The sequence below is a fragment of the Streptomyces antnestii genome, assembly GCF_004005495.1.
Taxonomy (GTDB): domain Bacteria; phylum Actinomycetota; class Actinomycetes; order Streptomycetales; family Streptomycetaceae; genus Streptomyces; species Streptomyces antnestii.
The window spans coordinates 1-57,671 of sequence record NZ_RZYA01000034.1; the positions used below are offsets into that span (position 1 = coordinate 1).

General features: G+C 68.5%; 46 protein-coding genes, 1 tRNA gene and 10 pseudogenes (1 of these 57 running past the window's edge). 25 read left to right on the forward strand and 32 right to left on the reverse strand.

Annotated elements, in window-relative coordinates; all coding sequences use genetic code 11:
- Positions 1–781: 781 nt before the first annotated feature.
- Positions 782–1,189: a hypothetical protein gene (locus EOT10_RS39380; protein WP_127833193.1), complete on the reverse strand. Its 408-nt coding sequence runs from the start codon at positions 1,187–1,189 to the stop codon at positions 782–784.
- Between the two features lie 839 nt (positions 1,190–2,028).
- Between EOT10_RS39380 and EOT10_RS39385 the strand changes: the two are divergent.
- Positions 2,029–2,512: pseudogene (locus tag EOT10_RS39385) on the forward strand (hypothetical protein).
- Between the two features lie 698 nt (positions 2,513–3,210).
- On the opposite strand, the gene EOT10_RS39390 reads toward EOT10_RS39385, so the two are convergent.
- From EOT10_RS39390 to EOT10_RS39415, 6 genes are all read right to left on the reverse strand, one after another.
- On the reverse strand, positions 3,211–4,719 hold the full coding sequence (locus tag EOT10_RS39390) for a glycoside hydrolase family 32 protein (RefSeq protein ID WP_127833194.1): 1,509 nt from the start codon (positions 4,717–4,719) through the stop codon (positions 3,211–3,213).
- A gap of 121 nt (positions 4,720–4,840) precedes the next feature.
- Complete coding sequence (locus tag EOT10_RS39395) at positions 4,841–5,872, reverse strand: LacI family DNA-binding transcriptional regulator (protein ID WP_127833195.1); 1,032 nt, start codon at positions 5,870–5,872, stop codon at positions 4,841–4,843.
- A gap of 7 nt (positions 5,873–5,879) precedes the next feature.
- Positions 5,880–6,782 (reverse strand): carbohydrate ABC transporter permease, encoded by a 903-nt coding sequence (locus tag EOT10_RS39400; RefSeq protein ID WP_127833196.1) that lies wholly within the window; start codon positions 6,780–6,782, stop codon positions 5,880–5,882.
- 11 nt (positions 6,783–6,793) lie between these two features.
- Positions 6,794–7,669, reverse strand: coding sequence for a carbohydrate ABC transporter permease (locus EOT10_RS39405; RefSeq protein WP_127833197.1), 876 nt, complete (start codon positions 7,667–7,669; stop codon positions 6,794–6,796).
- A gap of 50 nt (positions 7,670–7,719) precedes the next feature.
- Positions 7,720–9,063, reverse strand: a complete 1,344-nt coding sequence (locus tag EOT10_RS39410) for an ABC transporter substrate-binding protein (protein ID WP_127833198.1) — start codon at positions 9,061–9,063, stop codon at positions 7,720–7,722.
- Positions 9,064–9,136: 73 nt separating this feature from the next.
- Positions 9,137–10,555, reverse strand: a complete 1,419-nt coding sequence (locus EOT10_RS39415; protein WP_223281483.1) for a glycoside hydrolase family protein — start codon at positions 10,553–10,555, stop codon at positions 9,137–9,139.
- 521 nt (positions 10,556–11,076) lie between these two features.
- On the opposite strand from EOT10_RS39415, the gene EOT10_RS39420 reads away from it, so the two are divergent.
- Entirely contained in the window at positions 11,077–11,436 is a 360-nt protein-coding gene (locus tag EOT10_RS39420; RefSeq protein WP_223281494.1) for an IS3 family transposase, read from the forward strand.
- Between the two features lie 193 nt (positions 11,437–11,629).
- On the opposite strand, the gene EOT10_RS39425 is transcribed toward EOT10_RS39420, so the two are convergent.
- Both EOT10_RS39425 and EOT10_RS39430 read right to left on the reverse strand, forming a co-directional pair.
- Positions 11,630–12,865, reverse strand: coding sequence for a PP2C family protein-serine/threonine phosphatase (locus tag EOT10_RS39425; protein WP_127833200.1), 1,236 nt, complete (start codon positions 12,863–12,865; stop codon positions 11,630–11,632).
- A gap of 158 nt (positions 12,866–13,023) precedes the next feature.
- On the reverse strand, positions 13,024–13,719 hold the full coding sequence (locus EOT10_RS39430; protein WP_127833201.1) for a nitroreductase family protein: 696 nt from the start codon (positions 13,717–13,719) through the stop codon (positions 13,024–13,026).
- A 434-nt stretch (positions 13,720–14,153) separates the two neighbouring features.
- Here EOT10_RS39430 and EOT10_RS39435 point away from each other — a divergent pair, with 434 nt between their 5' ends.
- The 6 genes and pseudogenes from EOT10_RS39435 to EOT10_RS39460 all read left to right on the forward strand — a co-directional run bounded on the left by EOT10_RS39435 (position 14,154) and on the right by EOT10_RS39460 (position 20,024).
- Entirely contained in the window at positions 14,154–14,366 is a 213-nt protein-coding gene (locus tag EOT10_RS39435) for a hypothetical protein (protein ID WP_127833202.1), read from the forward strand.
- Entirely contained in the window at positions 14,363–14,599 is a 237-nt protein-coding gene (locus EOT10_RS39440) for a hypothetical protein (protein WP_127833203.1), read from the forward strand. Before EOT10_RS39435 ends, EOT10_RS39440 begins: the two co-directional genes overlap by 4 nt.
- Before the next feature lie 306 nt (positions 14,600–14,905).
- Positions 14,906–15,661: a hypothetical protein gene (locus tag EOT10_RS39445; protein ID WP_127833204.1), complete on the forward strand. Its 756-nt coding sequence runs from the start codon at positions 14,906–14,908 to the stop codon at positions 15,659–15,661.
- A gap of 70 nt (positions 15,662–15,731) precedes the next feature.
- Positions 15,732–17,339 (forward strand): SDR family oxidoreductase, encoded by a 1,608-nt coding sequence (locus EOT10_RS39450; protein ID WP_127833205.1) that lies wholly within the window; start codon positions 15,732–15,734, stop codon positions 17,337–17,339.
- Positions 17,340–17,396: 57 nt separating this feature from the next.
- Positions 17,397–18,776 carry a cryptochrome/photolyase family protein gene (locus EOT10_RS39455; protein WP_127833206.1) on the forward strand — a complete coding sequence of 460 codons (1,380 nt, stop codon included), beginning with the start codon at positions 17,397–17,399 and terminating at the stop codon, positions 18,774–18,776.
- 151 nt (positions 18,777–18,927) lie between these two features.
- Positions 18,928–20,024, forward strand: a pseudogene (locus EOT10_RS39460) (integrase core domain-containing protein).
- A 263-nt stretch (positions 20,025–20,287) separates the two neighbouring features.
- Here the strand turns inward: EOT10_RS39460 and EOT10_RS39465 are convergent.
- Complete coding sequence (locus tag EOT10_RS39465; protein ID WP_127833207.1) at positions 20,288–20,764, reverse strand: hypothetical protein; 477 nt, start codon at positions 20,762–20,764, stop codon at positions 20,288–20,290.
- A 671-nt stretch (positions 20,765–21,435) separates the two neighbouring features.
- On the opposite strand from EOT10_RS39465, the gene EOT10_RS43345 reads away from it, so the two are divergent.
- Entirely contained in the window at positions 21,436–22,260 is an 825-nt protein-coding gene (locus tag EOT10_RS43345; RefSeq protein ID WP_431313371.1) for a site-specific integrase, read from the forward strand.
- Here EOT10_RS43345 and EOT10_RS41035 read toward each other — a convergent pair.
- From EOT10_RS41035 to EOT10_RS39480, 3 genes are all read right to left on the reverse strand, one after another.
- Positions 22,224–22,288 (reverse strand) — tRNA-Leu (locus tag EOT10_RS41035). The two genes, EOT10_RS43345 and EOT10_RS41035, sit on opposite strands and share 37 nt — an antisense overlap.
- A gap of 417 nt (positions 22,289–22,705) precedes the next feature.
- Entirely contained in the window at positions 22,706–26,095 is a 3,390-nt protein-coding gene (locus tag EOT10_RS39475) for a S8 family serine peptidase (RefSeq protein ID WP_127833209.1), read from the reverse strand.
- 419 nt (positions 26,096–26,514) lie between these two features.
- A complete protein-coding gene (locus EOT10_RS39480) occupies positions 26,515–27,543 on the reverse strand; it encodes a helix-turn-helix domain-containing protein (protein ID WP_127833210.1) in 1,029 nt (342 codons plus the stop codon).
- A 232-nt stretch (positions 27,544–27,775) separates the two neighbouring features.
- Between EOT10_RS39480 and EOT10_RS39485 the strand changes: the two genes are divergently transcribed.
- Positions 27,776–28,315 carry a GNAT family N-acetyltransferase gene (locus EOT10_RS39485; protein WP_127833211.1) on the forward strand — a complete coding sequence of 180 codons (540 nt, stop codon included), beginning with the start codon at positions 27,776–27,778 and terminating at the stop codon, positions 28,313–28,315.
- A gap of 166 nt (positions 28,316–28,481) precedes the next feature.
- Here the strand turns inward: EOT10_RS39485 and EOT10_RS39490 are convergent, their stop codons facing one another.
- Complete coding sequence (locus tag EOT10_RS39490) at positions 28,482–28,709, reverse strand: hypothetical protein (protein ID WP_127833212.1); 228 nt, start codon at positions 28,707–28,709, stop codon at positions 28,482–28,484.
- A 52-nt stretch (positions 28,710–28,761) separates the two neighbouring features.
- Here EOT10_RS39490 and EOT10_RS39495 point away from each other — a divergent pair, with 52 nt between their 5' ends.
- Entirely contained in the window at positions 28,762–30,108 is a 1,347-nt protein-coding gene (locus tag EOT10_RS39495) for a hypothetical protein (protein ID WP_127833213.1), read from the forward strand.
- A 133-nt stretch (positions 30,109–30,241) separates the two neighbouring features.
- On the opposite strand, the pseudogene EOT10_RS39500 reads toward EOT10_RS39495, so the two are convergent.
- Positions 30,242–30,529 (reverse strand): annotated as a pseudogene (locus EOT10_RS39500) (hypothetical protein); the annotation flags it as partial.
- A 335-nt stretch (positions 30,530–30,864) separates the two neighbouring features.
- Here EOT10_RS39500 and EOT10_RS42430 point away from each other — a divergent pair.
- Entirely contained in the window at positions 30,865–31,194 is a 330-nt protein-coding gene (locus EOT10_RS42430; RefSeq protein WP_348539252.1) for a transposase, read from the forward strand.
- A 137-nt stretch (positions 31,195–31,331) separates the two neighbouring features.
- Here EOT10_RS42430 and EOT10_RS39510 read toward each other — a convergent pair whose 3' ends face one another.
- The 4 genes from EOT10_RS39510 to EOT10_RS39520 all read right to left on the reverse strand — a co-directional run bounded on the left by EOT10_RS39510 (position 31,332) and on the right by EOT10_RS39520 (position 34,401).
- Positions 31,332–32,300 carry a TIGR01777 family oxidoreductase gene (locus EOT10_RS39510; protein WP_127833215.1) on the reverse strand — a complete coding sequence of 323 codons (969 nt, stop codon included), beginning with the start codon at positions 32,298–32,300 and terminating at the stop codon, positions 31,332–31,334.
- Between the two features lie 207 nt (positions 32,301–32,507).
- Positions 32,508–32,960, reverse strand: a complete 453-nt coding sequence (locus EOT10_RS43015) for a hypothetical protein (RefSeq protein WP_348539250.1) — start codon at positions 32,958–32,960, stop codon at positions 32,508–32,510.
- Positions 32,876–33,604 (reverse strand): ISAs1 family transposase, encoded by a 729-nt coding sequence (locus EOT10_RS43020; RefSeq protein WP_348539251.1) that lies wholly within the window; start codon positions 33,602–33,604, stop codon positions 32,876–32,878. Before EOT10_RS43020 ends, EOT10_RS43015 begins: the two co-directional genes overlap by 85 nt.
- Before the next feature lie 278 nt (positions 33,605–33,882).
- On the reverse strand, positions 33,883–34,401 hold the full coding sequence (locus EOT10_RS39520; RefSeq protein ID WP_223281486.1) for a DUF6234 family protein: 519 nt from the start codon (positions 34,399–34,401) through the stop codon (positions 33,883–33,885).
- Positions 34,402–34,576: 175 nt separating this feature from the next.
- On the opposite strand from EOT10_RS39520, the pseudogene EOT10_RS42440 reads away from it, so the two are divergent.
- From EOT10_RS42440 to EOT10_RS39535, 3 genes and pseudogenes are all read left to right on the forward strand, one after another.
- Positions 34,577–34,766: pseudogene (locus tag EOT10_RS42440) on the forward strand (NF041680 family putative transposase); the annotation flags it as partial.
- A gap of 149 nt (positions 34,767–34,915) precedes the next feature.
- Positions 34,916–35,218, forward strand: a complete 303-nt coding sequence (locus tag EOT10_RS39530; protein WP_127833217.1) for a hypothetical protein — start codon at positions 34,916–34,918, stop codon at positions 35,216–35,218.
- Positions 35,219–35,525: 307 nt separating this feature from the next.
- A pseudogene (locus EOT10_RS39535) lies at positions 35,526–36,622 on the forward strand (integrase core domain-containing protein).
- A 501-nt stretch (positions 36,623–37,123) separates the two neighbouring features.
- Here EOT10_RS39535 and EOT10_RS39540 read toward each other — a convergent pair.
- Positions 37,124–38,029, reverse strand: a complete 906-nt coding sequence (locus EOT10_RS39540; protein WP_223281487.1) for a LysR family transcriptional regulator — start codon at positions 38,027–38,029, stop codon at positions 37,124–37,126.
- A 242-nt stretch (positions 38,030–38,271) separates the two neighbouring features.
- Between EOT10_RS39540 and tcuA the strand changes: the two genes are divergently transcribed.
- The gene (tcuA, locus tag EOT10_RS39545) at positions 38,272–39,744 is read left to right on the forward strand and encodes an FAD-dependent tricarballylate dehydrogenase TcuA (protein ID WP_127833219.1); all 1,473 of its coding nucleotides are present in this window, start codon (positions 38,272–38,274) and stop codon (positions 39,742–39,744) included.
- A gap of 472 nt (positions 39,745–40,216) precedes the next feature.
- On the opposite strand, the gene EOT10_RS39550 is transcribed toward tcuA, so the two are convergent.
- The 3 genes and pseudogenes from EOT10_RS39550 to EOT10_RS39560 all read right to left on the reverse strand — a co-directional run.
- A complete protein-coding gene (locus tag EOT10_RS39550) occupies positions 40,217–41,578 on the reverse strand; it encodes a nucleobase:cation symporter-2 family protein (RefSeq protein WP_223281488.1) in 1,362 nt (453 codons plus the stop codon).
- Positions 41,579–41,598: 20 nt separating this feature from the next.
- Positions 41,599–42,621: an isopenicillin N synthase family dioxygenase gene (locus EOT10_RS39555; RefSeq protein WP_127833220.1), complete on the reverse strand. Its 1,023-nt coding sequence runs from the start codon at positions 42,619–42,621 to the stop codon at positions 41,599–41,601.
- Between the two features lie 226 nt (positions 42,622–42,847).
- Positions 42,848–43,306: pseudogene (locus EOT10_RS39560) on the reverse strand (amidohydrolase family protein); the annotation flags it as partial.
- A 273-nt stretch (positions 43,307–43,579) separates the two neighbouring features.
- On the opposite strand from EOT10_RS39560, the gene EOT10_RS42770 reads away from it, so the two are divergent.
- A complete protein-coding gene (locus EOT10_RS42770) occupies positions 43,580–43,711 on the forward strand; it encodes a hypothetical protein (RefSeq protein ID WP_262985477.1) in 132 nt (43 codons plus the stop codon).
- 15 nt (positions 43,712–43,726) lie between these two features.
- Positions 43,727–44,039: pseudogene (locus EOT10_RS41595) on the forward strand (helix-turn-helix domain-containing protein); the annotation flags it as partial.
- 35 nt (positions 44,040–44,074) lie between these two features.
- Here the strand turns inward: EOT10_RS41595 and EOT10_RS39570 are convergent.
- Together EOT10_RS39570 and EOT10_RS39575 are read right to left on the reverse strand one after the other, a co-directional pair.
- The gene (locus EOT10_RS39570; RefSeq protein ID WP_223281489.1) at positions 44,075–44,980 is read right to left on the reverse strand and encodes an IS3 family transposase; all 906 of its coding nucleotides are present in this window, start codon (positions 44,978–44,980) and stop codon (positions 44,075–44,077) included.
- 2 nt (positions 44,981–44,982) lie between these two features.
- Positions 44,983–45,270 (reverse strand): transposase, encoded by a 288-nt coding sequence (locus EOT10_RS39575; RefSeq protein WP_127833222.1) that lies wholly within the window; start codon positions 45,268–45,270, stop codon positions 44,983–44,985.
- A 1,260-nt stretch (positions 45,271–46,530) separates the two neighbouring features.
- On the opposite strand from EOT10_RS39575, the gene EOT10_RS39580 reads away from it, so the two are divergent.
- Positions 46,531–46,926: a DUF6896 domain-containing protein gene (locus EOT10_RS39580; protein WP_127833223.1), complete on the forward strand. Its 396-nt coding sequence runs from the start codon at positions 46,531–46,533 to the stop codon at positions 46,924–46,926.
- Positions 46,927–47,156: 230 nt separating this feature from the next.
- Here the strand turns inward: EOT10_RS39580 and EOT10_RS39590 are convergent, their stop codons facing one another.
- Positions 47,157–47,798 (reverse strand): DUF6461 domain-containing protein, encoded by a 642-nt coding sequence (locus EOT10_RS39590; protein ID WP_127833224.1) that lies wholly within the window; start codon positions 47,796–47,798, stop codon positions 47,157–47,159.
- Positions 47,799–47,885: 87 nt separating this feature from the next.
- Positions 47,886–49,802: a hypothetical protein gene (locus EOT10_RS39595; protein ID WP_127833225.1), complete on the reverse strand. Its 1,917-nt coding sequence runs from the start codon at positions 49,800–49,802 to the stop codon at positions 47,886–47,888.
- A gap of 654 nt (positions 49,803–50,456) precedes the next feature.
- On the opposite strand from EOT10_RS39595, the gene EOT10_RS42445 reads away from it, so the two are divergent.
- From EOT10_RS42445 to EOT10_RS42450, 3 genes and pseudogenes are all read left to right on the forward strand, one after another.
- Complete coding sequence (locus EOT10_RS42445) at positions 50,457–50,612, forward strand: hypothetical protein (RefSeq protein ID WP_223281490.1); 156 nt, start codon at positions 50,457–50,459, stop codon at positions 50,610–50,612.
- A gap of 33 nt (positions 50,613–50,645) precedes the next feature.
- Positions 50,646–51,136: pseudogene (locus tag EOT10_RS39600) on the forward strand (integrase core domain-containing protein); the annotation flags it as partial.
- Between the two features lie 926 nt (positions 51,137–52,062).
- Positions 52,063–52,293: a transposase gene (locus tag EOT10_RS42450; protein WP_262985479.1), complete on the forward strand. Its 231-nt coding sequence runs from the start codon at positions 52,063–52,065 to the stop codon at positions 52,291–52,293.
- Between the two features lie 48 nt (positions 52,294–52,341).
- Here the strand turns inward: EOT10_RS42450 and EOT10_RS39610 are convergent, their stop codons facing one another.
- The 5 genes and pseudogenes from EOT10_RS39610 to EOT10_RS42455 form a co-directional block, all read right to left on the reverse strand.
- Entirely contained in the window at positions 52,342–53,127 is a 786-nt protein-coding gene (locus tag EOT10_RS39610; protein WP_189492704.1) for a pentapeptide repeat-containing protein, read from the reverse strand.
- An 823-nt stretch (positions 53,128–53,950) separates the two neighbouring features.
- Complete coding sequence (locus tag EOT10_RS39615) at positions 53,951–54,367, reverse strand: hypothetical protein (protein WP_127833226.1); 417 nt, start codon at positions 54,365–54,367, stop codon at positions 53,951–53,953.
- Positions 54,368–55,103: 736 nt separating this feature from the next.
- Positions 55,104–55,703, reverse strand: coding sequence for a hypothetical protein (locus EOT10_RS39620; protein ID WP_127833227.1), 600 nt, complete (start codon positions 55,701–55,703; stop codon positions 55,104–55,106).
- Between the two features lie 85 nt (positions 55,704–55,788).
- Entirely contained in the window at positions 55,789–56,430 is a 642-nt protein-coding gene (locus EOT10_RS39625; RefSeq protein WP_223281491.1) for an SMI1/KNR4 family protein, read from the reverse strand.
- A gap of 135 nt (positions 56,431–56,565) precedes the next feature.
- Positions 56,566–56,718: pseudogene (locus EOT10_RS42455) on the reverse strand (site-specific integrase); the annotation flags it as partial.
- Between EOT10_RS42455 and EOT10_RS39635 the strand changes: the two are divergent.
- From EOT10_RS39635 to EOT10_RS42465, 3 genes and pseudogenes are all read left to right on the forward strand, one after another.
- Positions 56,718–56,840, forward strand: a pseudogene (locus tag EOT10_RS39635) (IS5/IS1182 family transposase); the annotation flags it as partial. The pseudogenes EOT10_RS42455 and EOT10_RS39635 sit on opposite strands and share 1 nt — an antisense overlap.
- A 75-nt stretch (positions 56,841–56,915) precedes the next feature.
- Positions 56,916–57,590: a hypothetical protein gene (locus tag EOT10_RS42460; RefSeq protein ID WP_223281492.1), complete on the forward strand. Its 675-nt coding sequence runs from the start codon at positions 56,916–56,918 to the stop codon at positions 57,588–57,590.
- Positions 57,591–57,656: 66 nt separating this feature from the next.
- A protein-coding gene (locus EOT10_RS42465; RefSeq protein WP_223281493.1) for a hypothetical protein crosses the window boundary here: on the forward strand, positions 57,657–57,671 show its start. The gene runs 759 nt beyond the window's last position; the window shows 15 of its 774 coding nt (coding positions 1–15); its start codon is at positions 57,657–57,659; the stop codon falls past the right edge of the window.

A 57,671-nucleotide genomic window follows, 5' to 3' on the forward strand; every position in this document is an offset into this window, starting at 1 on the left:
TTTCTTCGGATTGCTCTGGTACCCACTCTGGTCCGCATACATCGCGATGCGCAGGACGCTCGCCCCCCAGTCCCCGGCGAGCGCATCCAACGCACCGGCGACCAGACATCTCCCGAACCGATCGGTGGGAGATCGGACGCAGCAGCGGTGGCCGTACCGTCGGCGGCTTCGGAGCCCCTGTGCCGAGCGGGCCGGGGTCGCTGACTCCACCTCTGTTTCCTTCGCACCTACCCCATTTCGGCCATCGCTCCAGAGCGCTTCTCTCCTTGAATCCGGACCTCGATGGGGCGAGAACCTTGGCCGACCGGAGCTGGATCTCATGCTCCGGGTCCACTTCGCGCACCTGCCTGTGCCGAGCGGCGCCCCCGGCTTCCGTGCAGCGCGACAGCATAGCCCCAGAGCTTTGCCGAGCACTTGTAGGTCTCCCACAGAAAATCCGGGCCACGGATCTCCACGGATCAAGCGTCCAGGGTGCTCAGAAGAGCGGGTGCAGTACGGAAGGTACCGGCGAGCCTGGCGGCTCAGTCTCGGCCACCCTGCGCAAAGGGTCCAATTCGGGGCTGGGAATGGCTGCGTAGGCGACAGACGGGCCATCGGGGACCCATCGCATCATGCACTCAGGGCGGCGCATATCCATTGGCCACCAAGGCGCTCTGCGGCCAAGAAGGTCGTAGAGGTGGGCCGTATCAGTCTCGTACGTCTTTTGCAGAAACTCGGCGTCAACCGCGATAACAGGAACGGCCCGGCTCCTGCAGGCTGGGCCTGGCCGGAAGCCCGGCGCTCACATCGGCCAGAACTGCGCCAGGTACCGTTCCACGCCCTTGGGCGTCTCCCCCTGCTGCGCCAACTCATGGACCCGCTGCTGACCGGTGACATAGATCCGCACATGCCAGTTCCGGCCGGGCGAGCCCACGTCGATCTCTCCTTCGCTCGATCCGCCGTAGGTCCACAGGACCACCTCGCCCGACGGCACACGAAGCTCTGCCTCACCCTGGTCCTCCCAGGGTCCCGGATCTGGCTGCGGCATCTGGTCCCAGACCTCGACCGCGAAGTCGGCCGTATGCGTGTGGCCACCGCTTCGGATGTAGACGCGCCCGTCGCAGGAGGAGACGAAAGGAACCTCGCCATCAGGCTCGGAGCCGTTACTCGTCTCCGAGGCGTCCTCGAGCCACAGAACGTAGAAGTCCACGTCGGCATCCAAGTGCTGCCTGCTGACAAGGCCCACCGAACAACCTCTCTCTTCTGGCGCCCCCGGACCGTACAACGCGCGCCCTCACACAGACGTGGCTGCCACCCGCCTGGACTTCGGTCAGAGGCGTGTTCCCGCAACCGTGAACAGCGCCGGCTGCGCGGCTTCCCGGAACTGCGCAGTCTGTCGGTCGACCGGGGCAGGGCCCAACTTCCGCACGTCGCACCTGTCCCAGGGACAGCCACCGCTGGGCCGGTGCCGGCGCCGACGGGCTCCGGTTGCACACGCAGGGGCGGCTTCAGGGCCCGCCCCTGACGTTCCTCGTACCGGCCGCTGCCCGGTCACTCGTTGTAGCTGGGCGGCTCGGGACGATAGCCGGCGGCAGCTCCCGTGCGCCGGACTGCCCGACGGCCGGTGGGGAGGATGTTCTGACGTCGCTGCCGGTGATTTCAGCGGGCACGCCACCAGGCCGTGCTGCTGCACGGCGGGTTTCCGGTGCTGCTTCTGGTCGACCTCGCGGTCCTCGGGGGTGCGCCACCGCTGCACGATGTTGCCGGGCCGGTCCCCATGGACACTGCCGGCGGATGCTCGGCCGTGCGGGCGTGCCTGCGGACGGCGGCCGCGGTCGTCTCGCCGCCTTCCTGCGGCACGGGTTCGCCGCACGTGTCGCATTTCCAGGCTTCCACGTGTTCCCCTTCACGTCCTGGCGCTCATCCCCCCACCTCGCCGCTGCGCATTCCCGGGCCGCGGTCTGAGCGGGGCGCCACGGAGGGGTGCCCTATGGGTTTCGTCAAGGAAATCGGGCTACGTTGAGGATCGGTGCCGGGCAGCATGGCGGGATGTCTGATCTGTTGTGGGATGACGTCGAGTACTTCTTCGACCTCGATGAGATGGGGTCGCTGCCGGACGTGCGTGTCCCTGACGCCTCGGTGGAGGACTGGCAGGCGGTCCTCGACCTGATCAGCGCGAGCGGCTGGAAGTGCCAGTACTCCGAGGGCGAGGTCGTGATGCCGATGCCCCGGGCAGAAGCAGTGTTGTCCCGCCCGGCTGATGCCGAGTGCCCGGACCTGCGAGTTTGGCCGACAGCCGATGTCCTGGCGATCTTCCGCTTCTGTGCAGCGGAGGAGATCGAATTCGACGTTGATCTGCGGGAGCTGCAGGGCCAGGAGCGACTCGATGTGTTCTGTGGCTTCCTGCGGACGATCGGGCGACGGCTGGCCAAGCCGGTGCTGATGGATCCGGAGGGCGACTGCGGCCATCCGGTTCGGGTTCGATGTGGAAGCCGATCGGGTCGTTCTCTTGGCTGAACCGCCGGTCAACTGACCCCGGACACCGGCTGCGGTTCGCATCCAACAGCCCACCCGCGACAAATCCCACCTGGGGCTACATCCGCATCCAAGGCGAGCTGTACCGACTGGGCCACCTCATCGGCGCGAACACGATCCCCCGGATACTGCGCCGGCGCGGTCACCCTCCAACGGCTATACGTGCTCGCCCGGAACCTCATGACGACCCTCCAGGACCGGTCCGGCGGCAGCTTCCGCTTCCTCATCCGAGACCGCGACAGCAAGTTCACCGCCGCCTTCGACGGCGTGTCCGCCGCCGAGGACGTGGAGGTCGTCAAGATCCCTCCACGCTGCCCACGGGCAAATGCGTTGGCGGAACGCTGGGTGCGCACCGTCCGTGCCGAATGCACCGACCGCATGCTCATCGCCGGCGAACGCCAGCTACGCACTGGCCTGGACTCGCCGCCGGGCGGGGTCGCGGGCGGTCGAGACCGGCGCCTGATGCTCGCGAGGCCTCTTGCGACTGCCAGTGCCGCCGGCCCGAGCCTCCTCACCTTCGTTCAGCACGCGAGCACCCGACGGAGGAAGAACCCCCCGGCCGCAGCGGCAAGCTCTCAGCGGAGCTCGGAGGAGCTTGCGACGTTGCACAATCGGCTGAGTCGCGCCCCGGGTGGATGCCGCCGACGCGGCCCAACTCGGCGCTGTCGCCACGGAGAAGGGCCGCGCACACCGAGCTCAGCCGATCTCACGCACCACGATCCCCGAGAACGTCGCGCTGCCCCCGTCCGCGTAGACGGAGATCCCGGTGTCGCCGGACTCGAAGTAGACCTGGTGGGACAGGACCGTGTGGCCCGCGTTGACGAAGACTTCGACGCTCTGCTTGTCGACGAGGACGCGCAGATGTACCGAGCGTGCGGCGGGGTCGATGGGGGCGTTGCTCTGGCTGTGGCTGCCGAAAGTGTAGTCGGGGCGGTCGGAGGGGCCGCGGTCCACGTAGACGGAGCCTTGGTAGACGCCGATGTTCGTGTGCCGCGCTCCGTCCTGTGATCTGCCGACCGACACGCCGACGTTGTTCAACTGGCTCCAGGTGACGTCGAGTTCCAGCTCGTAGGACGTGCCCTGGTAGGGGAGGTTGACGCTGGATGAAGTGGTGACGTCGGACAGGGGGACCGTGCGTGTGACGTGGTTCTGCAGGGCCGGGACCGGCTGGGAGAGGAGTGTGTACCAGCCCTCCGGCTGCCTGGCCAGGCGCAGTTCACGGACGACGGACATCTGGCCGTTGTAGCCGTCACTGAGGTCCGTGGGTACCGTGCGGGCCGCGTACTGCCAGTTGTTCATCCAGGCGATGGCGTACCGGCTGGTGTCGGGGGCGGCGGCGTTGGGCCAGGTGACGGCCGCGTACCAGTCCCAGCCCCGGTCGAGCCACTGCGGGTCGCGGTTGTCGGAGGTCCAGGCCGAGCCGTCCCAGGTGCCGGTCCAGTAGGCGTACGTGTCGGGCAGGCCGCTGTAGTCGCCCTGCGTGCTGGCGCCGAGAACCCAGTGGCGTGTGCCGTCATCGGCCGTCATCTCGAAGAGGTCGGGGCACTCGAACCCGCCGATGTTGGGGCTCGAGTAGCTGAACACCGTGGTGTGGGTCCAGTGGATGAGGTCGGGCGAGGTGTAGAACCACATCGCCTGCTGCCGGCCGATCACGGCGACCCACTTGCCGCGCGCCGAGTCCCAGTGGATCTTGGGGTCGCGGAACCAGTCGTTGTGGTCGGGGTTGTCGATGACCGGGGGGCCGTAGGCGGTGAAGGTGTATCCGTTGTCGGTCGAGTAGTAGAGGTACTGCTCCTGGTCGTAGCGGTCCCCGCCGGTGGGCTGGGTGGCGAGTACCACGACCGCGTTCGCCCCGAACCCTGCGGTGTTGGCGGAGTCGATGACGCCCGAGCCCGTCCACACGGGAAAGTCCGGCCCCAGGGGGATCCCCGTGCCGCGGTCGGTGAAGGACACGTTGTCCGTCGTGCTCGCGTGCTGCCACCAGCCGGGCGCGTTGTTCTGGTCGCTGTGCAGGTAGTACAGCTGGTACTCGCCGCCGGCGCGCACCGGCCGCTGCGGGTCGCTCAGCCAGCCCGCGGGTGGCGTCAAGTGATAGACGGCGCGCAGCGATCCGGCGGCGGAGGCGACGGGTATGCGGGTGGCGGCCGCGGCCAGTGCGGCCACGCCCATGGAGCGGAGCACGGTGCGTCGGGAGATTCGGGACATGGGGTGACTCCTCGAAGGGTTGACTCCGGACGGAACTCTGGGGCATGACAAGTGCGGCAAAAGGGATCTCGGATGGCGCGCCCATGGACACGACCGCCCCTGGGCCGGGCGTCGGGGCCGTTCAGCTCTCGGACGGTCGCGTGATCGAGTGGCGGGGTACGGACGGGCAGTCGACGGCCAGCGGCCCTGTGCCGGCCTCGGGCACGTCGAGCCCGAGCAGGACCCGTACACCGCGCCGGCCGAGTTCGTAGTGCGGCAGCGCGACCGTGGACAGGGCGGGGCGCAGGTGTGCCGCGATGACCTCCTGGTTGTCGAACCCGACGACGGAGAGGTCGTCGGGCACGCGCAGGCCGCGGTCGCGCACGCCGTCGTAGAGGCCCATGGCGACCCGGTCGTTGTGGCAGAAGACGGCCGTCGCCCTCATCGCGAGGACCTGGTCCACGGCCGCGTAGCCGCCCCCCTGGTCGGGCTGCACGTCGACGACCAGGTCGGGGTCGAAGGGCAGACCGGCGGCGTCGAGCGCCCGGCGGTAGCCGTCGAGGCGTCCGTCGCGGGCGGGTGACGGGGTACGGGTGTTGAGGAAGGCGATCCGCCGGTGCCCCTCCGCGAGGAGCATTCGGGTCGCGTCGTGGCCGCCGGCGCTCTCGTCCGGGACGACGGCGGGCACGGCGCCGTTCGTGCTGTAGCAGTTGACGAGTACGGTGTCCGCCTCGGCGAGGCCGGCGGGGAGGTCGACCGCGCGGTGGTACCACGTCGAGTAGAGGATGCCGCGCACCTTGTGCTCCAGCATCATCGAGATGGCGCTGGCCTCGGCCTCCTCATTTCCCTCGGTGTTGGCGACGAGGAGTACGTAGCCGTGCTGCCACGCCTCGTCCTGGGCGCCGTGGATGATCTGTCCGGCGAACGGGGTCGACGCGATGGCGTCGGCGACGAGTCCGAGGAACCGCGACCCTCCCTTGACCAGGTTCTTCGCCATGGCGTTCGGCCGGTACCCGAGCTCCTCGATCGCCCGGCGCACCCGCTCGCGCGCGTCCCGGCCGATCCTGGCGCCGGTGTTGTTCACGACGTGCGAGACCGTGGACACCGACACCCCGGCGGCCTGGGCCACGTCCCGCATGGTGACGGCCCGGGGGGTGTCGCCTTCGTTCTTCATTCCCTCTTCATCCCTTGGTCGCTCCGCTCTCCAGACCGTAGATCATCGCCTTGTTGAGGACGAGAAAGACCAGCAGCAGCGGCGTCACGGTGACGCACACTCCGGCGAAGGTCGCGGTCCAGTCGGTCTTGCCCATCGCTCCGATGTAGTTCTGCAGGCCGACGGGGATCGTCTTGAGCCCTTCCGACAGCACGAAGGTATTGGCGAAGACGAAGTCGTTCCAGATGAAGATGGAGTTGACCATCACCACGGTCACGATGGTGTTGACGGACAGCGGCAGTGTGATGCGGGCGAAGATCCGGTACGGCCCCGCCCCGTCCAGGGAGGCCGCCTCGTAGGTCTCGCGCGGGATGTAGCCGAAGAACGAGGAGAACAGGTAGAGGGACATCGGCAGGCCGAACCCGGCGAGCGGGATCATCATCGACGGATAGGTGTCGAGCAGGCCGACCTTGGCATAGTCGATGAACAGCGGTACGAGCGCGATCTGCACCGGTACGACGATGCCGAGGAGGAACATGGCGCGCACGGCGTTGCTGAAGCGGAAGCCGAGTACCTGGATCGCGTAGGCGCCCATCAGTCCGCACACCACGATGAGCGCGTCCGCGCCGAGCGTGACGATGAGGCTGTTGAGGATGTACCGCCCGAGGTCGGCGTGGTCGAACGCCCGGGCGAAGTGGTCCAGGGTGAACGAGGTCGGCAGGCTGAACGGGTTCGCCGAGGCGAAGTCCTGCTCCGTGCGCACGCTGCTGAGGAAGAGCCACACCAGGGGATAGACCTGGACGACCACGAGTACCGCGATGAGCACACGGGACAGCACGCGGTACACGTTGGGCCTGCGCCGTACCGCATTCGGCGCGCTCGGGGAGGTGTGCCGTTCGCGGGACAGCCCCGGGAGAGGGGGCGTGGACATGAGCGTGGGCATCAGACGGCCTTCCGCCGGAGGACGAGGACGATCAGACCGACGGCGACCAGGCTCTCCACCACGATGAAGACGGACATGGCGCTGGCGTAGCCGTAGTCCGTGCTCAGGAACGCGGTCTTGTACATGTAGGTCGTGACCAGCTCGGAGGACTGGCCGGGACCGCCGTTGGTCAGGAGGTAGGGGATGTCGAAGCCCCGCATCGCGTAGGTGACCGCCATGATCGAGGTGGTCAGCCACACGGGCCGGATGTACGGGAACCGGATGCGGGTGAAGACCTGCCACTGGTTCGCCCCGTCGAGGCGGGCCGCTTCCTCCAGTTCCCGGGGGACGGTGAGCAGCGCCGCGTAGATGATGACGGTGTAGAGCCCGACGAACCGCCAGCCCTCCGGGGCCGAGACCGCCGTGAGCACGGTGTGTACGTCGGACAGCCACGGCCGTTCGAGACCGTCCAGGCCGACGAGCCCGAGGAACTGGTTGAGCGGCCCCGCGGGGTCCATCGAGTAGATGCGCTGGAACAGCAGGGCGATGGCCACCGTCGAGATGACGGCCGGCAACAGGTAGAGCACCTTGACGAGTTCGCGCCCGCGGGTGAGGGAGATGAGCAGGCTGGCGACGACGAGTCCGCCGCCGAGCTGGAGGACCAGACAGACCACCAGGTAGCCGAGCTGGTTGGTGACGGCCGTCCAGAAGTCACCCTCGGTGAACATGAAGGCGTAGTTCGACAGGCCGGCGAAGCGCAGCTCGCTGATGCCGTCCCAGGTGAAGAAGCTGAGGAACAGCGACTGCGCGATCGGCAGGAGCACGGCGGCCCCGTACAGCAGGAGCGGGGGCAGCAGGAACACCGCGACCGAGAGCTTGGAGCGGGAGGGAAGCATGGCGGCCCTTCTGGAGGTCCTGTGACGTGGCCCGCCCGGGGTGGCGGCCGTCACTTGGCGTACCTCGGCGCGTTGCGGCCGATGACCGAGTCCATCGTCGAGACGAAGGAGGAGGGCGGGACGTCGCCCTGGACGAGGAGGACGAGGTTCTGCTGGAACTTCGCGTTGGAGGTGGGGTCGAGCTGCGTGTCCCAGGGGACGGCGGTCTCCTTGCCGACCTTGCCGGCGGTGGCCACCGCGCGTGCGTAGAGCGGTGTCGCGTTCTTCGGCAGCACGGTCTTCACGTCCGACGTCGGGGACAGCTCCCCGGCGGCGGCGTACTTGGCCGGATACCGGGTGAGGGCGAACTTCAGGAAGTCCCTCACCAGGGGGTCGTACGTACGGGAGTTGACTGCCATGCCGATGCCGGACGGGGTCACGAACTCGTTCGCCGCCGTGGCCGAGCCCTCGGTGACCGGGAGGGTGAAGAAGTCGACGTCGTCGCGGACCGCCGGGTCGAGCGCGGTCGTCGCGAGGCTCGGCAGCTCCCAGGTGCCGATGTTGTAGACGGCGGCCTTGCCGGTGGTGAAGAGGTTCTGCGCGTCGGCGTATCCGACCGAGGAGAAGCCCTTCTGGAAGCAGCCCGCCTTGCCCAGGGCGCTGAGCCAGTTCGCGGACTTGCGCCCGGAGGGATCGCTGAACCTGGCCCGGTTCTGCTTGAGTTGGCGTACGTAGTCGGGTCCTGCGGTACGGAACGGCTGGTACGCGGCGTAGCGTTCCAGGGGCCACTGGTCCTGCCCGTCGAGCGCGATCGGGGTCACACCCGCGCGGCGCAGGGCGCGGCACATCGCCGGGAAGTCGTCCAGTGACGCGGGCACGTGGACGCCCGCCTTGCGGAAGAGCGCCTTGTTGTACCAGAAGTACTCCGCCTGGTACTCGAACGGCACCATGTAGAGCGAACCGTCGTCGAAGCGCTGGTAGTCGAGGGCCGCCGGGCGGTAGCGGTCGTACAGGCCCAGGCTGTGCAGCAGCTTCGACACGTCCATCATGCGGCCGTGCCGGGCGAGTTTGCGCGCGAAGGGTGTCGCGTCGGTGTCGAACAGCTCCGGCAGCTTCCCGGCCGCGGCCAGCGTCTCGTACTTCTGGATGTACGACGGCCGGTCCGGCGTGGTGATGAAGCGGAGCTTGAACCCGGGGTGCGCCTTGGCGTATTCGTCGCCCAGTTCGCGCATGGTCCTGATGACCGCGCCGTCGGCCGGGCGCGACAGGAGCCAGGAGATCTCGCGCGGTGCGACGGATCCGGCCGGGTCGACGTCCGTGGAGTCCACGCCCCTGCTGTCCGCGGCGCACCCCGAGAGGGACACGGCGAGGGACAGGGCCAGAGCCGCGACGGCCGTGCCGAACGATCTCCTCATGAGCTTCCTCCTACGGGCCGTGGGTGCGGATGTCCGCGGTGCGGGGCGCGGAGTGCGGGCCTGTCCACGGCGCTCACTCGGCGGTGTCCCGCACGCGGACCGTCAGGTCGAGCAGTTCGGCCCCGCCCTCCCCCACGAACACCCCGAGCCGGTCGTGCGTGATGTCGTAGAGGCGCGTGCTGAGGCACACCTGGCGGTCCAGGGTGACGACGGCGATGTCCTCTTCGAGGATCACTTCCAGGGTGTGGGTGCGGCCCGAGAGGTCGGCAGGCCGCTCCAGTTCGATGACGTACGGGACGTCGCCGGAGATCTGCCACTGGGCGTCACCCGTACGCCGCCGGGGCCAGCGGTCGAGGACCATACGGCCCCGCCGGGGTTCGAGGCGGACCACGTATCCCTGGTCGCCGTCCGCGCCCGTGCGCAGAAGCAGACCGCACTCACTGGTGCCGGGTTCGACGGCGAACTCGGCCCGTATATAAGCCTGTTCGGGCAGCGGAACATCCGAGACCAGGCAGTCGAATCCGTCGGGGGCGGAGAGTGCGGCCGGGGCGAGGCCGGTGGCCACCTCCCGTCCGAACGCGGCGAAGACCTCCACGGGAGGTGAGAACGCGAGCGTCCCGTCCGCGTTCTGGGTCGCCTCCAGCAGCGAGAGGGTGCCGGCCCACTGCCAGGCGCCGTCGTCGGTGTCACCTTCCCGGCTTGCTATCCAGCCGGCGAAGATCCGGCGGCCGCCCACCTCGGCGGACTTCGCCGCATAGAAGGCCCGACCGTCGACGGTGTCCCGCTCGGGGACGCGCCACGGGCCTTCCGGGCTGCGCGCCATCCGGTACCGCGTGGCGAACGACTCCGAGAACTCCGAGTAGACCAGGTACCACCACTCCCCCAGCGCGAACACCTCGGGGCATTCGTGGGTGATGCAGCGGCGCGGGTCCCAGAACGGCTCCGCGTACTTCCAGGTCACCAGGTCGCCGGACTCGCAGCCGGCGATCAGACCGCGCCGCCGCTCGGGCCCCTCGCGGTGGCGTGCGGCGATCAGCATGCGCCAGGTGCCGTGCTGCTCGTCGAAGTAGACGAACGGGTCGCGCCAGTCGGCACTTTCGTAGCCGTCCGGGGCGCCGAAGGTGTGCTCGGGGTGCCTGACCCACGAGGTGAGGTCGCCGGAGCTGGTGGCGTGCATGACGAGCTGGAGCGGTGCGCCGCCGTCTCCTACGATCCGCGGGTTCTGGCCGGTGTAGAAGAGGTGGTACGTGCCCTCCGCGTCCTGGACCACGCTTCCGGTGTAGGCGTTGAAGTCGCCCTCGTCGTCGGCTCCGTGGGCCAGGGCGACGCCCCGGTCCTCGATGTGCAGGAGGTCGCGGGTGACCGCCAGGGACCAGGACGTGCCGGGCTTGGGGTCCGCACGGTGCTCGTGCAGGTAGAAGAGGTTCAGCTCGCCGTCACGCTCGAACGGGATGACGTCTCCCACCCAGCCGTCGGACGGCCGAAAAAACACGCTGCCTTGCACATCACCCTCCAGATCAAACGTTTGAGCAGGAGAGTAGGAGCGCGGCTTCAAAGTGGTCAAGCGTTTGAGCAAGAGAATTTAACGCTGCTGGAACCAGCCATTCACGGCCGGGAGTTAGTAACGCGCGGACGGTGTCAACTGAGGCGGAAGAGGCGCGTGCGCGTTGAGCGAAGGAGGCGCGTGTCCGCTGCGCGGAAGAGGCGCGTGCCCACCGGGCGAGAGGCGTGTTCCAGCAAGTGGGACGGCACTTGGCCGGGGGCGGGGGCGGGGGCGGGGGCGGGGACTGCTGTGGAAATGGTCCCCATGAACCACAAACCCTTGGTGCAATGCCTGGTCATCGGCCTGTGCCGACGACCGGCTTCGTGTTGTTGCTGATCCCGCGATTCTGACGCGCCGCCTCGCCGCCTCGCCGCATCTGCGCATCGCCGCCGAGTGATGTCACCGGGCGGGCCTTCGCGTCCTCTTGCGCCCCACATCGCACGCCTTGCGCCCCACCTCTCCGTGAGCTGATCGTCCGGATCGGCACCGAGAACCCCCGATGGGGCGCCCGCCGCGTGCACGGGGAGCTACGGCGCCTCGGACACAAGGTCAGCCCAGCCACCGTCCGCCGCACCCTGCGCGCTGCCGGGCTCGGCCCCGCGCCACGACGGCACACGGCGCAACGGGAATGGGCAGCCTTCCTCAAGACACAGGCCAGCGGTCTCACATCGACCGCACCAAGGGAGAAGCCAGCTCGCGCCCCACGACGACCCGAACATCGTCCCCCTACCCGCAGCCCGGATCACGCACTCGCCAGCCGTCGCTGGGCTCATCAGCGAATACCGTCAAGCAGGCTGACCACCCGGCAAACCCCCGGGCACAGCCTGTGAAGCGATTTTGAAGCACCACGAGCTGAGAGTGACCGGACGTCCCCCGTGATTCGACTCGGAAGTCGCATCCTGCGGACCCAATTGCTCGGCGGCCTCATCAACCAGTACCACCAGGCAACCTGATCCTGCCCAGCCGAACACCCAGCTCAAGAGCCAAAACCCAGATTTTCACGCGGGACAGGCCTCGGCGCTTTCATAGGCGCACGACGATCAGGGCAATGTCGTCTTGGGCGCCACCGGCCACACCGAGACTGGCCAGCAGGGCGTCGGCGAGGCGGTCGGAGCTCATGCGGACGTGACGGGCGAGAGCGTCGGTGAGGCGGTGCAGGCCGGCGTCGATGTCCTCGTCACGGCGTTCGATGAGCCCGTCCGTGTACAGGACGAGGACGTCACCGGGGGTGTATCGCAGGGTGGCCTGGGGTCGTGGGACGTGCTCGGGGCGGGCACCCAGTGGGGGATCGGTGGCTTGGTCCAGCAGCTCACTGGTGCCGTCGGGGTGTACCAGTACGGGTGGGTGGTGACCGGCGCTGCTGTAGGAGATCCGCTGATGGCGGGTGTCGATCACGGCCTGGACGGCGGTAGTGGCCAGCGCGCCCTCGACCGATCGGGCATACAGGCCGAGGACCTCCAGTGACTTGGCCGGCTCATGGAGAGCCCGGACGGCGGCGCTCAGCGCGCTGCGGAGCATGCCCATAACGGCGGCGGCCTCCAGGCCGTGGCCGACGACGTCGCCGACCGCGACACCGAATGAGCCGTCGGGCAGATCCACGACGTCGTACCAGTCGCCGCACACGTTCAGCGACCCGATCGCAGGCAGGTAGCGCACCGCGACATTCCGGTGCCCCTCCAGGTCGGGCGAGAGCAGCATGGCCTCCTGCAATGCGACGGCGACGTGGCGTTCCCGGGCGTGCGCCTGGCGCAGTTCCTCGTTCAACCTCTGCAGCTCCCGCGCCCGCGCGTACAGCTCGGCCTCCATCGCCACCCGCTTGCCCAGCGGTCCGCCCGTCGGGTGGGCTGGGCGGGAGCGGACAAACTCGGTCACGTCCTCCACGCGGTGGATGATCCACGCCACCTGCCCGTCCGGCCCAAGCACGGGGGTGTTGATCGGCGACCACCACCGGTCCTCAAATTCTCCAGGCCGGGACGGAACGGGGATGTCGTACTTCTGCAGCGCCATCGTGTCCGGCTGCTTCGACTCAAGGGCCCGGTGCAGCGAGGCGGCCAGGTTCTGTACCCCGTCCGCGGTCGCATCCGCCGGATTGTCCGGGAAGGCATCGAACAGGTACTGGCCGACCAGGTCCTGCCTGCTTCGTCCGGTGGCGTGCAGGTACGCGTCGTTGACGTCGACGATCACCAGGTCCGGGCCCAGCACCAGATACGGACTGGGCGTGGACATGAACAACGCCTTGTAGTCAATGCTCGGTCCCATGGGCTTCACACCAGTCCTTTCCGCCGCCCAATGGGTGCTCTGGTCGATTCGGGCGGGACTTCCTCCCGGGACAGATACACCTTCCCCTGGTCCCGAGTCGTGGGCGCCTTTGCCGTTGTCGTCGTGTTGGTGAGCAGGAGAGCCGCTCGCTGACGCCGTCACTCGAAGCTGAGGACTTCGGCCACAGGCTTGCGAGGCGTTGCCGCCCCCTGGGGGCCGTAGCCGAGACGGAACACCATGTGGACGGAGCCGATGGCGGAACTCGGATCGCGCACGGACGACCGGAGCTCGGGCCCTTCGAGGGGCTGCGACATCAGCGAGGTCGCGAGACCGTCGAGGGTGGCCTGAAGGAGCACCCGCTGCATCGCCTGCCCGGCCCGCAGCCAGTCCGCCGGAGTGTCCTTCACCGTGCCCAGCAGCGCGATCTGCGGGTGCTTCTCGAAGTCGGCGACGGCGCGGTCAGGTACCCGGCGCGAGGAGTCGAAGTCCCATACTGGGGAGCTCACGCCGTACTGCCGTGGGCCGAGGGCGTCCGCCGGGATGCCCTCGTCGGCGGGCCCCTCACCGGTCTTGCCCGTGCGTGTCCGGGTGGCGATCTCCGCGCGCACCGCCTCGTTGGCGGCTTCGAGGTACTCGGCGTCGTGCACGAGTTCCATCACGGCATCGGCGTGCAATGCGCGGTGGTCGGGATCGCCGTACGGCAGCGTGCGGTCGGGATCGCCGAACAGCGCGACGCAACGGCTGCCGGTGCGGTGGACGAACCTCCAAGGTTGTGCGTTGTGCATGGAGGGCGCCGTCACAGCGTCCTCGACCGGCGACGTCACGACCGCCGCATCAAGTTCTGTGGTGGACACGGCTCATCCTGTCTGTGAGGGGCCACCACCGGCGCGGGCCAGTACGGCAGCGATCGTGGCCGGGCGGAAACAGAGGGGCGCCGCGAGAACTGTGTCGCCGCCAAGGGCCGACTGTGCCCGAGTCGAAGGCACGGGACCCACGTCGTCGAGGAAGACGAAAGCCCTCTTCGCATTGTCTCAGTGCCGACCCAGTAGCACCGTTCGAGGCGACCAGGATGAGGATTGCCTCCTGCCCGTGTGGGCCCGGCGCGCCACCCCCTGCTCGGGTGGTCGTCCAACCAGTGCACCAGGTGAGCGACGCGAAGGCGGGATGCAGCGTAGGCGCGGGTTCCTGCCTCGGAAGTGCAGCAGCAGCGCACGGGCAAGAAAATCCTACTGGTGTGACGCGGTTTCGCGCCATGCACCGCCAGGCAGCAGAACACCCAGGCCCCACGGTGTCCGAAGAAGCTCTCGCCGTCGTGCAGTCCCGTCCCGGCTGGGAGGAACTGCGCGAGCGGATCTGGAAGCTGGACAAGCGGGCCCTCCAGAGCGAACGACTCCGACTGGCCAAGGCCCTGCACTCCAACGTGTCTCTCCCCGAGGAGGACTACCGCCTGGCCGCACTGCTGCTGCCGGGAGCGCCCGACCAGCGACGACGACGCTGGTGAGCGTCACTCCCTCGCCCTCGATACGGCTACAACAGGCCGCGACAGCACAGGTACAGGCTGCTCTTCAGCTGACCTCCATCGGCACCGGCGGCTTCAGCCTCTCCGACAACCGGGCCAACGCTCACGGCCACTTCGGAGCCGACATCGAGTCCATCGTCGTCCACACCCTGCGCACCCTGGTGTCCGGCAGCGAGGTCAAACCGGATGCCGCGGAGCGGTACGGCCTGGGCTGACGCCGCGGGGCGGTCGCGCCCACCCGTCTCACCGCAACGGGGTCGGCCCAGGGATGAGCGAGGGTGCTGAGGCCGCTCCAGGATCGTGACGGGCGGACGCGGGCGCCGATGCACTGGCCAAGGACCGAAGCCGGACGGGACATGAAGTGATCGACATCGGCCCCGCGCGTGGTGGCCGAGCGCGCTCTCCCGTACGGGCGGGCCCGGGCCCCGTGCGTCCGGGTGCGCCGACCGCCCTGAAGTAGTCATGTAGACATGCGAGGCGATCGGCGCGTACAGCCGGCGTCTCCCGGAGGGAGGAGCCGCATGGACGGTGTGAGTGTCGAAGGGCAGCGGGTGCACAGCGGTGCGCCCGCAGGCCCAAAAGCCTCCGGCAGGACCTCGACCGGCCCCGGCGGGCAGGCGCAGACCCCGGTGCGCTGGTCCGCGATGGGCCTGCCCACCATGGCGTCGATGCCGGTCGGCTCCCTCGCCCGTGCCAGCAGCCGCAGCTTCACCGCTCGGTGCCAGTGGCCCCGCCTCCATCCCCTCAACGAACGCGCCGCCGAGGTGCGGCACCATCCGCTGATCATGGTCGAGTCCGCCCGCCGGCTCGCCCTGGCCGTGGAGCGTCTCCATCTGCTCGGCGGGGACACCCCGTTCGAGCCCGCCTCAATCAGTCTCGGGCTGCGCCCTTGCACGCAGCCGCAGGAACAGGGCGGTGCCACCGAGGTCGAAGCGGTGCTCGTCCTGAGCGACCTCGCGCCGCCCAGGACCGGCTCACGTCCTACCGGGCCATCGCCGAGTTCCGGCACCGGGGCACAACCATCGCGTCGTGCACGATGCGCCTGGCTGGTCCCGCCCGCCGCCGGGGATGTCCTGGATGCCGGCCGGCAGGCGACGCTGCTGCGGTCGGGCCGGACAGCGGACGCGGTGGTCGGGCTCTGCGTGGACCTGCGGGCGCCGGTGCCGTCGTGCGGGGCCGCGGTGGAGGTGGAGACCGAGGCTACGGGTTCCCGCTTCCTCGTCACGGCCGCCCACCGCACCGTCGCGACCGGCTCGGTGATGCTCGCGGGGCCCTGAAGGGACGGCCCTCGGGGGACGGCCCTGTGAGGACAGGAAGCCTCATGACGACAAGGAAGAGGAGACGGCGATGAGCGCGACCGCGAACGGCAAGGCGAACGACGTGCACCGCCACCAGGAGCCACTGCACTGCCTCGTCACGGGAGCCTCCGGATACGTCGGCGGCCGACTCGTCCCCGAGCTGCTCCACGCGGGCCACCGCGTCCGATGCCTGGTCCGCACCCCCCGCAAGCTCCGAGACCACCCGTGGGCCCCGCAGGTGGAGTCCGTACGAGGAGACGTCACGGACGCCGAGTCCGTCGCCGCTGCACTGCGCGGCATCGATGTCGCCTACTACCTGGTGCACGCCCTCGGCACCGGACCCGACTTCGAGGAGACCGACCGGCGCGCGGCCCGCATCTTCGCCGAACAGGCGCACGCGGCCGGAGTGAACCGGATCGTCTACCTCGGTGGCCTCACCCCCCACGGCGTCCCCGAACGGTCCCTCTCGCCCCATCTACGGTCCCGCGCGGAGGTCGGCCGGATCTTCCTCGACGCACCCGTGCCCACCGCCGTGCTGCGGGCGGCCGTGGTGATCGGCTCGGGCTCGGCGTCCTTCGAGATGCTGCGCTACCTCACAGAACGCCTGCCGGTCATGGTCACCCCGAGCTGGGTGCACACCCGTACGCAGCCCATCGGCGTCCGCGACGTGCTGCGCTACCTCGTCGGCTCGGCCCACCTGCCCGCCGACGTCGACCGGGCCTTCGACATCGGCGGTCCCGACGTGCTCACGTACCGGGACATGATGTGCCGCTACGCCGCTGTCGCCGGACTGCCGCAGCGCGTCATCGTCCCTGTGCCCCTCCTCACGCCCCGGCTGTCCAGCCACTGGGTGGGTCTCGTCACCCCTGTCCCGGCCTCCATCGCCCGACCGCTCACCGAGTCGCTGCGGCACGAGGTCGTCTGCCGCGAGCACGACATCGCCCGCCACGTCCCCGACCTGCCCGGTCGGCCGCTGCCGTTCGACGACGCGCTGGCCCTCGCGGTCCGGCGGGTACGGGATGCCCAGGTCTCCACCCGCTGGTCCTCCGCCGCGGTGCCGGGTGCGCCGAGCGACCCACTGCCGACCGACCCGGACTGGGCCGGCGGCAGCCTGTACGAGGACGTGCGAGAGATCGCCGTCGGGGCGTCCCCCGAGGCCCTGTGGAAGGTGGTGGAGGGGATCGGCGGCGACAACGGCTGGTACTCCTTCCCGCTCGCCTGGGCGGTGCGCGGCTGGCTCGACCGGTTCGTCGGCGGGGTCGGACTGCGCCGGGGACGACGGGACGCGGATCGGCTGCGGATCGGGGACTCCCTGGACTTCTGGCGGGTCGAGGAGATCGAACCGGTCCGACTGCTGCGGCTCCGCGCCGAGATGCGACTGCCGGGCCTGGCCTGGCTGGAGATGCGCGTCGAAGCCGACGGGGAGGGGCGCACGCGCTACCGGCAACGCGCCCTGTTCCATCCGCGCGGACTCCTCGGCCACGCCTACTGGTGGTCGGTCTCGCCCTTCCACGCCGTCGTCTTCGGGGGCATGGCACGCAACATCGCCCATGCCGCAGCGGGCGGCCCGAGCGCCGGCGCGTCGCGGGGGCGGCGGCGATGGTCGCCGTCCGAGTGCATCCGCCGCGCGGGCGCGCTACGAAGAATGAGGCAGTGACACACGTCCAGCAGTGACCACCTCCGACAGGTGGCCACCACCCCAAGGAGTGGCGAAATGACCGTCGCGGTCGTCCTGTTCACCGCGGATCTGCGGCTGCACGACCATCCCCCGCTGCACGCCGCCGTGCGCGCGGCGGACGAGATCGTCCCCCTGTTCGTCCGCGATCCGGGAGTGCACGCAGCCGGCTTCGACGCGCCCAACCGCCGGGCGTTCCTCGCCGACTGCCTCACCGACCTCGACGAGCGGCTCCGGCATCGCGGCGGCCGCCTCGTGGTGCGCAGCGGCCCCGTCGCCAGGGAGGTGCGAGCCGTCGCCGCCGAGTGCAGGGCCGCCGAGGTGCACATGGCCGCCGGCGTCACCGCCTTCGCGCACCGGCGCGAGCAGCGGCTGCGCGAGGAGCTGGACTCGATCGGGGTGACGCTGCACATCCACGACTCCGTGACCACCGCTGTCGCGCCCGGCGCCGTGACACCCTCCGGAACCGACACCGACCACTACGCCGTCTTCACCCCCTACTTCCGCCGCTGGTCGCAGGTTCCGCTGCGTGACCCGCTGCCGCCGCCGCGCATCGTGTGCGTCCCCGACACGGCGCGCGGCGAGGCCCTGCCGTCGGCCGCGGACGTCGACGCAACCTCGCCCGGACTCCCCGAGGGTGGCGAGACGGCCGGCCGGACCCGCTGCTCCAGTTGGTGGGGCGGCGACCTGTCCCGGTACGAGGACCAGCACGACGACCTGGCCGGCGACGCGACCTCGCGCCTGTCGCCCTACCTGCACTTCGGTGCCCTCTCCCCGGTCGAACTCGTCCGGCGGGCCCGTGCGCACGGTGGCCCCGGAGCGGAGGCGTTCGTACGGCAGGTCTGCTGGCGCGACTTTCACCACCAGGTGCTCGCCGCCCGCCCTGACGCGGCCACGGCGGACTACCGCACCCGGCACGATCAGTGGCGCGGCGAGGACGATGCGGCCCAGGACATCGCGGCCTGGCGGGACGGCATGACCGGCTACCCGGTCGTCGACGCGGGGATGCGTCAGCTGCGCCACGAGGGCTGGATGCACAACCGCGCCCGCCTGCTGACGGCCAGCTTCCTCACGAAGACCCTGTACGTGGACTGGCGCATCGGCGCCCAGCACTTCCTGGAGCTGCTCGTCGACGGAGATGTCGTCAACAACCAGCTCAACTGGCAGTGGGTTGCCGGCACCGGCACGGACACCCGCCCCCACCGCGTCCTCAACCCGGTGGTCCAGGGCAAGCGCTTCGACCCGCGGGGAACCTACGTCCGCAGATGGGTTCCGGAACTCGCCGACGTGGAAGGCAGGCTGGTGCACGAGCCCTGGCGACTGCCCCGCGAGACCAGGGCCGCGCTCGACTACCCGGAGCCGCTAATCGACCTTGCCGACGGGCTGACCCGCTTCAAGCAGGCCCGCGGCCGCGGCTGAGAGGGCACGCCGTGCACTGGCTCTTCGGCGACCAGCTCGGACCGCACTTCCTCACCCCGGGCGACGGCGGCCCCGCCCGCGGCACTGCGCCTGCCGAAAATGTCATCCATACAGATCAGGAGCGTCATCGACGGTGCGGCAGGATGATTTCGTGTTGCTTCGTCTCGCCTACCTGACCGTCACCAACCTGTTCTCCGCACTGCGATTGCTACCGATAAGCGATCACGACAAGGACACGGAGATACTCGCCCTACGCCACCAGATCACCGTCCTGGAACGACAACTCGGCATAGACCGCATCAAGTTCACCCCCCGCGGACCGGGCGTTCCTCGCCGCTCTGCTGATCCCCCTGCCACGCCAGGCCCTGCGCCGACTCCGATTACTGGTCCGACCCGACACCGTGCTGCGCTGGCATCGCGACCTGACCAAGCGGCGTCACGCCCGCACCTGCCGGCCAAAGAAGCCGGGCCGACCACCCACGGTCCACTCGGTCCGCAGACTGATCCTGCGCCTGGTCCGTGAGAATCCATCGTGGGGCTATCGCAGGGTGCGCGGCGACCTCGCCATCCTCGGCATCCAAGGTCGCCGCCTCCACCGTTTGGGAGATCCTCACCTCCGAGGGCATCGACCCAGCGCCCGACCGGGCCGCCACCACTTGGGCCGACTTCCTGCGCTCCCAGGCCGACGCTCTCCTGGCCTGCGACTTCATCGAGACCGTCACCCTGACCGGACAGCGCCAGTACATCCTCGCCGTCATCGAGCACGCCACCCGCCGCATCCGCGTCCTCGGCACCACTGCCCACCCCACCGCAGCATGGGTCACTCAAGCCGCCCGAAACCTGGCCATGGACCTCACTGACACCAAAGCAACCCACGCGTACCTGATCCGGGACCGGGACGCGAAATACCCAGCCCTCTTCGGCGACATCCTGCGCAACGCCGGAATACAGATCGTACGCACCGGCATCCGGATACCGCGCATGAACGCGATCATGGAACGCTGGGTCCAGACCTGCCGCCACGAACTGATGAACCGCACCCTCGTCTGGAACGAACGCCATCTGCGCCACGCACTTCGCCAGTTCGAATTGCACTACAACCTTCACCGGTCCCACCAGGCGACAGACCAGGCAGCACCCCTGCGCGCCGTTCCCGCACCACTCCCCCACGCACAAATCACCCAACTGAAAGTGCGCCGGAGAGACCGCCTCGGCGGAGTCCTCCACGAGTACCAGCATGCCGCCTGAGCTGCGCGGATGGAGTTTTCGGCAGGCGCACTGAACGCAGCGACACCAAGGCCGAACAGAAGGGCGCAGAGGAGGCGCCCGAGCCGGGCGGCGATTCCTCCTGAGTTCCTTGATCGCGGCGGTACGGGCCATCTGCGCGCTCGTGAGGATCGATGGCGTCCACCGCCGACCACTGCTCGATAGGCACGGCCCGGCCCTATTGCAGGGGCCGGGTCCAAGTATCACACCGGCAGGCTTGTCGCTGCCCTTGTCCGCGTGGGGGGTCAGTAACGCTTATCGATTGCTCGGAAGCTGCCGACAAGCGCGAAGGGCACCGTGGTCCCGTCGAGGACCGTCGTGCCGGGGATTGCGCTGCTGGAGTTTCGGGGCCCGATTTTTGCAACTGCGGAGCCATTGTCACAGGTAATCCCGTTGAAGAATTCGACGGTCCTGTCACTCTCATTCAGGACGTTGAAGCTGGTCGCGGGACTACTGATCACAGCGGTGCACTCACCCGGCGCGGCTGAATAGGTGCGCTCGTTGACGTGGACCCGTCCGGAATCGCGGTTCTGGGAGTTGAAGTCCGTCTGGCCGTCGCCGCCCTGGGGAGCAGCGGCAGGAGCAGCGGCAGCGACGGCCTCCTGTACCGACGGGGCGGACTTCGGGGCGGGGCTGGAAGCCGAGGCGTGGTTGATACCGGTTGCAGCGACGACGGCGGCGCCCACCGACAATGCGATCGCGACAACGGTACGCGTACGCATTCCAATTTTCCTTTTCGCGAGCATTTCATTTCTCCGTCTCTCAGGGATGTCAGCTGAGCCGACCGACTATGAATGAACATACTCACGCCTAATTCTGCCGCCACCTCAGAAATGTCTGAGGGGCGACAGAAAGGGGCCGATCGGGCGCTCGAAAGCTCGGAGTCACGCTTGTGACAATCCGTCAAAAACTAAGACACGAAGTCGACTTGGCTCCGCGGTTGAGCCGCTCGGGGGATCGAGCTGATGCTCCTTCACGCTTCTGCCAGCGTGTCGGGCATTGACGAAAATCCGCCCAGCGGCTACTGCCCCATTCGCAACCTGGCTGGCGGCCAAGGCGCTGGTGCTGAAGCCGACCACGATGGCCCGTTACCGGGACTACGTCCGCCGACCTGATCCCCGGCCTCGGCGCCCTCAAGCTCGACCAGCTCGGGCACCGGCACATCTCGGCCTTCGCCGCCGAACAGCTCCGTGCCGGCCGGGGCCGCACCACCCTGTACCGATGCCTGGCCACTCTCTCCAGCGCGCTGGGCGACGCCGTCCGCCAGCACCGCCTCGCCCACAACCCCGCCAGTCCCCCGGTCCTGCGCCGCCCACCGTCACCGGAGCGACGGATCTGGACGGCCGAGGAGGCCGCCCGCTTCCTCGCCCACTGCCACCGGACCGACCCCGAGATGGCCGACCTGTTCGAGATCCTCATCGGCACCGGCACGCGCAAGGGCGAGACCCTCGGCCTGCACTGGGACGACGTCCACCTCGAGCAGGGCGTCCTCTGCGTGCGCTGCACGCTCTCCGCCATCGACAACAACCGCCTCGTCCTCACCACCCCCAAGACCCGGTCGAGTCGCGGCTGGGTCGCGATATCACCCCGCGTCGCCGCCGCGCTCCGCCACCGGGCACCAACCGCTCCCCAACCCCGCAGCGACCCTGCGGATCCATTCGCCGGGCTCGTCTTCTGCCAACCCGACGGCCGCCCCCTCGCACCACACCTGGTGCTCGATCGCCTCCATCGCCTCTCCGACGAAGCAGGCGTCCCCAGAGTCACCGTTCACGACCTGCGGCACCTGGCCGCCGCCATCACCATCACCGCCGGAGTCCCGCTCACCGTGGTCTCCAAGACCCTGCGGCACTCCACCCTGTCGACCACAGCGAACCTCTACAGCCACCTCACCCAACAAGCCGCACGCGAAGCCGTAGACACCATCGACCGCACCCTCACCAGCGCCGAAAAGCTCAAACATCGTCCGTGTCCGTCGGCATGGATGCGACCACCGCGCGATCACATCCACAGCCTCCGCGAATCCCTCCACCGGCTGCGCACCCCCGCCCCGCCCGCCTTCAGCACCTCCGCGAACCAGCCGCACCCAAGGCGTGCGACCACACTGCGACCACCACACCCCCGGAAACACGAAAGGCCGCCCTCTCGATCACGAGAGAACGGCCTCCGACCTGCGACAACACAAGTCGGGACGACAGGATTTGAACCTGCGACCCCTTGACCGTTGCCGAGCTCCGGCTGCCCCCGACAGGACCGGCAGCATGTCTGTGAACGCAGTCGATCAACCCGCCACCGTGGTCACAATCTGCAGGGCAAAGGCCACGAGGGAGGCCACGATGCCAATCGATTCGACCCGGTTCCGTGGAGGTGAAGTCTCAGCAACCCGGGCAATGTTCCGGCAGTCCGTGTCCGGACGGAACGCCCCGCCGCTCTTGATGGGCCGTCAAGCCGGATCCTCTTCCGGGCGTCACGCGTAGGCGCCTGCCCGTCATCGTTCCCAGCCTCACCTCGCAGCCGGCCGGCGTCCCGGGACTCGCAGGTCTGCGCGCTGAGGCACCCGGAACCGCGCATCGGGTCCGGGTATTGGAGGCCGGCAAGTTGTCGGCGTGCAGGTGGCAGGCCGGGCGGGCCGCCCGTTACGGGGACCGCCCGGCCGGACTGTGTGGTTACCGCACGTCGTAGGCGCGCTTGATGGTCTGGGTGACCGCGTTGCCGTTGGCGTCGGTGATGGTGGCCCTTGTCGTGACCTGCTTGCCGGAGGCGCCGGTGTTGTCGAGGACGGCCGCCCACTTGCCGTCCCGATGCTCGGTCGGCGCCTGGGTCCAGGTGGTGCCGTCGTCGTAGGAGTAGGACAGCGAAGCCGCTGTGATCGCGCCCGGGGTGTACCCGGCGTGGCCCTCGACCGACAGGCCGACCCGGATGCCGCTCTGCGCGGGCAAGGTGTTCACGCCGTCCACCGGCAGGTCGTACGCCGGGTGAAGAAGCGGCAGGCCGCGGGAGTAGACGTCGGACTCCAGGTGGGAGCGGAAGCTCCAGGTGGTGTCCGCAACGGTGGAACGCAGCCAGTTGCGGTCCCCGGTGTAGATCTTCTCCAGGTGCTGGGTGAGCTCGTACGCGGAGTCCTCGGCCGGTACCTTGAACACGCCGTAGGGGTCGATGAGCCGACCGATCTGCTCACCGTTGCGCTTCAGCGTCAGGTTGCCGATGTCGCCGAAGGAACCGCCGTACGTCCAGTGGTCGCCGGAGCCGTCGACCCAGAGCGCGTTCTGGATGCCGATCAGGTCGCCCTGCCGCTCGGCGGCCAGCATCAGCTTGCCGTCGGCGTCGCGCGCAGCGCCCGGCCGCAGGGGGCCGCCGTACCACTCCTCGGCGCTCCGCTGCCCGGCCCGATAGGTGCGATCGCGGTCGCCCATGAACGCGGCGAACGGGAAGCTGGTCATCGCGCCGTGGAACCAGGCGTCGTCGCCGGTCGTGTAGTAGGCGGTGCGGTCGCCAGGCACGTGGACCGTTTGGAACAGGCTCACGGGGATCATGGTGTCGCTGCTCCCGGAGGGACGGAGGAACATCGCGTCGATGTAGTCGGCCTCCTTGCCCATCGCGTGCCACGTCTCGGTGACCTGGGCCAGCCGGGAGTCGTTCGGCTGGTAGTCCTGGTCGGAGTGCAGCGGGCCCTCCGTGGGAAACGACAGGTTGTAGACGTAGGACGAGCCGTCCTCGGAGCCGGTCGCGCGCCAGGTGGGCCGGAACTCGAAGGTGCCCTTCTGAGCGCGCCCGTCGATGTCCGCGTAGAACTTCTGCACGGCGCCGCCGGCCGCGAGGGATGCGCTGAGCACCCAGGTGTCGTCCCACGTGCGGGCGTAGCTCAACGTGGTGCCCCGCAGCGTCGACGGACGGTCCGTGTGCAGGCTCAACTGGTGGGCCTCGCGGGCGTCCAGGACGACGGTGGTGTCCTTGGTGATCCGCATCTGCGGGTGGGCGAGGTAGCTGACCGATTCGGGCTTGTTGCTCGCGTCGGGCGTCGTCACGAAGCTGCTGATGGCGTAGTCGCCCGGGCGCACACGGTAGGTCTGCTCGACCGCGCCCCCGTTGGTGCGGCGCTCGCCCTCGTCGGAGTCGAGGCTTGCGACGTCAAGGGAAGAGGTGCCGGTCGCGGGCTTGCCGTCGCGGTCGACGGTCTTGACCCGGAGGGTGACCGTCTCCGGCTGGACGTAGAGCGTGACGGGCACGGAGACGTGCACATCGCCGCCGGTGGCCAGGACCCGGCCGGTGACCGCACCGTACTGGGCGGGCTTCAGAGGGGCGGTGGGGTCGATCCGCAGCGGCACCTGAGCGGTGGCTCCCGCCGGGACCGTCACCTGGTTCTCCTCCGGCTTGATGATTCCGGAGGTGACGTCGCTGCCGTCGTTGCCGTGCACACCGCTGACCTTCAGATGAAGCGTCAGGTCGCTGTCGCCGGTGTTGGTGAAGGGCACCTGCACGGTGGTGCGGTCCGACGCGTCCTGCGGCCAGTTGTAGCTGCCGGCCTGGACAGCCGGCGCGGAGAGCGCCTTCTGGTTCACCGCGCCGAACACGTCGAGCACCCCACCGCCGGTCTGGTCGGCGCCGGCGACCTTGCCGCCGGTGCGGGCGGAGGAGACCAGGGCGGCCTTGATCTGCTGCGCGGTCCAGTCCGGGTGGGCCTGACGGACGACGGCCGCGGCGCCCGCGACATGCGGGGTGGCCATGGAGGTGCCGGACATCGTCCGGTACGCGTACACGCCCCGGCCGCCCGCGTTGGCCGCCGATATGCCGACGCCGGGGGCGGCGATCTCGGGCTTGAGGGTGTGGGTGACGGCCACCGGACCGCGGCTGGAGAACTGCGCGGTGCTGTCGTCACGGTCGACGGCGCCCACGGTCAGCACGCCGGGCACACACCCCGGCGAGGAAACGGTCTCGATGCCCGGACCGGAGTTGCCGGCGGCAACGACGAACAGGGTGTGCGTGTTCTTGGACAGCTCCTGCGTGGCCTGGGCCATCGGGTCGTTGCAGTTGCCGATCCTGGGGTTGCCCAGGCTCATGGAGACGGCGTCGGCCTTCTGGTCGACGGCCCACTGCATACCCGCGATGATCCAGGAGTCCAGGCCATAGCCGGCGTCGTTGAGGACCTTGCCGACGAGCAGGGAGGTACCGGGGGCGACGCCCTTCTTGCGGCCGTCACTGGCCGCTCCGGACCCGCCGACCGTGGAGGCGGTGTGGGTGCCGTGGCCCACTTTGTCGTCGGTGGTCCTGGAGTCCGTGAAGTTCTTGGACGCGGCGACCCGGTTCACCAGGTCCGGGTGCTCGGCGTCCACACCGGTGTCCAGCACGGCGACCTTGGTGCCCTTGCCGTCGTAACCGGCCGCCCACGCCTCCGGCGCGTGTACCTGCGCGGTGGAATGGTCCAGCGTGGCCTCGGCCTTGCCGTCCAGCCACAGCTTCTTCAGCGTGGAGCCAGAACGTGAGCGGGTGTCGGTGATGTCCCGCCAGAACGTAGCGGCGTTGTCCTTGCCTGCCTTGAGCGCGACACCGTCCACAGCGGGGAGGCTCAGGCCCCGCTCGGACCCGCGGGGGGCCGCCGGCGCGCTTTCGGCAACGTTCACACTGTTCCGGTAGGTGGCGATGAGCGGCAGTGTGTCGGTGTGTGTGTCGTCGTATCCCTGGCGGACGAGTCCGGTGACGTTGAACAGCTGCTCGTCGACCTTGCCGTCGGCTATCGCCTGGGAGGCGCCATCGGGGTAGACGTAGAGGTCCTTGCCCATCTGGTAGGTCTGGACGATCGGCTGCGTGCCGTCCTCGCGGGGCAGCACGGCCGCGGAGCTGCGACCCGACGTGTCCGTGGTCACCAGCACCTTGTCACCGGTCACGAGCGTGACCGTCGCTTGTCTGCCACCTGTTGCTGCGGTCCCGCTGCCTATGACGGGTCTCTTCCCCGAGGCTCCGTCAGGCGGCGCATCCGACGCAGCGGAAGGGGTTACCGCGGTGACTGCCAGGACGGCGGCGGTTGCCGCGCCCAAGGCTATACGCGTGATGGGCGGCATGAGTCTCCCTACTTGATGCCGTGAACATGCGTGCCGTGCTGGGGGTGCAGCCTGGCAGACGAACGGATCGCGTAGGCATGCCGAACGTGACGGGTTTCCCACGTGTCGGTTTTCCGTCACGCGGTCACGTCGACGGGTTCGTCGGCTCGGTGGGGCTGCGGGCCTGGCAGCTGGGGTGCGCCCGTCCAGGCCGACGCTCGCACAGGGAATCTCGACGAAGGGCGACGCGCGGGCACACTCGCCGGCGGGCAGACACCCGTCTCGTGGGTGCGTGCGCCACCGCTCCGGTGGATGCCTTCAACCTGGATCACGGGCCCGTCGGGCGGTAAAGCAGGAACCCGGCCAGGAGTTGGCAGCCATCTTCGCAGGCGCACCACCCAACAGAGGGAAACTCCCCGGCCTTCAGACCGAGAAGCAGGTCAAAGCCAGCCAGAACGTGCGGCGTGCCACCCGAGTTGCAGGCGCGAATCCGCTCCGGCAAGGTCCATCAGACGGCGGGTCCGCCTCTCCACGGTGCGTATGGAGACCCCGAGTTGAGAGGCCGCCCGCCGGTCGGAGAACCCTGCCAGCAGCAGGGCGAGGACTTCCAGTTCCCCCTCGGTCGGCTGCTGATCGGCTGCCGACTCCTCGCGCACACCCGTGGCGGTGGTGTAGAGCGGCCGGGCCTGGGCCCATTCCCTCTCGAAGAGATGGACCAGGGCCGTCAGCAGGCCGCTGCGGTGCACCACAATTGCGCTCGGCTCGCCGCCGGAGTCCGCCATGTCCAGCGGCACCATGGCACGCTCGCGGTCTGAGACGACCATCTTCAAGGGCAGCGAGTCGGCCAGGCGAAGCTCCAGGCCCGCCAGGATGCCGGCCCGCACGTCCCGCGACACGTCTTCACCGTCGAGATAGCTTCTGGCAGCCACGACCCGGAAGTCGACTCCGCGGTCCAGCGCGGAGTTCTCCGACACGTCGGCATCCTCGCGCGGAACCGCGATGGGTACACCGACGAGGAAGACGAGCAACTCCCGCTGAGCGCCGCGCTGGAGTTGGTGGAACCGGTGCGCGACCTGCTCCGCGCCGACGACCACCTCCACGACGCTGCCCGCGGGGTGGGCGGCGGTACTGCGGTACTGCTCGGTCAGCATCGAGAACGCGGTCTCGGCCCGGTGCAGCGCGTTGCGCTGCTCGACGAGGAACGGGGCCATGGCCACCGACGGCGGTGTGAGCCGATAGCGGGCGGGCTGGAAACCGGCCCCGCAGTCGGCCGACTCAGACGTCTCGCTCCCGGCCTCGGTGGCGACCGCCACCAGGCCACGTGTCGCCAGGTCGAGCAGGATGCGGGCGGCCTCGCCCTCCTCGATTGCGGTCTGCCCGGCGAGTTCTCGCGCGGAGGCTGTCGGTCGGGCCATCAGTGCCGTGTAGATGGCCTCTTCAGCCGGGCCCAATCCCAGCGCCTGCAGCATGCGGCGTACAGCACCTCCCCGGGCGGCCACGGTGTAAGGCCCTAGCTCAGATCGCGCTGTGCCGAGCGGGTCCTTCATCCTTCTCGGCCGAATCGTATCCGCTGTCAGGATGTCACCTTCGGCTGTCTGCCGGGTCTTCGCCCAACCCGCTGCAACCCCGGATGGTGCTGCTGGCCGAACGGCGCGGCTGGCAGTCTTGATCGCTGCTGGGCCCGCTGATTGGCTGGCCGGTATGACTGAGCTCGGACCCGTCGCCTGGCCGCCCGCCCCGATCCGGACCGAGCGGCTTGTGCTCCGAGAGCCCCAGGCCCGGGACCGTGCGGCGTTCATCGAGTTGCTCGCCTCGCCGGACGTGCACACGTACCTCGGCGGCCCCCGGCCGCGTGACGAGCTTGAGCGCGCGATGTCCGGGGCGCCCGAGCAGTGGCCCGGGAGCTTCGTCGTTGATCTCGACGGGGCGATGATCGGCCAGATCCTGCTCCGGAGAGCAACGGAGCACCTTCGCCCGGCCGCCGTAGGGAAGGCCGATCTTGGCTACCTGCTCCTGCCGCGGGCGTGGGGACGCGGATACGCCGCCGAGGCGTGCGCCGCGGTGCTCGACTGGTTCACCGGCGCGCTTCCCGGCGAACCAGTCGTACTCGCCACCCAGACTGCCAACGTCCGCTCGATGCGCCTCGCCGCGAAACTGGGGTTCGTCGAGGTGGAGCGGTTCGAGGCATGGGGCGCTGAGCAGTGGCTCGGCATACGGTCGCCTGTCGTGAAGTCCGGTTGATGGCCTGGCATGACTAGGGGCCCGAACGTGGATTCGGGCCCCTCGCGAACCTGTTCCTGTCAGCCTTCGTGCCCTGGCCGACCGACCCGCCGGACCAGCAGCGCGGCCAGTCCCGGTGAGCCCATATGCGTACGTGGTTGGCCTCGCCTTCCCGGCCGACGCCCCCTTAGCCATCACCGCGGCCGTGCGTCAGCTCGACGAGCTCGTCGAGCACCTCCAGGTCACTCTTCGAGGTACGACGGAACACCCCCAGCACCGGGTCCCGGAATCGGTCGAGCACCTGGCCGCCGCCCAGCGGGCCCTGCGCCGAGCCCCTCGGTGGCTGCCGGCCCTGGAAGGCCGAGGTCCTGCTACCGCCGGGCGGCACCCCGCTGGGCGACGCGATCCAGGCCACAGTCGCCGCAAGCGACCTGATCGCCAGTCACCGGGCACGCGACGGAGCTCCGGTGACGCCGTACGCGTTAGCCTTCGCCGAACAGCCGGCGCGCTCCTACCTCCTGCGCCGCTCGGCCGAGCTGGCCTGGGGCGCCGGGCGGGTGGCGCGGGCCCTTGCCCAGGCCGCGCCGAGCGGCCACGCCGAGGTCCAACTGCAGCTCGCCCACGACAGCCTGGCCCGGGCTTCCGTCGTCGGCCGGGCCGCCGGAGCCGACGAGAACCCGGCGCTGGCCGCGTACCCGCTGGCCTTACCGCTGGCCGAGCACCCCGCGCTGCCCACCGACCGTCTCCACACGATCCCCGACCACCTCGCAGACGACTGCGAGAGGCTTTCCCGCGCCGCCTTCGAGGCGCTCCACGGCCGGGGAGAGCAGCAACTGAGCGGTTCCGACCTGCAACAGCTCGCCCGGTGGAGGGCCTTGGGCAATCTCCTGTCCGGTCGTGCCCTGCTCTACGTCGCCGACCAGGCCCCGACCCCGGCCGCCGCCGACGAACTACGCGAGGCAGCCACAAAGCTCCGTACCGCGGCCAGGACCTGGCAGGAAGCGGCCTCCGGATGGCACCGAGTGGTCGACGTCGCCGACCCCCGCGCCCATCCGACGCTGCCGCCGCCCGGCTACGCGCTGGTACGCAGCGGCCGGTTCGCCGCCATGCCCGCCACCGCCCCACACCCGGCCCTGGGGGTCGCCCACGCGGCCACGACACGCATGGGGCAACTGCTGTACGGGGCCGAATGGCAGCCGAGCACCCCGGGACGGCCGGAGGCACGGCCCGCGGCCGATGTACTGGCCGACGCCGGCGGGCTCGCCCGGCTGACCGAGACCGTGTACCGGATGTCGGCAACCGGCTGGCAGCTCGCCGCGGCCTCCCCCGTCGCACTGCGGCGGATCGGCGCCCGGCTCGTCACCAACACCGTCGAGCACCGGCCCGCCGACGCCGCCTACCGCTTCTACCCACTCCCAGGACACAGGGCGGAACGGCTCGCCGAGTCCTACAAACCGGTCCTGAACGCCGAACGCACCGCCGCCAGCGCACTGCTGCGGACGGCCAGGCACACCGGCATGGACCTGCGCCGGGCCACACTGGATGCCGCAGCACACCAGTCCATCGCCGCACAGAGGCTGGACACGACCAGATTCCCGCCCCGCTGTGCCGCCCAGGAGCGCGACGGTTGGAATGCCGACCGTGCCCCGATCGCAAGGTCTGGGGCTGTAGGACAGCCGACCACCCGTGCGACTGCCGGGCCCGCGCCAGCCTCGAGCGACGCTCCCCTTACCAGGGAGGGTCCTTGGCGGCCGGGCATGCGTGAGTCCGGCTCTTCCAGGGCGACCAGGGCGACCAGGGCGACCAAGCGATGAGGTCATCCGTTCAGCCCGCACGCTTCGACCTGCCTTCTGGCTGCGCGGCCACGTCGATCGACCGGCCTCGCAGTACGACGAGCGAGCGCTCGGCTACCCAGTCCTTGCCCTCCACTGACGCGGCCCGCGCCATTCAACCCGCCAGCTCCGCCAGCCACGGATGCCCAGGGTGTACCAACTCCAGCCACCCACTCAGGACATCCCGTCGCGCCCTGCTCAGCAGCGGCAGCACTCCGTCGAAGTCCGCCTGATCCTTCGGTCGTGCCGCCTTCGCTTTGAACAGCAGCACCAACTCCGGCACCAAATAAGGGACCCCGTCCGCCGCTCGCGCAATGATCGCGTCGTACGGCAGCCGAAGTCTGTCGTCCCGCCGGCAGATCCACGTGCCGCCTTCGTGCGGCTCGCGGAAGACGTCAAACATGGAAGTGAACGGGTTCGCGGTTTCTGCACGTCGAACAGGGCGGAACCCTGCCTCGATCGGCCGATGTACCGCAAGCCGCTCCCCCCGTCCATCCGCCCCAGAAGCACCGTCGTCGGCGACGCGAGCGAGCCGCTGACCGCGCCGACCACAGCCTCCGTCGACGCCCGGGCCCGGTACTTCCTCCACCCGCGGCTCGCCGTGTACCTCTGGTCCAGGGGTTTGAAGACCAGGCCCTCCATCCCTGCCGACGAGCAGGACAGCCACTCGGCTGCCGTCGCTGGGTCGGTGGTCGACGGGCACAGCGCAAACTGCGGCCCGATGTCGACGGTCACGCAATTCGGCTCTGGCGAAGCGACGCCGTCGCGCTGTACCGCTCCAGCCCGGGGCGGCCCGTCGCGGCCGTGGCCAAGGACCTTGGCGTGAACCATGAGACGCTCCGCCTGTGGATCAAGGCAGCCGAGACGGCCGAAGCGCCGTCCGCGCGGGCGGAGGCGGACAAGGTCGCCGAGATCGCCGCCCTGCGCCGGCAGGTGCGCGAGCTGGAGCTTGAGCTCCTGCGCGGGTTTCGATACTCCACCACTTGCATCACCCGCCTTGTTCAGTGCGCCTCGCCCTCCGCCTCAGGGCGGCGTCGTTCAGTGGGTCTGTCCGGTTTGATCACGTGATGCCGAGGCTGGCCAGGGGTGGCGTTGCACGCGTGGTGGCTAGTGCATTCGGCCATGCGGAGGGCTCCGATGACGAGGTTGCACAGGCTGGCCAAGGCCCGACGGGGCGGCCAGATCTGCCAGCGTCCCAGATCCGTTCACCGGCGTGCCGGGGAACCGCCCCCGACCCGTTTGCGCACCCGACGCACCAGCTCGTCGGCGGCTTGCGGCCACTTGGGGTACTGAAAGTCGAAGCCTGCCTGGGCCAGTCGACCCGGGACGACGCGGCGGCTCTTAAGCAGCAGTTCGGTGTCGGAACGCAGAGCGAACGCGCCGACCTCGGCCATCCACTTGGTCGCAGGGAGACCCACCGGTACACCCCACGCGGAGCGCAGGGTGCGCATGAATGCGCGCTGCGGCAGAGGATGGGGAGCCGCCAGGTTCACCGGCCCTGCGATGTCGTCCCGGTCGATCAGGAACTCCACCGCGCGCACAAAGTCGTGTTCGTGGATCCACGACACGTACTGCGCTCCGCCGGCGACCGGGCCGCCGAGACCCAGGCGGGCCAGTCCCAGCAGGACGGCGAAGACCCCGCCGGGGTCCGGGCTCATCACCATGGCCGAGCGCAGGGCGACCTTGCGCGTGGCCAGCGTTTCGGCCTGCTGCTGAGCCTGCTCCCAGGCCTTGGCGATTTCGACGCTGTACGCCCAGTAGTTCGGCACGCCCGGTTCGGCGCCGCCGATCACACCGGTGGCCTCGTCGTTGGGGGCGTCGAAGCGGTGCGCGTACACCGTGGCGGTGCTCATCTGCAGCCATACCCGGGGCGGTCGGGCAGCGTCCGCGATCGCGGCGCCCACGAACCGGGTGGAGTCGACCCGGGAGTCCATCATCTCCTGCAGGTTAGCCGCCGTGTATCGGCAACTCACAGTGCGTCCAGCCAGATTGATCACGACATCGCTGCCGTCCACTGCCGCCGTCCATGGCCCCAGGGTCTTACCGTCCCATTGGACCTCGCCCTCGCGCCTGGGACGTCTGGTGAGTATCAAGACCTCGTGGCCGGCGGCGTCGAGTGCGCGCTTCAGGACCGCGCCGACCTGTCCGGTCCCACCAGGAATCACAATCTTCATCGGCTCCCCCTCCCTCGTCTCGGGGCGAGCCTAGACCAAAGTTGAACACGTTCAAAACCAGGGGTGCGATCCCGATTTGAGCCAGCCTCGCCGTACGGCACACGCCGCTCGACGTCAGCTGAGCTGTCTGATCAGGGCATTCGTCGGTCGCGAATCGGCGTACAGGGCCCCTGGATGGCGTCGTTCAGTGAGCGTTGTCCGGTTTGATCACGTGATTCCGAGGGTGGCCAGGGGGCGGGTGGCGTTGCGCGCGTGGTGGCGGAGGCTGGCGGCGATGCTGGTGTGTCCGGTGAGGCGGAGAGCTCCGATGGCGAGGTTGCGCAGGTTGGCCATGGCCCGAGGGGCGGTGCCGGTGTGTACGCGGGAGGCGTCTTCGGTCCAGGCGGTGTCGCGTACGTGGTGGAGCTGGTTTTCGATGTCCCAGTGCCGGCGGACGCGGTGCGCGATTTCGGTGGCGTCTGCCTGTTCGGCCGTGAGGTCGGTGACGGCGTAGACGCGCTCGAGGGTGACCTTGCCCGTGGAGATGATGCGGCGGCGCCGCACGATCTGTACGGCCTGCGCGGCGTGGGGGAAGTTCAGGTCGGCAACGGTGGCGGTCTTGACCCGGCGGATCTCGTCGCGGCCGTGCGCGGTGGCGCGGGTCTTGCCCAGCAGTGGCACGTCCCCCAGGGCAGGCATTTCAGGCGCTGGTGCAAAAGTGGCTGGTTCGCCTTGATTACGGCGATGTAGTGGGCCTTCTTGTCCTCCACGAGGAAGCGCGCGTGCGCGGTCTGGGAGTGCAGGGCGTCGAAGGTGACCACGGTGTCGGCCATGTCGAGCCCGGCAAGCAGGGGCCGGAAGATAGTGATTTCGTTGGTCTTGCCGTCCACCTCGCGCTGGGCGGTGACCAGGCCGGTGCCGGTCATCGCGGCGAGCAGGTGGACCTGGGTGCCGTCGGCGCTGCGGGCGCCCCGCACCGTCTTGCCGTCCACGGCCAGGGAACGATGGAGCTGGTCGACCGGGTCCTGACCGGGTGGCGGGCAGTCAGGTTCGCGGGCGGCGAGCCAGGCGCCGATCGCGGCGTCCAAGGCGTCGCCGTCGATGCGCTGCAGGACCCGGCGCACAGTGGCTTCAGCGGGGGCGGTCGGGCCGCTGGGTTCACGGCACGGGCCGCCCAGGGCGGCGAGCACAGCGGTTGGTGCGTCCGCAGCCCACTCTGCGATCGCGGCCAGGGACTTGGCGCCGGACAGGACCGCGCAGGCGGCCAGGGCGAGGACGAAGGCGAGGGGATGGCGGCGTCCCTTGGCCCGGCGCGGATCGGGCACCGAGGCGAGACAGTCCAGCAGGCCAGGGTGTTCCTCGGGCGCGGGAGACCGGGCAGCAGCGAGCTGGCCCAGACCGGCAGGGATGGGCGGTGATGAACGGCCAGGCACGGCTTCCGTTGCGGTGATCAGGGACTCGACACCTCATGATCACCCGGAGGCCGTGCCTGCCTCCCGTTCGGGCCCGATCTGCAGACGTCACAGCCAGTCCAGCTACCTGAGTCGCCATCAAGCTGGTCAGATCGACTGAACGACGTCGCCCTGCCCTCCGCCTGGCCTGCTCAAACTGAGCTTGTTCTATGGTCACCGGTGGCCAACTGTGACGCTTCGCCGTGCCAAAACCGCATGACTGCGCCGGTTGCTGCTCCTGGGTGGGCACGTTCGTACTGATCATGCCAAACAGTGATCGTGAAGAGCAGTGCAATGGCTGCCAAGATCAGTTGGACCGCACCTGCGAACGGATGTGCCGAGTACAGGAAGAGCACGGCGATCACTAGCACGCCAAGCGTGAACCCGCCGAACCAGAAGATCGGAGCCCAGTCCATCGCTGGTGCCGCAGTTTGCCCGTCCGCACTGCCCCTCCCACGGATGACCGACGTCAGACCCAGCAGATAAGCGACCGGGATTTCGATGAGTAGCACAATCAGGCTTATGCAGCCGCCTGCGAACCCGTCGCCTCGCAAGTTCGAGGGCTTCTCGGGGCCGTCATCGTTCTCCGGCAGGCGCGGGACACGCGTACTGGGTTCGAAGGGCATGGTCACATGCTGGAACGTGACGTCGTGCACCGCTTCACGGTTCACCAGGCCGAGACCGACTCGTGGCCAAGCTGAGCACCCCGTAGGGCCCCTGCCTCCGACTACAAAGTGAACGCATGCGCTCGTCCGAGGATTCCGGAGACATGTACACGGCCGCCGTCTGATCCTGTGCTCCGACCAAAGAGGCACCTGACCAGCACGAAGGCCCTGGGGAGTGACTCTGCTGCATCACGACGCCGGACGTGAGCCGTTCGCGGTGGCGTCACGCTTCCGGGACGACTTCTTCGACTGCCCGACCAGGCGGGGACGCGTTGCCCGAGCTGACCGATGCGCTGTTGTGCGCGGACGGGCCAGCGACCACGCCAGTGGACCTCACGCTGACGGCCGAGCACCGGCGCCGTCATGGCGCCTGTACGACGGGCCTGTGGGCAGTTGTCAGCGTTGGTCATCGCTGAGCGTCCTCCCATGGCCCAGACGGCCCCGCGAACGCTCCCGATCGTGGTCCACACTGAGTAGGAGCGCTCATGTGCAACAGGGGCGGGCGGAGGACGCTGAACGCATGAGTGAGCCTTCTGCACTTCGACAAGTCGCGGTCGCCGTGGTTCTTCTCATCGTCGATCTGGCGGTGATCGCCTGGTTCCTCTGGAGCTATTCGTGGATCGGATGGGGGGATCGTTGGAACCCGCAAAGTGTGCCGGAGGCCCCGAGGGTTGCGTGGCGTGCGGTGTGGGTCTTGATAGGGGCAGCGGCGGTGACAGGTGTTGGCCTTGTCGCCCTACGGTGGCGCATTTCGGGGGCCGTTCAGTTGTCCGTGTTGGGCATCGGCGCGGCGCTCTTCGTCTACTTGGCTGTTCGTAAGTAGAGCGATATCGAGGACGCGAGCGTCGGCGCTTTGGCAATCTTGAAAACCGTCGTGGTGCGAGTTACCGTGGGTTCAAATCCCACACCCACCGCGCAGGTTGACGGCTCCTGACCAGGTAAATCGGTCAGGAGCCGTTTCGTTGCATGTTGTCCGTGGGTGCCCGTTGTTCACCGGGATTCCCCGCTCCCCAGCCCTGCCCTTGCCGATCATCTCATCCATGCAGGTGGGAGCGGGTTTCGGTGCCAGCCATGATCACCCGCGTAAGCGCTCTCGCACAGGGGCGGTGGAGGCGGCATGATGATCGGCCGTGCTGTTGAGACTGGCGTACCTGGGTGTGACGAATGCGGTCGCGATGCTGCGACTGCTGCCGATGAGCGATCGCGAGAAAGATGCCGAGATCCTGGCCCTGCGCCATCAGATCGGCGTTCTGGAACGGCAGCTGAACGGGCAGCAGCTTCGGTTCCACGCAAGCGATCGGGCGTTCCTGGCGTCGCTCCTCCACGGCCTGCCACGAGAGGTGCTGCGCCGGATGCCGCTGCTGGTGCGGCCAGACACGGTACTTCGCTGGCACCGCAACCTCATCGCCCGCCTACACGCCGCGCAGTCCCGGCCGAAACGCGGAGGCCGGCCCCGCACCGTGCGCTCGGTCCGGGTGCTGGTGCTGCGCCTGGCCGGGAGAATCCAAGCTGGGGCTACCGGCGCCTACACGGAGAGCTGCTCGTACTCGGCGTGAAGGTGGCGGCATCCACGGTTTGGGAAATCTTGAGGGAGGCCGGCATCGACCCGGCTCCCGAGCGGGCCTCGACCACCTGGGCGGACTTCCTGCGCTCCGAGGCCGACGCGCTCCTGGCATGCGACTTCTTCGAAACCGTCACCCTGGCCGGGACTCGCTTGTACGTGTTCGCCGCGATCGAGCACGCGAACCGCCGGATCCGGATCGTGGGCGCCACCGCGCACCCGACCGCGTCCTGGGTGGTCCAGGCCGCGAAGAATCTCGTCATGGACCTCGAAGACGCCGGCTGCCGAGCTCGCTACCTGATCCGGGACCGGGACGGGAAGTTCCCTCAGCTGTTCGACGACGTGCTCAACGATGCGGGCATTCAAGTGGTGCTCAGCGGCATCCGGATGCCGCGTATGAACTCGATCACGGAGCGGTGGGCGCAAACCTGCAGGCGAGAAATACTGGACCGCACGTTGATCTGGAACCGGCGCCATCTCCTGTACGCCCTGTGCGAGTTCGAGACGTTCTACAACGAGCACAGGCCGCACCAGGGCCTCGCCAACGCCCGACCCCTCCACCCGCTGCCCGCCCCTATCGAAGACCCAGACCGGATCGCCCGTCTAAACATACGACGACGAGCGCGACTTGGCGGCACCCTCCACGAGTACCAACATGCGGCCTGACCAGCGTGGATGAGGTATTCGGCAAGCGCAGCGCTGGTAGTCCACCGACACCACCGACCAGGCCAGCCCTTCACACCGCACCGGCACCTGCGACTCCGCTTCGCCGCGCCGACTGCGCGTCCGCATCTCGCGGATCGCGGTGACCTCTGTGTCGGCGGTGTTGCCGCCCTCCGCCTCGGCGGCCTGGACGCGGTCGGCCTCCTCCCGCAACCCGTCGACTCGAGGGCGAGAGCGAGCTCGCGCTGTTCCAGCAGTGCGACAACCGACGGCATCCTCGACGTCCTGGGAGCGACGCCACGACAGGCCACCACTCCCACGGAGTCGCCTACGCCATACCTCACCAGTGAAAATGCGGTCCCCGCCTGGCGCTGGAGGCATGCCGGCCTCAAGGGCGACGCCTGCGGCCGCTCCTGCCTCCGCTCGCGCAGCTCGGCGGCCACGGGTCCTGGGCAGGCCCCGCGGGACGCCGGCGGTCGCCGGCTCACATCGCGGAACGCCTGTCTATGAACGCAGGGTCCCGGCGGTCTCGATGAACAGTTCCGCGATGGCCTTGGCCGACGGTGTCGGTGGATTGTCGCGCAGCCGGGTGAGCAGGATGCGGCGAACCGGGGCCGCGGGGCCCAGGTCGATGGTGGTGACGTCATCCCGCAGGCCGGCCAGGGCGAACCTCGGGGCGAGCGTGATGCCCAGGCCGACCGCCGCCATGGCCTGGGCCTCCTGGTAGTCGTGTGCCCGGTAGGCGATCTTCGGCTCGAACCCTGCGGCACGGCAGCTACGGGTGAGCAGCTCGGCGACCGGGTGGTCGGCCCGGACGATCCAGTTCTCCTCGGCCAGCTCCTCAAAACCGGCGGAGTGCCGGGCGGCGAGCGGGTGGCTGGTGGCGACGACCAGGCAGGTGTGGTCGTCCAGCAGATGGATGACATCGAGGTTGGTCTCGTCCAGGCGCCGCCACGGGTAGTCCCACATCAAGGACAGCTCGATCTCCCGGCTCTCCAGCATGTCCATCAGGCCGGTGTTGCGGTCGCTGTGCACGACCAGCTCAACCTGCGGGTGCCGGGTGCGGAAGGCGCGCACGACGCGGGGCAGCAGGGATGCGGCGATGGTGGGGAAGGTGCCGAAGTGCAAGGTCCCGCTGTGCAGGCCCGCGATGTCATCGAGGGATCGGCGCGCGGCCCGCAGCTGGCGATCGATCCGTGCAGCATGCCCGGCCAGAGTGCGGCCGGCCTCGGTGAGCGTGACGCCCCGGGGGTGCCGCTCGATGAGCGGCTGCCCGGCCTCCGCTTCCAGCCTGCTGATCTGCTGGGACACCGCCGAGGGCGTATAGCTCAGGGCAATCGAGGCCGCCGTGATGGAGCCCCGGCGAGCTACCTCGGCCAGCACCAGCATGCGTCGTACGTCAAAGCTCACCCCGACCGCCTTAAGCATTCATGAAAGCAATATCAGTTTCTTTCGATTGTACTGATGGCACCTGCTGGCGCATCGTCTTATCTGACCGGCAGGCGGGCCGCACAGCGTCGACCCGCTCACCGGGCCCCGGTGAAAGAGATCCATGCTGCGGTCGCGTACGCACACAGCCCCTGATCCGTACGCCCCAGCCCCGAAAGGATCTCCGATCCGGACATCTGCTATCCGAACCCATGGGAGTACACATGACCGAGCAGTGGGACGTCGTCGTGGTCGGCGGCGGGAACGCCGGCTTCAGCGCGGCTCAGTCCGCCCGGCAGCAGGGAGCACGGGTGCTGCTGCTGGAGAAGGCCCCCCGCCAGTGGGCCGGAGGCAACTCCTACTTCACTGCCGGGGCGATGCGCACCAGCCACGCCGGGCTCACCGACCTCACCTCGCTGGTCGAGCCGCTTCCCGCGGACCGCGCAGGACGCGTCGACCTCGCCCCCTATACCGACGACGACTTCCTCGCCGACCTGACCCGGGTGACCCAGGGAAGGACCGACCCTGAACTCGCCCGGATCCTGGTCGGTGAATCCCGCGAGACGATGACCTGGCTACGCGACCTGGGGCTGCGATTCGAGCTGATGTTCCACCGGCAGGCTTACGAGGTGGACGGGCGCTACCGGTTCTGGGGCGGACTGGCCGTCGGCGTGGTCGGCGGGGGCAAAGGAATGATCGACCAGCACCTGGCCGCCGCCGATCGCAGCGGCATCGAAGTCCGCTTCGACAGCCCCGTCACCGACCTGGACACCGGACCCGACGGCGCCGTCCGCGGCGTGATGCTCGCCGACGGGCAGCGCATCGAGGCCGACGGCGTGGTACTCACCAGCGGCGGCTTCGAGGCCAACCCGCAGATGCGGGCCGGCTACCTGGGCGCGGGCTGGGACCTGGCGCTGGTGCGCGGAACCCCGCACAACACCGGTGAGGGCATCCGCATGGCCCTGGCGGCCGGCGCGCAACCCTACGGCCACTGGAGCGGCTGCCACGCGGTGGCCTGGGACAGCCAGGCCCGAGCGACCGGCAACCGGGAGCTGACCAACCAACTCACTCGCGGCGGCTACCCGTTCGGCATCGTAGTCAACGCCGAGGGCCGCCGGTTCGTCGACGAGGGAGCGGACTTCCGCAACTACACCTACGCCAAGTACGGTGCCGAGATCCTCAAGCAACCGGCAGGCGTCGCCTACCAGCTCTTCGACGCAAAGTCCGCGCCGCTGCTGCGCCCCGAGGAGTACGCCTCGGCGGGCATCACCAGGGTCGAGTCCGACACCATGGAGGGCCTGGCCAAGCAACTCGACATCGACGAGGGCCAGCTGGCGGACACGGTCGACCGGTTCAACGCCGCCGTTGTCCCGGGTGACTTCGACCCGACGGTCAAGGACGGCTGCCGGACCGAGGGCATCACCCCTCCCAAGTCCAACTGGGCCCAGCCACTGACCACTCCTCCGTACGTCGCCTTCCCGGTGACCTGCGGCATCACCTTCACCTTCGGCGGGCTGCGGATCGACGCCGACGCGCGCGTGCTGGACCAGGGCGGCCGCCCCGTCCCCGGGCTGTACGCGGCCGGCGAACTCGTCGGCGGGCTCTTCTGGTTCAACTACCCCGGCGGCTCCGGCCTCACCGCCGGTTCGGTGCTCGGCAGGCGCGCCGGGCGCTCAGCAGCCGCCGACACGCGTTGACGGCGCCACAGCCGAGTGAGAGCTCACACGGCCATGGAGGACGCACCATAAGCACGACGTCGTCGACTCGGCGAGGCAACACGGCCAAGCCGCGAGAGGCAGACCTGGAGCAGTCAGTGGAGGGCGTTCTCTTCACCTCGCGCAGGCTGCCCGCGACATTCCCTTTCGCGATTGGGGCCGCTGGCCTGAGCTTGACGTTTAACCTCGCCGTTTCGGTCAGGGCTGGCGCGGATGCTGGCCGACACGCGAAAGTGCCTTCCTGAGCTGGGACGATGAACCTTGTCCAGGGGTTTGATCGTCGCCGGCGGAAGGCACTTTCTACGTGCAGGTCGTCGGTTCCCGTCCCAGGCTCATGGTGTCCGCTGACGGGACGGGTGGTCGGGCATGGCGGGGCACGGTTGCTGGCTGATCTCGCCGATGCAACCGGACCGACCCCGCGGTGATGACGTGCGCATTCGCCCTGGCACCCGCGCTATGGGACGTATTCCGCCGGGGTGGTGGACGTCGTCCGAGTCTGCTTCTCCGCCTCTGTCTCGTCGTCCGCTGTGCGTGCCGGGCGGGTCCGGTTGAAGGCCAGGTTCAGCCCGAACGCGATCAGGGTCGCGCTCGTCACCGGTGAGCCCAGCACGATGCGCACACCGTCCGGGAAGCGGGAGTAGAGGTCCGGTGCCACGTCGGGCGCCATGCCCACGCCGATCGATACGGCGACGATCAGGAGGTTGTGCGTCCCCTCGAACTCGACCTTCCGCAGTGTGCTGATGCCGACGGCGGCGACGGTGGCGAACATGACCAGTCCCGCCGCGCCCACGACCGGTCCGGGCAGCCCGGCCACCACCGCCCCCAGCTTGGGCACCAGGCCCAGGGCGACCAGGATGGCGCCCGCGACGGTGGCCACATGGCGGCTGCGCACCCGGGTCATCGACACCAGGCCCACGTTCTGGGCGAAGACGGTGTCGATAAAGGCGTTCATCACTCCGCCGAGCACCCCGGACAGTCCGTCGGCGGCCAGGCCGCGCGCCATGTCTCCGGTCGTCAGCTCCTTGCCGGTGAGTTCGGCGACCGCGATCAGGTCTGCGGTCGACTCGGCGAACAGGACCAGCATCACGACACACATGGAGATGACCGCGACCGGCGGGAACTCGGGCGCCCCGAAGTGGAACGGAGCGCTCACCCCGATCCAGTCGGCGCCACGGGCGGCGGACAGGTCCACCCGACCCAGCGGTACCGCGACCGCGGTACCGGCCAGCAGCCCGAGCAGGACGCCGGTCTGGGCCAGAACGCCCCGGCCGAACCTCGCCACCAGCAGGATCACGATGACGACGAAGGCGGCGAGGGCGAGGCGCGACGGCGCCGCGTAGTCCGCCGCCTTGGGGTCGCTGCCGACGACGAGGTTGACGCCGACACCGATCAGCGCCAGGCCGACCACGGTGATCACCACACCGCTCACCAGCGGCGGGAAGAAGCGCGCTGCCTTGGCGAACGGCCAGGCGACGAGCAGGCCGAAGATCCCGGCGGCGAGCATCGAACCGTATACGGCCTGGAGCCCGTACTCACCGGCGATCAGGATCATCGGTGTCACGGCGGTGAAGGCAGCGCCGGCCATCACGGGCATGCGGACGCCGAGCACCCGCCCGACGCCCGCGCCCTGGATCACCGTGACGACGCCCGCGACCAGCAGGTCCGCGTTGATGAGCAGAGCGATGGTCGAGGCATCGAGCCCGGCGGCCGCGCCGAAGACGAGCGGCACCGTGACACAGCCCGTGTACATCACCAGAACGTGCTGGAGACCCAGCACCGCGAGCCGCCCGAACGGCGCCCGTTTCTGCGCGGACATCATCACAACGGTCCCCCTTACTATCGTGCGAAGTTGGCGGCGATGCGCTGCTGGATGTACTGCTCCGCCGTGATCGGCCGATACCGGCCATCCGGCCCCTCGATCACCACGTCACGGTCGGCCTGGGCGAAGAAGGCGATGCTGTAGCGGGCGCCCCGGTCCTCGCCGGGGCCCGGGGACTTGACCCGGTGGAAGTTGGACGGAAGCCGGTCGTCGCTCCACCGCATCAGCATGTCGCCGATGTTGCAGGTGATGGTGTCGGCCGAGGGCACCACGGGAGTCCACTCCTGGGCCTCGGCCTCATTTCCCGGGCACACCTGCAATCCACCTTGCCCGTCCCGCTGGAAGAGCAGCGTCAGGCAGTCGAAGTCCGTGTGCGCACCCGCCCGCCACACATCCGGGTCGAGCTGGGCGTCCTCAGGGATCGCGAAGTAGTGCAGCATCCTCAGGGTGGACTGGTAGTGCGCGCTCTGAGGGTTGTGGGCGCGAGTGAAGAAGTCGTCGGCGAAGCCCAGCTTGTCGGCGAAGCAGGACAGGACCCGCATCGCCACCTCGCGGCAGTGAGCCTCGAAGTCGAGGGCGCGCGGCCGGAATTCGGGCAGGTCGTCGTCGGGCCAGAGCCCCTCCATGTGGGGGCGGGTGACCTGATACGACTCCTTCTGGTCCGGTGTCCCGACGGACGGCCTCACCTGGGTCATGGACTCCCACCCGGAGTTGAGGCCCTTCTTCAGCCCATGCCGGGCCTTGTGGACCTCGGGCAGCGCGAAGAATCCCTCGGCGTTCGTGAACGCCCCGTCCACCAGGGCCTGATCGATGCCGTGGTTGACCAGCTGGAAGAACCCGATGTCCGTGGCCGCCGCCCACAGCTCTTCGGTGATCTCGGCCTTGCGGGCCTCGAAGTCGGAGAGGTCGATCCGGCGGATCTCCCGCGCCGTGGTCTCGGTTCCGGCCCCGCCCATGCGGGTCTCCTTGTCGAGTTCGGCGAGGCCGTATGTCGATTGAGGCGTCGTGTGCGGCACCGCACGCGTCGTGATGTCAGTCATCGCGGCAAGTACTCCTGAGTACGTCACAGTGGTGTTCTCCGAGTCCTACGAGGTGCAGTCACCGCCCCTGCACCCCCACCGCGGACACTCAGAGGTCCGCGGCCACGGTCGGCCTCGAACCCGTCCGTGGGCCCGGCGCCGTGGGCTGGCATACGCCCCGTCGACAGGGGCCATGCGCGATGCAGTCAGCCTGGCGGCATCGTGTTTCGTCCGGGAACCAGTTCTGTTACTGCGACAGCACGTCCACGAGGAACGCCTCGGAAAGGCGCGCACTGCGCCCGTCCCGCACCACCGCCTCGCCCGCCACCAGGACCGTGTCCACGGTCCGGCTGCTCGCGCAGGTCAGCAGCGTTGCGCCCGGATCGCGCACCGGAAGGCACGCGTAGTCCCGCTCGAAGCGGTGCAGCACGAGGTCGGACCTGGCACCGGCCACCACACCGTCCGTGCGGGAATCGAGCCCGAGCACCTCGCCCGCGCCGCCGGCGGCGATGGCCAGCATCTCCGCGAAGCCGAGCAGATCGGCCCGCCGGTGCGCGGCACGCTGCAGATACGCCCCGATCCGCATGGCCTCCAGAATGTCCTGGGTGTCGTTGCTGGCGGCCCCGTCGACCCCGAGCCCTACCCGAAGTCCCGCTTCCCGCATGGCGATCACAGGGGCGATGCCGCTACCCAGCCGCATATTGCTGAGCGGGTTGTAGGAGACTGCCCTTGCCGGAAACCTCGTCCGCCCAGATCACGCAGCATGTTCGTACTCGTGGAGGATGCCGCCCAGGCGTTCGCGATGCCCTGATGGGGTCTATGGGAGTTGTAGAACCGCTCGAACTCCCGCAGAACGTAGCAGAGGTGGCGCTGGTTCCAGATCAACGTGCGGTCCAGCAGCTCACGCCGACAGTGCGCCTGCCGAAAATGTCATCCATGCAGATCAGGAGCGTCATCGACGGTGCGGCAGGATGATTTCGTGTTGCTTCGTCTCGCCTACCTGACCGTCACCAACCTGTTCTCGGCACTGCGATTGCTACCGATAAGCGATCACGACAAGGACACGGAGATACTCGCCCTACGCCACCAGATCACCGTCCTGGAACGATAACTCGGCATAGACCGCATCAAGTTCACCCCCCGCGGACCGGGCGTTCCTCGCCGTTCTGCTGATCCCCCTGCCACGCCAGGCCCTGCGCCGACTCCGGTTACTGGTCCGACCCGACACCGTGCTGCGCTGGCATCGCGACCTGACCAAGCGGCGTCACGCCCGCACCTGCCGGCCAAAGAAGCCGGGCCGACCACCCACGGTCCACTCGGTCCGCAGACTGATCCTGCGCCTGGTCCGTGAGAATCCATCGTGGGGCTATCGCAGGGTGCGCGGCGAACTCGCCATCCTCGGCATCAAGGTCGCCGCCTCCACCGTTTGGGAGATCCTCACCTCTGTCAATCCCCCCGAATCGTGGAGACCTTCTCATGCAGCCAGCTCCTCGTTGAGGCTGGCCCAGTAGTCGCGTTCGTAGTCGATCGGGCTCGTAAAACCGCACACGCTGTGCAGCCGTCGTGTGTTGTAGAAGTCGGTAATCCAGGTCGCGATCCGGATCCGTGCCTCGGTACGGGTCGCGAAGGCGTGCCGGTGCACGTACTCGACCTTGAGGACGCTGTTGAACGCCTCGCTGACGGCATTGTCGAAGCACGAGCCGACGCGCCCCATGGACTGGAAGACGCCCAACTTGCGGCAGGCCCGACGGAATCTCCGTGAGCCGTATTCGCTTCCGCGGTCGCTGTGAAAGATCACTCCACGGACGTCGCCGCCGCGGGTGGCCGCGGCCATGTACAACGCGGCGACCACCAGGTCGGCGTCGTGCCGCGGGCCCATCGCGTAACCGAGCAGGCGACGGGAGAACAGGTCGATGACCGTGGCCAGATACAACTTCCCGTCGCCGGTTTCGATCTCGGTCATGTCGCCGCACCACACGAGGTCAGGGTCCTCGGCGGTGAAGTCGCGGTGCACGAGGTCAGGGGCGGCCAGCCGTTTGCCGGGCCGAGTCAGCCCCCGCCGGCGACGCACCTTGCGGGCCACCAGACCGAGCTCGGCCATGAGTTTGGCAATGGTGTTCACCGAGACACGCCAGCCCTGCCGCACCAGCTGGATCCAGATCTTTGGTGAGCCATAGGTGCCGCCGGAAGCGGTGAACTCTTCGGTCACCGCCTCGGCCAGCTGCTGGCGGCGTACTTCCCGCCGGGTGGACTTGCGGGTGCGGTGCTTGTAGAACCACGACTCGCTGACGCCCAACACCCGGCAAAAGACGCGGTGCGAAATGCCGTGCTTGGTCCTGAAGTCGCTGATCACCCCGACCACTTGGGCCGGGTCCGCCACGGCTACTTCACCCACAGGACCATGCAGCGTTTGAGCACATCACGCTCCATGCCCAGTTCCTTGTTGTCCCGCTTGAGCTGGGCATTCTCCCGCCTCAGCCGCTCCAACTCCTCGCTCCCGCCAGCCGGCCTCGTCCCAGCCCGCCGAGCCCGGGACACCCAGGTGGCCAGGGTCGTCTCGTTGATCCCCAGGTCATTCGCGACCTCGGCGATGGACTTCCCGGTCTCCGTCACGATCCGTACAGCCCCCTCACGGAACTCCGGATCGAACTTCCGTCGCTTCTCCGCCATGACTCCCAACTTCCCCTGCAGCCACGGCCTTCACGCTACGAGGGGAGGGACAAGGGTCCCCTGCCCCGAGGAAATGATGCCCGCCCAATCCGTCCTGTCCGTAAGGCGCCACCAGGCCGTCGCGTATCCGCGGCTGACGGTCGACGCGAAGACTGCGGTGGCGCGACAGGGAGATCCACCACAGCTGCCGGCCCCGCCACGATGGTTGGCGGCGCCAGAACGCCGCGCGCAGACGGGTGCGGGCGATGACCCGGTCCGCGTAGCAAGCCATCCACAGACCTGCGAAGGCGAGCACCGCACTGCACAGCCACGGCAACCCGGCCCGCATCCGACCATCGCCAGCGCGCAGGGCAACAACAGCAGCAACACCCGGCGGAGATGCGCGAGCCCCTCCGCAGCGGCAGCGGTGCGCAGGACGGGGGTGAGATGAAAGCCATGCGGGGGTACGGCATGCCCGCGGGCCACCCGGCGACGAACCCACCGCACATAGTCGTGACCGAGCGGCACGTACAGTTGCGCGTCCGAATCCTCCGCCACGGCCCACCAGTGGGGCTGGGGCGGCCAGCGAATGTCCAGCCCTTTGCGGCGTCGACGCAGCGGCCGTTTCATCGCCTTCCATACTCCGGCCACGGCAACGGCGAGGCCGGCACGGACGACGTCTTGACCATGGCGGCGGGCGAAGTCGAAAGCGTCGCCGCAGTAGTCGTACCGGGTGTAGGCAGCCGCGCACAGCCACTGCGTGACATCCGAGAGACCGACTCCCGAGTCTCCTTTGTCCGAAGCCCTATCAACTCCGCCGGGGAGTCCGGAAATTGGTACCGCCGCGCAACCGAGCCTCGGAGCGGTCCCCGTTACGCCCGGATTCGCACCATCCGTATCTGAAGCCGATGCAGGTAGCTGCTCAAACCCCTTACCCAGCACCACGCGGCCACCGCTCCCCTCGCTCCCCCACCGGCGCCGACAACAGTCGCTAGTCCGAACGCGACTGGCAAGAGGGCCCAAGGAAATTTCAGCCATGATCACCCACGCCCACAGGCCCGCCACTAGGCGCCCGGCCGGGCAGACGCAACCTCACATGCGAATAATTTGGGGAGTGCCAGTCGCCAGCAGAGCAGAAACACCTTCCGGGCTACTCGGACTGGCCACAGCGCACTCCTGGGCTCGCCAATAACTGATCGTTTCAGAATGCCGTCCTGCGGAGACGCTGGCGGTCCCATGGAACAATCCCTTCAGCCACGGACTCAGGGGGGAGGACGCCGTATGGAACGGGCTGCGCGAGACCTCGTGCTTGGTTACGTCCACGCTCTGAACGCGATTGGCGAGGCCATGAGGGTGGCGATCCCCTCGCTTGAGCGACTGGCAGATGTCCTCGGCCTGGCCCGTTCGCGCCGGATCGGCCGGAGTGGGCACGTCGGCACCTACTCCTACGCGGTTCATGGGGCAGGGTGCCGCTTCGTCAGCGACAGCGGCACTGAGGTCGATGTGGACTTCGCAGCCGACGGGAGCGAAGTGTTCGACCTCTGGCGGCTGCGCTGGTATGGGCTGAGCCTGCCGGAGCCTCTTGGCGTCACGGATCAGGACCTGCGGTCCGCAGTGCGGTCGCTGCAACCGCTTCTGACCGAGGTGCGGCCGGGGTGGTTCAGCGTAGCCAACTGATCGCTTCAGGATGAGGTTCGCAGGCGGCGGAGGCATATGAGGCTGCAGGCCACATGACGCCCGCGAGCGCTATTCGGTCGGGAACCCGCAGTCGCCCGGGGTGGCGACGGCGCTGCTCGGGAGCGGGCGGCAGAAGCGGGGCCACCCGCTCCCACAGATCGTCAGGAACAAGCCATCCTGAACGGCGACACCGCTCTGGGGCACCTATCGGATCTTGAACACGCTCGTGGTCACCAGGAGGACGGAGGTGAGGTGCGGGTGACCACGGCGGGAAGCTGCTCGCTCTCAATCAGCTGCCGCGGCAGGGACAGCCCGAAATGCTCGCCGACGACCTTCAACACCCGGCGCTTCTCTTCGACAGGCGACAGCTCCTCGTCCTCGCCGAGCAGGTCATCGATGCTTTCTTCCGGCGGGATGACTCCGGCCGCTTCCAGTGCTGGGCGCAGCAGGTCAGGCCGGGATCCGGCGGGGTCGTAGCCGAATCCCAACTCGAAGTGCAGTTGTACCTCGCCGTCGGCGAGGTACCTGAAGAAGGAAGGCGGATCGTCCGGCCGTGGGTCGAATATCAGCACCTCGGCGCCGCGGGACACTGCCGGGTCGAGGGACCAGCCTTCGCTGCCCCCGCACTCCACGATGAACGACCAGTCGCCGCTTTGGCCGATGCGGCCGACGCAGTAGATCTGCGCAAGGTCGACCCTGCGGGACGCTTCCTGAATGGTGAGGGCAGGCCCGACCTCGACAGGCGCATGGTCGGCCATGCGTTCGGCCAGCTGCTGGGGGCTGAGGCCCCGGGCGCAGGTGATGTACAGGTCGGTGGCATTCAGGTTCGCGCTCTGCCAAGCATCGGCGATCCATGCAAGATTGTCAGGCATTGCCGTTTTCTCCTTCCGTACACAGCGTGGGGCTGGTGGGGCACAGCAAGAACCTGGTGCTGCGCCCCACCAGCCGTCAGTAACCTGTCACGGCTTGGGCACGGTGCAAGCCACGGTCACCTTGGACGCATCGCAGTGCGCGAACTGGGGGAAGTCCACCCAGTACGGGTCCTTGTCCAACATCCGGTACTTGGTCGAGAAGCCCGAGCTGAACGCTCCACCCATCGAGGTGGAGTTGATCCATCCCGACATGGCCGAGCGGCCACACACCTCCGTCCATGTCGGAGCAGGCTCACGGACGTCGTCATACAGGTGCCAATTGCCCTGCGAGACGCGGGTGGCATAGGTCTGCACGCAGTCGTTGCCGGTGTCGACCTCGTTCATGCCGCCCATACTGGCGGGCATGCCGCCGGAGTTGTAGGTGGAAGCGTAGGCGAACTCGTCGCACGATGCCTTGTCCGTCGAGCTGATCTCGGGAACGGTGGTGGCGTCCGGGTTGCCGTAGGTGGCCGCCCACCCGTCAGGGCAGATCACCTTGCGATTGGCGTCCGGGTCGCGACCGGGCGCGTTCTTCGATGCGGCAGGCAGGTAGAACAGCGGCTTGTTGGCTGTCTTACTGCCAGGGTGAGTGGGCAGCTTGGCCTGGATCAACCAGGCGTGCGCTACGGCCGGCGGCGTCTTGTCGAAGTTCATCACCCACGTCGGGATGTATTTGTAGAAGGTGCAGCCCGGAGTGGCGGAGGAAATTTTGTCGCAGCGGATCTGCGCGCCATCGGCCTGCCACCGCGTCGCGGCAGGGTTCGCCACCGGCGAGTAGGCGGTGATCTTCGTGGACAGGTCCAGCCTGTCGGCGTTGTTCACCGCGTTCCAGGTGTGGTCGATCTTCCCGATCGCCGTGTGCGAGAACGGGTCCGCTCCCGACCACTCCAGCGCCCCGTCCCAGGACTGCGGGCCGTTGGAGCACCTGTCAGCCAGGAGGCAGTCGAACTCCACGTTGAGTGTCACCGAACCGAACTTCGCGTCGATCGCCACCGGCACGAGGATGAGTTGCTGGGTGAACGTCGCCGAGATCCCTGCCAGTTTCACCTCCTGACCGACGGCCCATGAGGCGTTCAAGATCTCACCGGTGGGCTGTCCGTCCTTGAAGACGATGCCCTCGTACTCGTACGTAAAGCTGCCGATGCACGCCTCATACCGCTTGATGTGCGAGTCGAGGAGATTCGCGCACCAGTCGACCAGGTGAGGCAAGTCCGCGTTCGCCCCCTTGATGAGGGCGTCGCGGGTGCTCTTGCTGGCGTCCGGCACCAGCCGCGAACACGGCTGAATCTCCGTCTTCTTGTTCAGCTTGCCGCAGTTCCAGCCGTCTTCGGCGCTTCGACCGGTGGGTGGTTGGGTCGGGTCGACCGTGGCCATGGCCGGCTGAGCGATCTCCTGTGGCTGCTGGTAGTCGTCCTGATTGACCGTCGGAGCGTCCTTGTTGGGCTCGGGCAGGGTGATGCTCACCGCCCGGCCGCGGGTATGGAACTTCGCCCATGACGACCAATCGGTCTCGTACAGGGTGCCGTCGAAGGCGCTCGTCCGGAAGACGTAGTTGGTGTTCGTCTTCAGGTCGCCGTACCTGAGGGTCACCGACGCCGTTCCTCCGGACGTCACGAAGTTGGACACCAGCACACCGTAGGGGGCGGGTTGGCCGGTGTCAGGGTCAGTGAGTTGGACCTGGGCCTTCGGGGTGCCGTCGGCGTTTGTCGTGTAGACCTGGAAGGTCAAGTCCGCCTTGTCACCGTCGGCGTCGGTGACGGTGTTGCTCAGCGTGACGTTGGTGCGATTGACCTGCCACACGCCGGCCGAGTCCTTGACCCCCGGCGGGCCGGCCTTTTGGTTCTTGCCGGAGACGGGCCGACTGCTGTTGGCCAGGGCGAGGGACTCAGGACCCGCCGCGGGCCGGGAGGACGGTGCATAGTCCCAATCGGGAGTGCCGCCACCGCTGTCGGCTGCGGCGGCCACGCCGCCGGATCCCAGGAGCAGGATCGAGCAGGCGCCGAGGGCGAGTTTCGACAGGATACGTCTTCTTCTGGAGCTTCCTAACAAGAGAAGTTTCCCCTCTGGCCCGCCCACATGTTCCTGCTGAGCGAGGCTCGCCGGTTGCAATTCGTCGAACTGTAGTTCTATGAATGCTTACCTAAGAGGGGCAAGGTCATCAATCGGGACATACAACATGAACTGGATGTAGCGGACGTGACGTTGGACACGGTTGCGCACCGTGGGGTCACGATTGCGTGAGGAAACTGTGAAGTACCTGAGTGTCTTGAGGCGAATTTGAGGTTCAGCATCGAAGCGGCGTCGGCGGCTTGAATGCCGCGGCAGGTCCATGGCCCGGCTGGACCCGAGTCCGGTCAACTCCCGGATCTAAGCTCGTTCGTTACCTTCCGTCCGCGTCGCACGGCGGGGACGGAAGGTTCCACGGCGTCCGACCGGCTGACGATCTTTCGAACATCGCAGGCGCTTTGTGCCGATAGGGCTTGCATCACGGTGTCGAGGAGGGCTCGGGCTTCGAGAGGGTTGCCGCAGCAATCCCGGTGCACATTGCCCCTGAGGGGCTCAATGAGCCATCGCTGCAGGTGGGGTACGTGCGGCTCAATAGTCTGCGACGCTGTGGCAATGATCGTTTCGCTGGTGTACCGCGCTGTTCGGGGACTGCTGTCGCTCCCGGAGCTGCTGCTCCGGCGGGAGGCGTCGGTGGCCGCCGAGGTGCTGGTCCTGCGGCACGAGAACACGGTGCTGCGAAGGCAGTTGACCTCGCCCGTGCGTTACTAGCCGGCGGACCGGTTCTGGTTCTGGTTCTCCGCTCTGTCCTCGTTGATACCCCGGCAGCGCTGGGCCCGAGTCTTCCCCGTCAACCCAGGCACTGTGCTGGCCTGGCATCGCAGACTGATCGCCCGCAAATGAGACTACAGCGCGCGCCGAACGCGCGCCGGTCGGCCTCGTCGGCGGCGTTGAAGAAACTGGTCCTGCGCCTGGCCGACGAGAATCCTCGGTGGGGGCACCGGCGCATCCAGGGCGAGATAGCGCGGCTGGGACACTCGGTGGCATCCGGCACCGTGTGGAACATTCTGCACGCGGCCGGGATCGACCCGGCACCAAGGCGGCCGGCGCCGAGCTGGAGGGAATTTCTGACCGCTCAGGCCGACGGGATCGTCGCGGCAGACTTCTTCCACCTCGACACCGCGCTCGGCCAACGCCTGTACGCCATGGCCTTCCTGGAACACGGAACCCGCCGACTGCACATCACGCCCGCAACCGCGCATCCCACCGAACAGTGGGCAGTCCAGCAAGCCCGCGAGGCCCGTAGCGCTCCAAAATGGCGTCACCGGGCCTGACCTCAGGAATCGCATCTTGCCCACCAGCCGTCCGGCATGATCGGTCCTCGTGCTGGTACGCATGCTCTACCTGATCACCACCCGGATCTTCGCGTGGCTTGTCCTGCTGTCCCGATCCTCCGCAGCAAAGGAGGTGGAGATACTGATCCTGCGGCACGAGGTCGCGGTGCTACGCCGCCAGGTCCCCGCCCCGAAGCCCGGATGGCCGGACCGGGCGCTGCTCGCCGCGCTTACCCGACTACTCCCCCGGGCGCTCCGCGGGCGCCGGATCGTCTCCCCGCGCACCCTGCTGACCTGGCACCAGCGCATGGTGAAGAAGAAGTGGACGCACCCGCCCTCCCCGGGGCGCCTACCCCTGGCGGAGGAACGGCGCGAGCTGATCACGCGGCTCGGGGCCGACAACCCCTTGTGGGGCTTCCGCCGTGTTCACGGAGAACTGTGCCGGCTCGGGCACAAGGTCAGCGCCGTAACCGTCCGCCGAGTCCTGCGCGCGGCCGGACTGGGGCCCGCGCCCCGTCGCCACCCGGCGCGCCACGAGTGGGCCACCCTCCTCAAGACCCAGGCCAACGGCCTGCTCGCCACCGACTTCCTCCACATCGACACCGTCGGACTACAGCGGCTGTACGCCCTGTTCGTCATGGAGGTGCACAGCCGCACCGTCCACATCCTCGGCGTCACCGCCCACCCGACCGCTGCCTGGACCACCCAGCAGGCCCGCCAGCTTCTCTGGCAGCTCGGCAACCGCGCCGCCGATTTCCACCACCTCATCCGCGATCGCGACGCGAAATTCACCGCAGCGTTCGACGCCGTCTTCGCGAGCGAGGGCATCACCGTGGCCAAGATCCCCCCGCGCAGCCCCAACTGCAAACCCGCACGCGGAGCGCTTCATACGGTCCGTACGGGAGGAGTGCACCGACCGCCTGTTGCTGTTCGACCGCGGCCACGCCGAGAGGATCCTCCACGACTACGCCCGCCACTTCAACGGACATCGGCCCCACCAAGGCCGCAACCAGCTCGCGCCCCTGGACGACCCGAACGTCATCCCCCTGCCGGCAGCCCGGATCGAACGCCGACAAGCGGTCTCCGGCCTCATCAACGAGTACCGCAAGGCAAGCTGATCACTCGCCGAAACAGCAGGTGAGAGGCTGTGAAGCGATTTTGACCCGTTACGGCCCGCCGGAGACCTTTGTGTTCGTGAAGCCGACCGCTCCGCCGGAGAACTCCGCGTGGCGGAAGTCGACCCCTCCGCCGGCGAACTTCGCATGGCTGAAGTCGACCCCTCCGGCCAAAGACTTCGCGCCGTTGAAGTTGACGTGCCCGCTGGAGAACTCAGCGCCCACGAAGGAGACGCGCCCGCCGCAGAACTCCGCGTAGTCGAGGTCCCCGCCGTCGAAGACAGCGTTCGTGAGGTCGAAGTCTCGTTTCTGCCAGGAGCGAGGGCTTGCGGCAGGCAGCCGTAGGTGGTCGCGTATGAGCCGGATGATGGTGTGCCTGACTTCCCGGCCGGCTAGGTAAGCGTGATGGCCTTCTTGATCACTGCTGCCGGGGTCTGGCGTGTAGGGCATTCGCAGATAGGCGCAGAGGACGTCGATGCACGTCTGGCGCAGTTCGATCGTGGGGGCGTCGTCGGCGAGACCGGCCAGGGCGTGGACACCGCCGAGCTGGATGGCAGGCGAGGCGTCGCCAAGTTGGGCGACAGCGGTGGTGAATCGCTCGGTGTGCAGTCTGGTGGCTTCCCGCAGAGCCCCGTCCTCGTCGACGCGCTGTTTGCGGTAGGCGACGACCAGAGCCACCAGAGCGCCGGCTCCGGCAACGACGCCGAACGACAGCTTCACCATGTCGAAAAGGGTCGCGGAGGTCAGCAGAGTCTCAGTCTTGACCTTGCGGGCGTCGAGAAGCACCACGAGCGTCCAAAACACGCTTCCCGCAATGACGATCGAGCCGACGAACACGAGAGTCAGGGCTCTACCGACGGGCCACAGACGCAGCCCACGCTCCCCGTTGTTCTGCCGTCGTATCCAGCCAGTTGGTATCCCCACGGAGCGTGACTCTAGGGCGTTCCGACTGCCGTGTGTGCTGACTCAGAGATACGAACCGCCCCAGGCTCTGACGACCGGATTCACCCGCGCGCGACGCAAGACCGTCCCAGCCTCCGCACTCCGCGGCCCTCGGTTCCTGCGACGTCGCCGCCGCCGGTGCTGCCGCAGGGCGGCGTGGTCGGAACCGGCGTCGGGTCATGCAGCTCCTCAGTGGGCTCTCTCGATCGGGTGAACACGCCTGCCCGCCCCAACCCTGGGCGGGGCGGGCATCGTCTGTGCGGGCATGAACCGGCCCCACCACACTCAGCCGGCGCGGTCAGCGTCACCATCGAAGGCGCCGACGAGGAGACCGTCCTCAAGTTCGCCCATGCCCTGTCCATGGCCCACAACGTGACCGGCCCCGGCGTGCCATGGCGGGTCCCCGGTCGGCCCGGCGGTGTACGGGCACCTCGGCGGCGAGGAAACGCCCGACCCGGTCACGTGCTGTGCCTTGCCGCCCGAAGACTGTCAACGGCGGGCGTAGTAGGAGGCGAGTGGGGGCGCCGGACCTTGCGCGCCCCCAGCAGGCATCGCTACCTGCCCCGGCGGATGCATCCCCGGCACAGGGTCGCAATCGCGGCCACGGTCCAGCCGGCTACGGGGCTGTGAGGTACGACGCCACTGCGCGGCTCCAGCCGCCTGGGGCGCCGCGGGGCCGCCCTTGCCGGGGGGGGGCGGCCCCGTCCGGAGCTCTGAGTCAGGCCCGCGTCGCGCGCAGCGCCGTGTACTGCAGGGCCGCGAAGCCGCCGACCGTGACGGCCTGCAGGGGGATCCACACCGCGCCTGCCGCCGTCGGCGACAGCCAGGCGCCGAGCGCGATCAGGCTGACCGCAGCCCAGGCCACGTTCGCCTCGATGACGGCGCGGACCGGCAGCACCGGCGGGCTCTTGCGCGCGGCGAGGATTCCGACGCCCGCGCCGTAGAGCGTGAGGAAGGCGCCGAGTCCCAGCAGCAGCCCCTGGTCCATGCCGAGGAACTGGCCAAGCGGCCCGGAGGCGGCAAGGTAGGCGAGTCCGTTGCCGGTGGTGACGACGGCGTCGAGGGCGAGGAAGCGGCGCAGCATGGTCTGCGGCTCGGAGGTACGGGCCAGGGCGGCGAGCTGAGGAGCGGACATGGCGGATCGGCCTCCGTGGGCGTCGGGGTCCGGTGGGAATGGTCTGCCAGGTCTCGGGCCGGAGTGCGCCGGCCCGAGACCTGGTAGGAACCACCCTGCCCGGCGGGCTGCGGACGGTCGATTACGTCACAGGTAATGCGTGCACGCCGCGGGTCACACACGCACGCCGTAGGTCACCCACAACCGCAGGAGTTTCCCCTCCGAACAGGCCGCGTTGATGGAGCACTCCTCGCGGGCGCGAGCGCCAGGATTGGAGTCACCACCGACACCGGTCAGGGGCTGGTGTGCGCCCGACCAGCGACGGGTGAGGCTTCGGTGATGCTGTGGCCAGGGCTTAACGCAGCCGAGTCACCGTGACCACCGCGTGCTGTGTGGTCCCTGCTTTCTCTGGGACCTCGACGACGACCAGGTCGTGCGCGACGGTGTTGTACGAGTCGCCCCCGGCGGTGTGAGCACGCCGGGGGCGGGCCGGAGTCGGCGAGCAGCGTTCCGAGGTGCGCGGCGAGCGGCCCGGGCAGGGTCTGCGACAAGGCGATGCCCCCGTCGGGCAGCCGCACGGCCAGGGCCCGCGGCCGCGCCACGGGGCCGGTGTAGCCGACGACTTCGGCATCGACGATGTCGCTGTGACGCAGTTTCAGCCTTAACTGCACCAGTACATCTCAAGCAAGCAGTCCCAACGGACTACCTGGGATACGCAAACCTCCCCCGGTTTCAAGAGGAATGACTGGAGCCGACATCAGCGCTGGCTTTCAGGATCGACAGCCTCCGGGAAGCCAAGCCGGTCGAGCAGTGCATCGAACAGCTCCTCAACGAAGACCTCCCCAGACCGGAGAACCTCCTGGACCGAAGCCACAGTGACCGAGTGGGCGAATCCCGCGGAGCGGGCCCAATCCAGTGCCCCCTGGGCATCGCCAGACACATGCGCGTCCAGTTCGGCGCGCTTACGGTCAACGGCCTCGGCAAACGCCGGCGTGCTGATCCACTCGCTCATGTCATCAACGTCATCGGGAACTTCTGCCCACAATCCGGCTGCCTTCTCCAGGTTCAGGCACGCTTCCCAGAGCTCCCCCTCCGGCCCCAGGCCCATCACCATCGCCACGTCACTGTCATATACCGAAGCCACGCAGGCCAGAGCCCCCGTCCACTCCACCAGCGCCCGCAGCGTTGCTTCGGGCTTCTTGATGACGTCCCCGCCGAACTGCAGCGTCTGCCAGCCCCCGACACGCGGCCAACTGACGTGGACTGTGTCCTTGCTCTGATCGATCCCGTCGAATACCGACGCACTGAGCAGGGGATGGCCGCTGCGACCGAAAACCAGCTCTCCCGAGAACCCCATCGTTTCTCCCCTCCGAGTTCGTGGGGGACAAACTACGACCGTCCACTGACAACGGAGGTTCAGAACGCACCTGGCGCGCCGACGGTCAAGGCGCGACTGCCCAAGCTTCAGTACGCCAGTTTGGCAGTTCCCTGTTTAGCCACTCCTCGACGGTCCTCCGCCAAAGATCCGAAGGATCGCTGTCGGCGACATCGGCCCAGGCGTCCTCGGCCATCTCGGGGTCGATGAACAGGCCGTCGAGGTAGGCGTCGAAGTTGTCGGCGACCTTCGTGAAGACATGGTTGCCCACGTATCCCGGCCAGGCGATGGCGTGGACGAACGCATGGAGCTGGCCATGAGTGGCCGGGTTCAGGTCCAGGAAGAGGGTGTCGCTGCCGCCGTTGCGGGCGATGGGTAGCAGGCCGGTCAGGGACACGTTCTCGGCAAGCCACCCGTCGCGACTGCGCCGGTACTCTCCCAGAAGAGTGCTCCAGCCGTACTCACCGGCACCGTCACGGCCCAACTGATAGAGGTCGTTGAAGCTATGGAACGGTTCAGGTTCACAAGCCGGCAGGTGGACTGAGTACTCCAGCCTTCTCCCACCCGCCGCTTCCAAGAACGAGCGGTAGGCGGGTGGCAGGGGCAGCCCGATTTCCCGTTCGAGCGCGTGACACTCACCCAGGTCGAACGGCCTGAACGGACCACCCATTAGGCGACCCCGATACCAACGCGAGAGTTCCTCAGACACGGACAGAGTGTCGCACCCCGCTCCGACATCCCCGAGGGCGCTATTCACCCCTCACCAACAGCCATCCATACCTACATTACTGAGCGCGGCCTTCGCGGACGTCTTCCGCATGCGGCGTGAAACGACCGTGTTATCTGCGCCGCGGCGGGCGTTCCAGGTGTTCACCGCCGAGCTGCCCCACAGCAGCTCCAGCGTCTCGCCGAGCTCGTCGTCCGCGACGGCGGCGAGCGGGCGCCCCTCGCCGATCCGCTCGGCGGTCTTCCCGATGGCGATGCCGTAGTTCCGGACGGCGCACCGCCGTCATCGAGGCATTCTTCGACCTCACCGATACGGTCATCACCGTGCGTAGTCTGATCCGGCAGGCATGGACCACCCACCGCTGGGGCGAACTCACGGACCGCCGACCATGACCGCACCCTTTATCCGCGCGGCCTCCTACAGAGGCCGCGACTCCGTTGGCAGTGGCCGGTGTTACGTTCTGTGACATGACCGATCACGCGCTACGGCTGCTGCGGCAGGACCGCCGCCTGGCCGAACTGGCCGCCTTCCCCTTCGACTTCGACCTGAACCGCGCCGCCCACTGCCATGTCGAGGAGGTCCGCCTCGCCTCGGGCGGACCGCTGGAGACGGTAGCCGGGGACGATACCGGCGGTACGTACTTCGTGTGCGCGGACGGCTCAGTGCTCTACGCCGACTCGGAAGGCGCCGCGGGGATCATCGGCTCCAGTGTCGACGAGACCCTGGAGCTCGTGATCGGCCTGCCCGGCTGGCGCGGCTACACACGTCTGTCGCCAGACGACGGCGAGGAGAAGATCCTGGCGCGCGTCGCGGAGACCGAGGACGGGATCCGTGAGTACTGCAGGATCGACGATGAGCGTGCCGAGCTCCGTGCGACGCTGGGCTTCCCGAAACGCTCCCCGATCGAGCTGGTGGGCAGGTTGCGTGCCGCGCTGCTGCGCACCGAGCCGGACTTCGTACTGCTCAACGCGGATGAGGGGTGCGCGTACGACCGAATAGGCCCGGCCGGTCCCCCGCTGTGGGAGCCAGTGCTCGCGGCGGGCCGCGCCGATCTCGCCTGCCTGCGGGAAGGCGACCGCACGGCATGGCGTGAAGTCGCCGAGGACCCGGTGCGGCGCCGGATCACCCTGCGGGCCGCATAGTTCGACCGCGCCGAGGGCGATCTGGAGTTGCTGCGGCATCTGCTGCGGCACGAGACACGGTCATCGATGACGGACGAACTG

What these genes read in the sequence shown, in the direction of transcription:
- EOT10_RS39395 (WP_127833195.1), bottom strand. Translation starts at nt 5,872, where the DNA reads ATGAAGAACGAAGGCGACACCCCCCGGGCCGTCACCATGCGGGACGTG.
- EOT10_RS39550 (WP_223281488.1), bottom strand. Translation starts at nt 41,578, where the DNA reads ATGTCCGCGCAGAAACGGGCGCCGTTCGGGCGGCTCGCGGTGCTGGGT.
- EOT10_RS42460 (WP_223281492.1), top strand. Translation starts at nt 56,916, where the DNA reads ATGACCGATCACGCGCTACGGCTGCTGCGGCAGGACCGCCGCCTGGCC.
- EOT10_RS39615 (WP_127833226.1), bottom strand. Translation starts at nt 54,367, where the DNA reads ATGTCCGCTCCTCAGCTCGCCGCCCTGGCCCGTACCTCCGAGCCGCAG.
- EOT10_RS39475 (WP_127833209.1), bottom strand. Translation starts at nt 26,095, where the DNA reads ATGCCGCCCATCACGCGTATAGCCTTGGGCGCGGCAACCGCCGCCGTC.
- EOT10_RS42445 (WP_223281490.1), top strand. Translation starts at nt 50,457, where the DNA reads ATGATCGTTTCGCTGGTGTACCGCGCTGTTCGGGGACTGCTGTCGCTC.
- EOT10_RS39400 (WP_127833196.1), bottom strand. Translation starts at nt 6,782, where the DNA reads ATGTCCACGCCCCCTCTCCCGGGGCTGTCCCGCGAACGGCACACCTCC.
- EOT10_RS39590 (WP_127833224.1), bottom strand. Translation starts at nt 47,798, where the DNA reads ATGCCTGACAATCTTGCATGGATCGCCGATGCTTGGCAGAGCGCGAAC.
- EOT10_RS39445 (WP_127833204.1), top strand. Translation starts at nt 14,906, where the DNA reads ATGGACGGTGTGAGTGTCGAAGGGCAGCGGGTGCACAGCGGTGCGCCC.
- EOT10_RS39620 (WP_127833227.1), bottom strand. Translation starts at nt 55,703, where the DNA reads ATGGGGTTCTCGGGAGAGCTGGTTTTCGGTCGCAGCGGCCATCCCCTG.
- EOT10_RS43345 (WP_431313371.1), top strand. Translation starts at nt 21,436, where the DNA reads ATGGCCGACCTGTTCGAGATCCTCATCGGCACCGGCACGCGCAAGGGC.
- tcuA (WP_127833219.1), top strand. Translation starts at nt 38,272, where the DNA reads ATGACCGAGCAGTGGGACGTCGTCGTGGTCGGCGGCGGGAACGCCGGC.
- EOT10_RS39465 (WP_127833207.1), bottom strand. Translation starts at nt 20,764, where the DNA reads ATGCGTACGCGTACCGTTGTCGCGATCGCATTGTCGGTGGGCGCCGCC.
- EOT10_RS39575 (WP_127833222.1), bottom strand. Translation starts at nt 45,270, where the DNA reads ATGGCGGAGAAGCGACGGAAGTTCGATCCGGAGTTCCGTGAGGGGGCT.
- EOT10_RS39580 (WP_127833223.1), top strand. Translation starts at nt 46,531, where the DNA reads ATGGAACGGGCTGCGCGAGACCTCGTGCTTGGTTACGTCCACGCTCTG.
- EOT10_RS39410 (WP_127833198.1), bottom strand. Translation starts at nt 9,063, where the DNA reads ATGAGGAGATCGTTCGGCACGGCCGTCGCGGCTCTGGCCCTGTCCCTC.
- EOT10_RS39485 (WP_127833211.1), top strand. Translation starts at nt 27,776, where the DNA reads ATGACTGAGCTCGGACCCGTCGCCTGGCCGCCCGCCCCGATCCGGACC.
- EOT10_RS39450 (WP_127833205.1), top strand. Translation starts at nt 15,732, where the DNA reads ATGAGCGCGACCGCGAACGGCAAGGCGAACGACGTGCACCGCCACCAG.
- EOT10_RS39530 (WP_127833217.1), top strand. Translation starts at nt 34,916, where the DNA reads ATGAGTGAGCCTTCTGCACTTCGACAAGTCGCGGTCGCCGTGGTTCTT.
- EOT10_RS39480 (WP_127833210.1), bottom strand. Translation starts at nt 27,543, where the DNA reads ATGCTGCAGGCGCTGGGATTGGGCCCGGCTGAAGAGGCCATCTACACG.
- EOT10_RS39405 (WP_127833197.1), bottom strand. Translation starts at nt 7,669, where the DNA reads ATGCTTCCCTCCCGCTCCAAGCTCTCGGTCGCGGTGTTCCTGCTGCCC.
- EOT10_RS39555 (WP_127833220.1), bottom strand. Translation starts at nt 42,621, where the DNA reads ATGACTGACATCACGACGCGTGCGGTGCCGCACACGACGCCTCAATCG.
- EOT10_RS39455 (WP_127833206.1), top strand. Translation starts at nt 17,397, where the DNA reads ATGACCGTCGCGGTCGTCCTGTTCACCGCGGATCTGCGGCTGCACGAC.
- EOT10_RS39425 (WP_127833200.1), bottom strand. Translation starts at nt 12,865, where the DNA reads ATGGGACCGAGCATTGACTACAAGGCGTTGTTCATGTCCACGCCCAGT.
- EOT10_RS39510 (WP_127833215.1), bottom strand. Translation starts at nt 32,300, where the DNA reads ATGAAGATTGTGATTCCTGGTGGGACCGGACAGGTCGGCGCGGTCCTG.
- EOT10_RS39390 (WP_127833194.1), bottom strand. Translation starts at nt 4,719, where the DNA reads ATGTCCCGAATCTCCCGACGCACCGTGCTCCGCTCCATGGGCGTGGCC.